We start from the raw sequence: 57,671 nt of genomic DNA on the forward strand, positions 1-57,671 counted from the left end.
TTTGCTGAAAGCAAAGGTGCTTCTGAAAACAATGGTGTAGAAAGATCACAACCAACAACAGACAGTAATGGCTTTATGAATATTCCTGATGGCATTGACGACGAGTTGCCATTCAACTAAAGCAATATGAGGCAGAATATTCTGCGTCCTTAAGCTGCATTAAGAGCGTTCTTGTGATTGTTCCTGATTCTTCTCAAGACATTTCTCTTTGATGTAAGTAGAAAGATTTTGATGAATAGCTTTTAGTTCATACAGCTTGGATCTTGCAAAGGAATAAGTTTCATACTGAGCATTATTGGTAGCAACCAGTTGGTCTCGCTCTTCACGAAGTGCTTTCAAAGATGGAATCGGATTTCCATCGGATAATTCCTTTAATGATTTCTTGCAGATTCATAAAGCATAATCTCAGGCAAATGTTCTTCACGAAATTTCACTTTGTTCTTAGCATTTCGGAATTCATTGTAGACTTTTTTGTTTGCATAGTATTGAGCGGAGTATCGAATCATGTCTCTTACAACTTTCAAGCGGTCCTGTGTTTCTTTTAGAGAAGCACGTTTCTCAGATGTATCAGTTGATGTAGAAGAGAGCAAAAATGAAATTTGTTTTCTACTTTAATGAACTTCGATGCCGTATAGTTTATAAAATTTTTTCTGAAACTCATCGTAGCTGCGGCAGTTAGAAAGAGTGATGCTAATCACTCGACGAAGATAACCTTTATCTGTTTCAAAGATTGTTTGTGTAGGTGTAACACCATTTGAAGGTTGCTCTGCATTGCTTTGATTCAATGCATGTTGACCTTTCCTTTGTATTCAGTATTCGCGATCTGTAATACGAATCTTGGCCGGAGAGAGAAGATCTACTTAATAGAATCCTTCCTGCTGACAGAGGTTCATTGTTTCTTGTTTTAAATATTTTAGGAAATCTTTTGTAACATGATGCTTCTTACCAGCAAGAGAATCAGCAGGGCGTTCCATAAAGTCTTGTCTTTCGACATCAAGCGCACGAACACTGTTGATGACAATATGTGTGTGAATATTTCCAGCGCTGTTATGTCCATCAGGATGAGTGCAGACAATTGTTTGATGCCCGGGAAAGTTTTTCTTGGCAAATGCAATAGCTAATTGCTGTGCCTGCTCAGGAGTCAGTCCGTTTTCATCACGGTCTCTTGGATCAAAGCTGAGAATATAGTGATGTGCTTTAATATCAGCTCTAGTCTGATTCTGATTGTAACGAGCGTTTAGTTCCTGACATTCCTGATGAAAAGATTCTGGATCGCAGTTAATTCCATCGAGTAAAAATTCTTCTCGCGGAATACGACGACCGTGTTCGTCAAGAATTGGTTTATTGGTAAACTCATCATGCTGAGTAGTGAGATAATCTACAGTTGCATTGTAACTTGCGTTCTTAATTGAAATATGTTTAATGACTGCCACGATATTCACCTACCATTTCTTCAAGCTTGTCACGCATCTCATACAGTTCAGAGATGCAATCGAGGACTTGATTACGAACTTGTCCATTAGGTTCACCACCTTGATTCAGGTGTTTGGCAATTTGATTAAGATTACCACGACAGTTACCAAGTCCACGAAAAATTTCTAAGACTTCAGTACTGTCGAAAACAACTTCCTGCTTAATTACAGGATGATGATTTAGAATGAGCTGACGAATGTACTCAGTTCGTGGGATGTGAGCTGCCAATGCATCATTGGTAAGTACATTATAAAGCTCTTCAGTAAAACGAATTTTGATTTCCCGGTTTTTAGCCGGTGGAATAGATTTTTTTGGTCTTGCCATAGGTAGCATACCTCCTCTTTGAATAGTCGAAGACTTTCAAAAGCCGTGACGAAGGAACTAAATGAGGGTTTGGGGAATCATCATCCCCAACAAGTTGCCTGGCAAGATAATTATGAAATTAATTATCGGGTCCCAAGGCGAAACTTGCTCTTAGTTACTTATAAAGCCTTCTACTATTTAGATGTGGACAGAAATGAGTGGAATGCTGAAAAATATTTTTTTAAAAATATAATCTGGAAATTCCCGGACGATTCCCGGTCATTTGCTTCAAAAGTATTGAAGAAGGTACAATATCAGTCTATAATAAGCGTAAGTTGAAAATCGGAGGTGTTTCATGGCAAGAAAATTAAAATATACGTCGAATATTAAAGACATGGGATTGTTATCAAAAGAATTAATGCAAGCTTGTGAGATGTTTCATCAAGGGCTTACATATGATGAAATTGTTGCTGATTCTGAAGAAAATAATATTTTTCAAGTAAATACAGAACGTAGAAGAAGAGAACTAGCAGCATGTATTGTTAAACGCATGAAATATTTAGACGAAAAAACTATTTCAGAAATTGCATGTGGAACAATATTTCTTTCTAATGTGATGTCTGTGTACAGCATCATGAAAACAAATCCATTAATGTTTGATTTCATGAATGAAGTGTATAAGGAAAAAACAGAACTAATGATTAATAGAATTACTGATGCAGATATAAATCAGTTTATGGATTGTAAAGCACAGGAAAATGAAATCGTAGCGAAATGGAAAACTGGAAATGTTGAAAAAGTAAAAGGTGCAATTAGAAATATTCTTGTTGAGGCTGGCTTACTTAGAGATATGGGAAGCTTCTATATGATCCTTGTACCAGTTTTAACTAATGAAATGGTCCTTCATTTACAAGAAATAGATGGAGACATGTATCTTAGAGCGATGGGGGTTGCATTATGATGACAACTGCAGAAAAACTTAACTCAATTGAACCGCGATTGAAAGAAAAGGGATTTTTGAAAAGTGTTCGAAGTGGACACAGCGTTCCTTTTTACATATTAGATTATGATCCAGCAGATGAATTTATGGTTAGAGAATACATACCGCTTCTTGCTGAAAAGTTAAATGCGGAAGGTAGTGAAATCACTATTAAAGAATTTGATTTGTATAACATGATTATTGAATGTTTGGAATCAAAAGGTTTTTTACAATCTGCATTAAAAGCAGAAGAACCAAGGGGTACTCTTAAACTAATTGAAGCTATTAAAAACACAACTGGATTAAAAAACGAAGTGAATATGATTTCAGATAAATTTCTGGAAAATATCGAGCCGAATGATGTTTTGATTGTTACTGGAGTTGGAAAGGCATATCCGATTCTGAGAGTACACAAAGTACTAAGCATGTTAAAAGCGCACGTAAAGTATAATCCACTAATTGTGATGTATCCAGGAACATATATAAGTAATGAATTGTCATTATTTGGAGAAATCGATAGAGAATATTATCAGGCGTTTAAATTTATCTTAGAAGGAGATTATGGTAATGGTAATTAGAGATATTTTTGAAAAGAAAATTGATAGACCTTTAGAAGGTGTTGTAAAAATTGGTGGTGAAACTGATAACTCCAAGAAAATCGAGTTAGAAGAATATGTAGTTACTAAACAGGTAAACGAACACTTAAAAACATTTTTTAAATATTACCTTAACACTTCAAAGAATGGACAGAGTGATGTTGGTGTATGGATTTCTGGCTTCTTTGGAAGTGGTAAATCTCATTTTATGAAAATGCTGTCTTACATCTTAGAAGGTAAAGAAGTAGCAGGAAAAACTCCAATTGAATATCTAGAAAGTCAGATTGATGACAATTTTACTTTGGCAGATATGAAAGCATCCGCAGATATTCATACAGATGTTATTTTGTTTGATATTGATAGTGCTTCTGATGCTGACGCAAGAAATAGCAATGAGATGCTTGTAAAGGTATTCAATAGAAAGTTCAATGAACTTCAGGGATTCTCTGCAAGTATGCCTTGGCTTGCAGAATTGGAACGCCAGATGGTTGTTAATGGCACATATGACGTGTTCAAAGAAGAATATCAAAACATTGCTGGAATTCCTTGGGAAGAGGGACGAAACGATGATTTCTTTGGAGAAGACAATTTTGTTCAGACAGCAGTTAAAGTAAATGGAATGACAGAGGAATCAGCAAGAAATCTTTACCAGAGAGCTGCTGATAATTTTTCATTAACAGTTGAGGACTTCGGAAAACGTGTACGTGAATATATTGAGATGAAAGGTCGTAATCATAATGTTGTGTTTATGGTGGATGAAGTTGGTCAGTATATTGGAAAAAGTAGTGAACTGATTCTTAACCTTCAGTCTATTGTTCAGACAATGAGAACTGAATGTAACGGACATGCATGGGTAGTTGTAACAAGTCAGGAAGCTATCGATACAGTAGCTAAAAACTTAAATCCAAATGACTTTTCAAAGGTAACTGGACGCTTCCCTGTAAAACTATCTATGTCTTCAATAAACGTAGATGAAGTAATCAAGGAAAGAATTCTTCTTAAAAATGAAGCTGCAACTGATTACTTGAGAAATGTATATAAAGAAAAAGGTGGTAATATTAGTGCCAAAACCATTTTTGGTGGTGGTGCTCCTACATATCCAAGAGCAAAGACAGAAAAGGATTTTATTGACATCTATCCATTCTTTCCATACCAGGTAGATCTCTTACAGTCTACTTATAACAGTGTTAGAAATCGTGGTGCCAGCGGTAAGAGTACATCACAAGGTGAACGTTCTCTTTTGAAAGGCTTTAGAGATGCGGCAGTAAAACATGCAAATGATAGTTTGGATTCTGTTATTCCATTCTCAGAGTTTTATGGATCATTGGAAGAAGAATTAGAGCAGGATGTTCGTATAGTTATGGAAAGAGCAGCGAAGAAAGACACATTAGAAATGCCTTTCGATTTAGATGTTCTTAAAATTCTTTTTATGATCAAAGACATGGATAACGAAATGCCTGCAACAGTAGAGAATTTAACTATTCTTATGATTTCTCATATTGATGAGGACAAGGTTGCCTTACAGCCTAAAGTTGAAAAAGCACTTTATCGTTTACAGCAGGAAAATCTTATCCAGAGAGATGATGATAAATATATCTTCTTGACTAACGACGAACAGCAGGTCGAAATTGATATTGCGAAACAGTCCTTAGACTCAAGTGAGATCATTGATTTTATTGGTAAGCAAGTATTCTCTGGATTATGTGATACAAAGATTAGATATAGTAGTACTTTTATGCCTACATATAATCAGGTGATTGATGATAATCCTAGAGGACCACAGACAAGTGAGTTGACAATGTACCTTTATACACCATATGAAGAAAAATTAGCTGACTCTATGCTTAACCACAAAACACAGGTGTCACATTGTCTTGTTGTAACTATGGCTGACAATAAGATTTTAGCTGAGGAGATAGAGCGATTACTGAAGCTTGAAAAATATATTCGTGTGAAGAATGGAAAATCAAAGAGTGAATCGATGACTCGTATTTTAACTCTTAAGACAGATGAGTTTAGTCGTAAGACAGGCAGAATTGTTGAGATGATTGAGAATTCTATTGTTAACGCTGATTACTATTCTAAAACTGGTAGATTATCTGGGTTAAAGGGTGAAAAGGCAAAAGATAGAGTAAATGATGCCTTCAGAGTTTTGATTGAAAGCGTATACACAAAGCTTTCTTACATTCAGAATCCTGTACTTAAAACTGCAGATTTGACATCAAGACTTGATGTCACAACTCATCAGAAGTCATCTGGTGGCAAAGATAACTCTCTTGCAAAAGCAGAGATTATGAAATATTTGGAACGAAAGAATGAGCAGCACATGCCTGTTACAATTCGTGGTTTAGTGGAACAGTTCCAGAAGGTACCTTGGGGATGGAGTGAATTAGACATTGAAGGATTGGTAGCTGAATTATTTGCAGCAGAGGACATTACTCTTCAAATTTCAAATAAAAATGTTGCTGTAAGTGATCCACAAATTGTTAATTATCTTACCAAGCGAGATTACAAAGATACTTTAAAAGTTAAAATCAAAGAGAAGACAAGTGATGAATTGATTGAAGCAGTAGTAGATATTCTAAAGAATACTTTTACAAAGACAGTTCAATATAACACTGATGGTCTCCTTGCAACAGAAATTAACAAGGTAATCGACAATGCTACAGAAAGAATTAAAGATGTACTTGAATCTTATCCAAAGGATGGTCAGTACAAATTATATGGACCAGTATTTAAACAGAGTGCAGATAATATGCAACATGTAACATTAATGTATCCTGGATATAAAAAAGTAAAACATTGGGAAAGCATGTTTTCATCTTTAAGAAAAATCTACGATGATAAGGCATTGTTTGAACAGTTTGTTGCTGAAAAAGATCAGTTCAAGAATTACGCTGATGAAATTGCAACAATAGAAGGATTCTTTAAGAATCAAGTTAATATCTTTAATAAATCTTGTGAATACATTGATTTATATGAGAACAATAAATCTTATATGGAAATGACAAATGCGAAATCGCTTGCTGAAGATATGTTACAAGTAATTGCTATGGAGACACCATATAAAGATATTTACAGACTGAGTGAAGCAAACAAGAAGTTCATGAGCATACTTTCAGAAGTTCTGTCAAAAGAAGCAGCACCAGTAAATGATCAAATCGATGAAGATGAGAAAACTGTTAATACAATTTTTGAACAGTATGAAGTAGAAAAACCTGAGAAAGTACAAAAGGATTTTGAAGCCCTTCGTACAAAAGTCGACACTTGCCAACTTGTATCTACAATTGTGGGCGTTAAAGAGGAAGCTGCTAGAATTCGCAATCATTATATCGAAGTAGCAACAAAGAAATATAATGAAAAGAATAAACCTATAGATGTTCCAGGCGATGGTCCAGTGGTTACTCCAGTACCAGTAGTTGTGCCTAAAACAATAAAGAATGTTAGTGTTGGAAATCTTTTAGGCGTTAATCGTAAAGTAGAGTCTGTAGAAGATGTAGATACGGTTGTAGATGCAATTAGAAAACAATTATTAGCAATGGTTGATGACAATACAATTATCAATCTTAAATAGTGGGTGAATGATATGAATAAAACAGCGTTAAGAAATTTTTCAATATGGTCTAGAAGGTATCTGTTGGAACAGATATCTACTAGAGCTGAATTTATTGGAATTCATAAAGATGGTAGTGTAGATCCAATCCAGTCAAGAACAAGTAATAGTTTCATGGTTAATGGTGTCACTTTTGATTTCAAACCTGAGGCTAGAGATAAGTTTGAGAAAATGGTGAAAGATGAGAATATCGGATGGACAAATGCAATCGAAGAAATTGCATACACATGGTTTAACCGTATTTTGGCTATTCGTTTTATGGAGGTAAATGGTTATCTGGAAAATGGCCAGAATGGAGAAAATATCTATGTTATCGGATCAACTGACGCAGGTAGAACAGAACCAGATGCTGTTCATAATGCTACAAATCTTAAATATGTAGATAAGAACACTGTATACGATTTTCAGGATAGAGATGATAATGCAGGATTGTTCAGATACATTCTTAGAAAGCAGTGTATGGAATTAAGTCAGTGGATGCCAGACGTATTTGAGAAAGTGTCTGACTATACTGAGTTATTAATGCCAGAAACATTATTGCTGAAAGATGGAATTATTGATCGTTTAACACATGATTTAGACGATAGCGATTTTGATATTTCAACCGATTCAGATGGACAGGTTGAAATCTTTGGTTGGATGTATCAGTTCTATATTTCAGAGAAAAAAGATGAGGTTAAGGGTAGCAAAGAAAAAGTTAACAAGAATACATTACCAGCTGCAACACAGTTATTTACTCCGGATTGGATTGTTCGATATATGGTTCAAAACACATTAGGAAAAATCTGGGTCACTTCACAGGCTAGTTCTTCTTTAAAAGACGCAATGAAATATTATTTGGATCCAGATCCATCTGATGATGAGGTTTTGAAAATCCATGAAGAAATTAAGATGGCGTATCGTGACAAGAGCTTAAGAGAAATTAAGTTTATTGATCCTTGTTGTGGAAGTGGTCATGTGCTTGTATATGCTTTTGATTTGTTTTATCAGATGTATTTGGAAGAAGGATATTCTCCAGAGATGATTCCAAATATTATCTTAGAGAATAACTTAGTAGGGCTTGATGTTGACAAGAGAGCCATCCAGCTAACAAGTTTTGCACTTACAATGAAAGCTAGAAGCTATAACAAGGATTTATTCCATGAAGATTACGCATTTCCTAATGTTACAGATGTCAAAGAAAGTAATGGTATTACTCAAAAAGACATTGATGTAATTGCTAAAATTACCGGTCTTTCAGGTAAAGAGAAAGAAGTCCTTGAAGAAGTTGTGTTTAGATATAAAGATGCAGAGTATTTTGGATCTCTTATTAACAACTTTGAATATGAACCAGAGCAGTATGAAAATTTACATAAGAAATTATCAGGTGACGAGGAAAGTATTTCTTTAGCAGATATGTTTGAATACCAGATTTTTGCTGAGTGGCGAGACCTGTTGAGTGAACTAGCAAAAACTGCAGCAGTTATGAGTTCAACATATGATTGTGTAGTAACTAATCCACCTTATCAAAACCCTAGTGATTGTGGACCAGAAATGAAGTCATATGCGCAAACATTTTATCCTGTTAGTAAAAAAGATATGTGTACAATGTTTATTGAAAAATGTTTAGAGTATTCAAATCATGTTGGATTTGTAGGCATGATTACAATGCAAGCTTGGATGACTGCAACAACATATGAAAAATTAAGAAAAAAATTAAGTAGCAATATGTCTGTGGTTAGCATGGTACATTTGGGATCGCGAGCATTCGAAGATATAAGTGGTGAAGTTGTTCAAACAACATCATGGGTAATGAGGTGTAAATAGTATGGCAACATTTATAAAATTAACTGATTATAGTTCTGCGGATATTAAAGAACAAGAGTTTTTTAACAAAAAAAATCATTATACAATAAGTGATAAAAATTTCAGAAGTTTGCCAGGGGGGATTTATTCATATTGGATTAGCGAAAAATTGATACAAAATTTTTCTCAATATAAAAATGTCAAAGAATATGCCAACGGAAAAGTTGGGTGCCAAACCGGAAGCAATGATTTGTTCTTGAGATTTTGGTTTGAATTATGGACAGAACATATTGCGTTTGAAGGATCTGAAAAACGTTGGTATCCATATAATAAAGGAGGTACTTTTAGACGTTGGTATGGAAACAATGAGTATGTTGTAGACTGGGAAAATAATGGTGAAAGAATAAAAAAATATGATGGAGCTTATCCACGAAATACCGATTTTTATTTTAAATCGGGGTTGACATGGTCAGATGTCAAGTCGGGTTTATTAAGTATGAGAAAAATGCCTAATAATTCAGCATTTGACACATGTGCTCCATGCTTATTCTCAGAGACTCATGAAAACTTGCTTTTTGCAATTTTTAACTCGAAAATAGGGCAAGCTTATATGGATTTTATGTCTTCACCATTACACTATACGTGTGGTGCATTGCTAGAAGTTCCTGTTGCACTTCCTAAAAACATGGAATCAATTGATAGTATTGTAAATGAGTGCGTAGAGATTTCAAAAAAAGATTGGGATAGTTTTGAAATATCATATAATTTTTTAAGACACCCTCTAATTACAAAGGGTGCAAGCAATATTGAAGTCGAATTTGACAATTGGGCCAAAACTTGTGATGAACAATTCAAAAGACAGCAATATTTAGAAACGGAACTTAATAAGGAAATTATTTCTGCATATGGATTAGAAACGGAATTAAATGAAGTTGTTGATGAAGCTTCTGTCACTACAAGACAGGCAAATCTTGAACGAGAAGTGAAATCTTTTATATCATATGCTGTTGGATGTATCATGGGACGATATAGTTTAGAAGATACGGGCGTAATTTATTCGGGAGGGAATTGGGATAAAAGCAAGTATGTTGGTTCATTTCTTCCATGTGAATATGGAGTAATGTTAATAACCGATGAACAGTATTTTGATACAGATTTATGTACAAGGGTAATTGATTTTATCGAAACGGTATATGGAAAAGAAAACTTAAATAGTAATCTTAATTTTATTGCGCGAGCATTAAAGCCTAATTCAAAAGAATCTGCGAGAAAAATAATTAGGTCATATTTATTCGATGAAAAAGGATTCTATGAAAATCACTATCAAGTATATCAACGTCGCCCTATATATTGGATGATGAGTAGTGGTAAGAGTGGTGGATTTAGAGCTTTGATTTATATGAATCGTTACGACCAAAATACTTTGAGTATAATTCGCTCAGAACTCTTACATGAACTTCGTTACAAGTATGAAGCGGATAGAGATTTGCAACAAAAAAGGGCAAACGATGCAAATACAACAGTTGAAAGAACTGAGGCTAAGAGAAAAATAACAAATTTGGATAAGAAGATGATTGAGGTAAATCAGTATGATGATTTAGTTAATCATGCAACTGGAAATATTTCTGAGTATTTATTTGACTTAGATGATGGTGTTAAAGTCAATTATTCCAAGTTCCTGAATATTGATGGCAATGAAAGTCAAAATTTACTTGTACCAATTAAGTTATAAAGAGGAGGCCGATTATGGCAGAAGTTAATTTCGAAGAAGTGGCAAAAGAATTAAATCTTATGTTTGCCAGAAAACCTCGTGCTGGCCAAAAGCGAAATATTATTTTTTGGTATGATGGAGAGGGAAAATTCCAGGATAAATTAGATGGTCTGCCTTTGGAAGATGCTAAGGTTGTAATTTATACAGGAAATAACTCGTTTAACATTAAATATCTTTTAGAAAAGCAAGATACAGATAATAATTATTTGATTTATGTTCCAGATTTTCGCCCAGTACCTGAAGATAACCTTCTTCTTGATGTATATAAGTACTCTCATGAATTTGAAGCTGATATTGCTACAATTTACATGAGAGAATTGGGCATCAAAAGTGCATCATTATTTGAAGTGGTTCGTTCTTATGAATCGTTCCTGGGAGCGAAAGACAGAATAAAACGCTTTAAGAATCTGGGAATTGCAGAATGGACAGAGCAAACATTCCACATAGGGGTATTATGCTCCGTAGTAAAAACTAATTTTGATTTTGATGGTGCACTCATAAAGTTGATTTGTGATTATTTCAGCGATGGAACGTTGTACGAGGCAGTTGAGAAATTCTGTAACATTGATGTTCTAAATGATTATATACAACAAAAATTTGGTCTTGTTGATGCTTTAAATGATGTAGAAAAGATGGCAACAAATATGTTGTTGTTACATATGAGTTTGTATATGCAGGGGACAATGCCGGAAAACTGGGCTAGAAATTTACCTGAGAATATGAATGGATTGATTAAAATTAATGATTACATTTTTGTAGAGCGTCTGATGAAAGATAATCGTGGTGAGTGTTATCAGAGTATTTCAAAACAAATCGCAGAAAAATTAGCAGTAGAGAAGTATGCTTCTGGATGGGATCTTGAAAGCTTTTCAGATGTAGATACATTTGCAGATTTTGATATTGTCACTATTAAGAGCTTAATCAAACAGATTGTAAATAAAGGCGGCGAGTATGGACGATATATCAAAATCATTAGAGAACGAAGAAAATCATATTGGAATGATAAGTATGCCCATGATTATCAGGCTATTCATTATGCATGCAGATTTCTAGAAAAAATGTGTGAAGTTGGAGATGCATTTCATGAAGCAAGTGTTTCAGACATGTTTACCAATTACACAAAGAGTTACTATAAATTTGACCAATATTATCGTGAGTTCATTTTCCATTACGATCAAAGTTCTGTAGATGAGATGCTATCCATTTATGAAATGATTGATAACCATTATACAAATTGGTATTTAGAAGAACTTGGAAACAAATGGAGTAATATCAATGATGGCACATCATGGGGAGAAGCGTGTCCTGAACATCAGTGGGAATTTTATGACAAGCATCTTTCTTATAAAAAAGAGAAAACAGCAATTATTGTTTCTGATGCTCTTAGATATGAGTGTGGCGAGGAGCTTATTGCACGAATAAATAAGTCGTTTGCAACAAAAAACACGTTAATACCAGCATTAAGTGTCCTTCCAAGTTATACAAATCTTGGAGGATTGGCGTTACTTCCACATAATTCTATCGATTATGATAAACAAGGAAACGTTATCTTAGACGGGCTTAACGTGGCTGCTTATGATAATAGAGAGAAGCATCTTAATACTTATAGACCTGGAAAAGTTCTTAGTGGAAGTTATATTTTGGATCGTAAAAACTCTGCAAAAATTAAGAGTGATATTAAGGGGACCGAATTAATCTATATTTATCATGATAGAATTGATGCTGTAGGCGATAATGTTCCAACGGAAAGAGATGTATTCAAAGCAGCAGAAGATTGTTTTGATGAAATACTTCAAATCTTCCAGATTTTACAGAATAACTCAGTATATAACGTATATATAACTACTGATCATGGGTTCCTATATCGTAGAGAAGATATAAGAGCTTTAGATAAAACAAAATGTAAAGTGGATGATGCCTTACTTGCTAAAAGAAGATTTTTAATCACTGCAATAAATGCTGTACGACATGAATTTACTAGAAAAGTAGGTATGGAGTACATAATAGGTAATCAGGACTATATTGTTGAAGTACCATACGGAACTAATGTGTTCCCGAAACAAGGTGAGAGTAAGAAATATGTCCATGGTGGAGATAGTTTGCAGGAAGTTGTAATTCCGATTATCAAGATTGAGAATAAAAAGAAAGATAGAGAAAAGAACCGTGCGAACGCTGCTGAGATTAAGCTTGTTTCAATTACACGTAAAATCAGTTCACTTATTCAATTTATGGAATTTCTTCAGGAGAAACCAGTAGACGATAAGATTTTATCATGTAATTATGAGGCATATTTTGTCGAGGCAGATGGTACACATATCACAAATTCAATTGTAATTAATTGTGACAGCAAGAGTGCGTCTATGGCAGATCGTACTTATAAAGAAAAGTTTACATTTAAAAACAAAAAATACAATTCAGAAGAACAAATTTATATGATTATTAAGGATTATGATGATCCATATGCAGAGGAAACACGAATTCCTTTCAACATTGACATTATGTTTAGTAATAAATTTGACTTCTAGGAAAGGAGGAAAGAGGAATGGATGATTTAGATAGATTGTTACTCGATACCTTTGAAGGTAGAGTAGTACGAAAAGATTTATCAAAGAAAATAAAAGGCTCTCTTAATGTTCCAATTTATGTACTGGAATATCTCCTTGGAATGTATTGTGCAACCGAAGATGAAGATAGTATTCAGGCTGGAGTCGAGAGAGTAAAATGTATTTTAGCTGAAAATTATGTTCGTCCAGATGAGGCTGAAAAAATTAAATTTAAGATTACTGAAAGAGGATCTTTTACAGTTATTGATAGAGTTCAGGTAACTGTAGACGTTATTAATGGTATTTGCTATGCAGATTTAATGAACTTAGGAATGAGCAAAATACCTATTAGTTCTGATTATGTTGCGCATAACGAAAAATTACTTGCGGGTGGTATCTGGTGTATTATTCAGCTTGGTTATGGTAATGAGAACGCTTGTGATGATGAATCATTAGCTCGTGCTATTAAGTCTTTGTTTAAAGGTAAAAAGAAAAAAGACGATATAGAGGAAATTGATGGAAATTACGGAATTGTTGTCGTTGAAGAGTTAACACCTATTCAGATGCCAAACTTGAATTTAGACGAAATTTTTGAAGGAAGAAAGAGTTTTTCAAAAGATGAATGGATTGACCTACTTCTTAGATCTATCGGAATGGAACCGACGCAATTACAAGAACGTGAGAAATGGCATTTGCTAGAGCGTTTAGTCCCTCTTGTAGAGAATAATTATAATCTCTGTGAATTAGGTCCTAGATCTACAGGTAAGTCTCATGTATATAAAGAAATATCACCTAACAGTATTCTTGTATCCGGTGGACAAACTACCGTTGCAAATCTGTTTTACAACATGGGAAGACGACAAGTCGGTTTAGTTGGTCATTGGGATTGTGTGGCTTTTGATGAGGTTGCAGGAATTAATTTTAAGGATAAAGACGGTATCCAAATCATGAAAGACTACATGAACTCTGGATCTTTTGTAAGGGGAAAAGATGAAATAGCTGCTTCAGCATCAATGGTATTTGTTGGAAATATTAATTATTCTGTAGATGTACTTTTAAAGACATCACATTTGTTCCAACCATTCCCAGAGTTAATGGCTAGTGACACAGCATTTTTTGATAGAATGCATTACTATTTACCAGGTTGGGAAGTGCCCAAATTTGCACCTAAACACTTTACTGATAGCTATGGATTTATCACAGATTATGTATCAGAGTTCTTTAGATGCATGAGAAAATATGCTTATGGAGATTTGTTGGATAGATACTTTAAGCTTGGAACGACATTAAATCAGAGAGATGTAATGGCAGTACGTAAGACAGTATCAGGTCTCGTTAAATTGATTTATCCAAATGGCGAGTGTACTAAGGAAGAAATAGAAGAAATTCTTAAATATGCGTTAGAAGGTCGTCGAAGAGTAAAAGAACAGCTTAAGAGAATTGGTGGAATGGAATTCTATGCTGTAAATTTCTCTTATTTAGATAATGATACATTTGAAGAAAAATATGTTGGCGTTCCAGAACAGGGTAGCGATAAGCTAATTCCGGAGGGCACTCCTAAGCCGGGAAATGTGCATACTGTAAGTCGTGCAGCAAGTGGCATGTTTGGCGTATATCGCTTGGAAGAAGAAGCAATCTCTGGTAATGGTAAATTCACTAAAGTGGGTACTGTATCCAAAGCGACAACAGATAGTATTTCGAATGCAGTGAACTACTTCAAGGCAAATGCCCAGCATATTAGTTCAATGATTAGTATGGAAAATACTGATTTTATGATGGATATTCGTGATTTACAAGGACAAGGTGCAGCTGAGGATTTATCATTATCAACATTGATAGCTATGACATCAGCAGCATTAAAGAAACCAGTATTAAACCAGTTAGCTGTATTAGGCGGTATTAGTATCGGTGGAACAATCAACCAGATTGAAGAATTGGCAAATGTTCTTCAAGTAGCACATGATGCAGGCGCCAATAAGATACTTATTCCTTCAAATGCAAAGAAACAGATTATTGATGTTCCAGATGACCTGTTTGTGACATTCCAGATTATTTTCTATAATTCTCCGGAAGATGCGGTGTTTAAGGCACTTGGAATTGAATAAAACAAATAATGGCGTAGCTCAGAAGAGGGTGATTGTAAAGTGGGAATCATTCCCCACCGCCATATTAAGAAGTAAAGACTGGAATAAAGGAGTTTATTAAGTTGATAGATAAAATTGTAAAATATTTGGAATCAAAAAATGAAAGCATTTATCTATCTGATGCTGGATTTGAATATATAAATTTGGCACAGGAATTAATCTCACGTGAACGTTTAGCAGCATATGAAGACAGACACATTGTAATTCCTGGAGTATGCTTATATCTGATAAATAATAGTAGCATTAATGCATTTGCTACTAAAATTGACGATAAATACTGCATTTTCGTGAATAAAGGTATCATTGAGGAACAAAAAACGTTTTTAGAAACTCGAAACTGGGCGGGTTTGAATATAACAGACCCAAATGCCTATATAGAATCAATGATTAAATATGGTTTTCTGTTTATAGTATTTCACGAGTACGGACATATTTTTTGTGGCCATTTGGAGTCAGGACTATATGATGCAGTAGATATGCAAGCAAAAGAGTGTGAAGCAGATAAATTTTCAATGGACTATTTAATCAAATACACTATGCTGAAATATACAAATTCTGAATGGACAGATGAATTGAAAAAAATATTTTTGGCTGAGTATTTTCTTTTGGATAAAATGCAAAAACAGAATTTTACAGATTATTACAATGGAAGACTCATGCAAAATTACTATGATAAAGACATTATTAGCAAGAGAGATCACCCACTAGATTATCAGAGAATTATGTATTTATTTGCGATGTTAAATATTGTGGTAATTAAGGATACTATTGAGCCAATTGCAGTTAAAGAATGCTGTATTCATGATTTGAAGATCTTAAAGAATATTGATGAAGATAGATTAGAGTTCAAAGGTAATAATTATTTGATAGTAAAAGAATCAATAGATAAATTAATGGAGTCTGTTAATGAGATTCGTAAAAAAATACCTAGATTAATAGATAATGCGGAAGGAAAAAAATGAGTGAAAAGGTTTTTGATTCAAAAAATGTAATATTGTTGAAATTAAATGAAGATGATCTCATTTCGTTTCTGGTTGATACAGATCTTATGGATGATGGAGAATATGATTGGCGTATTAAAGATTTAGTAGATCTGATTATAAAAGTATTACCAGAATATGTATTTGCTGATTATATAGGCAGTGATGTAAATATGTTTGATTTAGTAGATCGATTAAGAGAGGCTGCAAAAAGTTTATACAAGATAAAAGATTATGACATAATGAGACGAGCTTATCTATTTAAAGAGCAAGAGGCGATAGATAAGGTCGAAAAAGGAGGACATAAAATAAGGGGTGAATTCGGTGAATTACTTTTGCATTTGTTACTTAGGGATTACAAGAACACGATTCCATTAGTATCGAAAGTATATTTTAAAGATTCTCCAGGAGTGCCTGCGCATGGTTTTGATGCCGTTCATATTTCGCCGGATGAGGAAATATTATGGCTTGGAGAAAGTAAACTTTATGCAAATGCAGAGGGTGGTCTAAAAGCCTTATTGAAAGATTTAGATGAGCATTTTAACACGGATTATCTAGATGAACAATTTGTAATAATAAAGAAAAATTTATCTAATAACACTATTCCTCAAAGAGATTATTGGATTGAACAGTTAACCAAATGCACAAAACTGTCAGATCGAATTAAAATGATTAATATTCCGCTATTATGCGTGTTCCCAGATAATATATATAATCAGTTTATTGATTTGGGTTCGTCTCAAGCATATGTAGTGCATGAAAAAAATATTCGTGAGTTAAAGGCATATTTTGATAAACATTACAAACATCCTTTGAAAGACAAATTAAACATAATTTTATTCATGTTTTCAATTAAAGATAAGGATGAATTTATTTCTAAGTTGCATGAACGATTATGGCATTTGCAAAACATATAGAGGTTAAATATGGAAAATATAATTGATGAATTGGAATCGTTAAAAACAATTACATATGAAGACAGTTTTCGATTTGCGACTAAATGTGCTCAATTGCTTGGTGCTGGAGATGAAGAGTCAATTCAAGATGCACAAAAAAATATTGTGTTTATATTAGACAGATTAGATGATTTACCTGATGAAACATATGAGATTTGGTCTGATATTATTGAATCAGCAGGATTCTATCCATACATAAACAGAGAAGAGAACTTATCATTAACAAGTTTGGCGGATCAGATAAGATATTACTCGTTTTCGTCATCATATTTGGAAAATTTAATCTTACACAAAGATCAGAAAAGACTATCAGAGCTATTGAAATCTGGTAAGAATGTAGTTGCTAGTGCACCTACGAGTTTTGGCAAGAGTCTCTTAATAGAAGAGCTAGTTGCATCTAATCAGTATAAGAACATTGTGGTTATTCAACCAACTTTAGCATTGCTTGATGAGACACGAATAAAATTAAAAAAGTATTCCAGTGATTATAAGATAGTGGTAAGAACTGCACAAACACCGTCAGAAGATAATAAAGGAAATCTATTCCTATTAACTGCAGAGCGAGTAATGGAGTATGATAATCTCCCTCAAATTGATTTGTTAATAATAGATGAGTTTTATAAATTGAGCTTAAAAAGAATTGATGATAGAGCAGACACTTTAAACAATGCTTTTTTAAAGGTGATGAGATATGGAAAACCGCAATTTTATCTTTTAGGGCCTAATATCGGTGGAATAACTAAAGGATTCGAAGAAAAATATGACGCTATATTCTTTAAAACTAGTTTTTCCTTAGTAGGATGTCGTGTTTCGGATATTTCTTCGAAAATTGATACAACAGTTTCTTCGAGAAAACAAGATGAGCAAAAACAGCAGCTTTTATTCGAGCTACTTGATAGTCTAGAAACAACACAAACTATTGTGTACTGTAAATCACCTTCGAGAGCGAGAAAAATAGCCCGTAATTACTTGTTGTATTTAAAGGATAAAAATGTTGTGGGTACCAATAACCTTCCATTAATTGAGTGGATTACTAAAAATGTGTCCGATAAATGGAGTTTGGTAGATACATTAAAATATGGAATTGCTGTTCATGATGGTTCTTTGCAGAAACATATTGGAAATTCAGTGATTCAGTATTTTAATACTGGTAAATTGCGTTGTATTTTTTGCACATCAACAATAATTGAAGGCGTAAATACAAGTGCAAAGAATGTTGTTATCTTTGATGAAAGAAAAGGAAATAAGAGTATAGATTATTTCGATTACAGTAATATTAAGGGGCGTGCTGGTCGAATGATGGAACATTATGTTGGAAATGTATTTAGTTTTGTTCCTGAGCCAAAGAAAAATGAATTAATAGTTGATATTCCATTTATTGAACAAGATAAAAATATTTTGACGGATGAGATTCTAGTTAATATTGACGAGGAAGATGTGCAACCACAGGTAAAAGATAGATTTGAGCAATTGAATCAAATACCACCAGACCTATTATCTATTTTGAAACAGAATGGAACAAATATTAATGGTCAAATGAGTATCTACTATGCACTTGAAAGAGATATTCTAACTAAGCAAAAATTAATAACTTGGACACAAATGCCAAGTTATAATGCTATGGTTTATATACTTTCGCTAGCTGATGAGAATATATTTGATTTCAAAAACGAACATGGTGTGATATCTATAAAACAATTGACTTTTCTTTTAAATACTTATAGAGAAAAAAAGACAATAATGTCAATTGTTAAATCTAAGTATAACTATAAATTAAAAAACAGAAAGACAAAGCCCTCTGATGAAGAAAATATGGCACTTATAGATGCTGCAATTGAAGAGGCTTTTCATGTGTATAAACATTGGTTTCAGTATAAAGTTCCAAAAGCATTTCGTGTTGTAGATAGTATACAACGATATGTCTGTGAAAAACATGGAATTAAAGCAGGCTCATATAGTTTTTATGTACAACAGCTTGAAAACGATTTTGTACCAGAACGTTTGTCAATACTAATTGAATATGGGATACCAAATACAACAATTCTTAAAATTCAGCAGATGATTCCTAGTGATTTATCGGATGAAGAGATTGTCGCATACATCAAAGAACACAAAGATACAATTTGTAAAGATTTAACAGATTATGAAATTGAAAGAATATCATCCGAATTATAAGTATGTAGGATATAAAGTGTTTTGCTTAAATTCTTCTTGAACCTTCCAATATTCCGCCTGCTCAGCCTCTGTGGCTGGGCGTACGGAGTATTTGCCACAGTCAGGGCATCGGTCCGTGACTGCGGCTTTAAAAGTATATCTGCAGGAATCGTAGGTCTGTATCATGAGATGTCACTCCTAACTTTCATGGTAATTTGCGGACATTCGCTCCGCATGCTTTAAGAAGTCACCATTTGCTATGATGGGTGACTCTACTTTAAAGCCCTGTTTTTTCATAATGCGGAACTTGAAATCCAGCATTTCTGGTGGAACACAGAGTTGTCTTGCAGCATCAAAGAAGAACTGGTCCTCGTTGATGGCATTCATGACGTCCTCATTGGATAGCAGTAGTTCTGATGCGAAGATATTTGCTTCATATTCCTTGTGATTTACGCCGTCAAAAAGCATTAGCTCGTGAAAAGCTGCAACCTGTGCCTCTTCTTTATGTAGAACAGCATGGCCAATTTCGTGAGCTAGGATAACTTTCTGAAGTTCTTCTGGTAAATCGCTGTTGATAGTGATGTGCTTCATGCGTTTGGCAATTATAAAAAATCCTTTGATGCATCCTTCGTCGGTGCCCATAGGTTTATAATTGACAATGATCTTCATAGCATCTGCAAGGCGAATAGGATCAGTCTCATCATACTTCTTAACGGTCTTTTTGACCTGATCAATAATATATTCAATCTTCAAGGTTGATTCCCTCCCCTCGGGTTATAGTCTAGTACAAGTATATGCTACCAAATCTATGTGGCGAAAAAACTCTCTCGATTAATCTTTTTTACGACCGTAAGTTTCTTTAGCAGCAAGCTTACATTCATAATATGCATCCATAAGAGCGCGGAAGTAAGCATCTTTAGCTTCTTCACTAACAGTACCACCGGCAAACATCTCTTTATTTGCCTTTAACATTTCTTCTAAATTCTGAGAATCTTTAGTGCCAGTAGTAGCACGCATTTCTTCAACATAATCCATACGATCTAATCCATAGCTTGGATCTTCAATTTCATCATTTTTTAAGTATTCAGTAGAAACGCCAAGTGCTTTAGCTAATTTATAGAGCTGTGCAGCATATGGTAAACGTGCTCCTGATTCATAGTTACCGATAGTGCGGACACCAATTCCGGCTTTATCAGCCAATTGTTGCTGTGAAAGTCCTAGGGCTGCCCGGTGTTCAATTACTTTGTCTCGAAAGCTCTTCATAACCATTCCTCCAATCAAATTTTGTAAAGAATTGCCGATAGTTGCGACAATCTATTGACACACTTGCCAACAGTTGCTATAATTCGAATCAGCAAATATGAGCAAGTGTTAGAAACTATAAGCAAATTATAGCGAGAGTTGCTGAATAAGTCAACAGAAACTTGCCGAAAGTTGCATATAAGAATGTATAATGAAGCATCTTGTTTGGGCAGAGGAGGAAACTGCTTATAGGACAGATGAGAATGTGCTTTATTTATAGAGCGCTTTACAGGTTTCTTTCCCTTTACCTGAAAGCGTAATGGATGAAATAATTAGAACTTTTACGAAGGGAGTTTGTTATATATGAGCAGAAAGAATACAGGGGCATGGAAAGCAATTCATTCCATGTGTGAAATGCAGGACATCAATGAAGAGGCATTATATCAGAAGGCAAAGATGCTTTTAAGTATCTATCGCCGTGTTTGTTGGTCCACTGTTGGTCGTGCGGAAGCAGTATCAGAGGACATATGCTGTTATTGTGGATCGGATGTAGATGGAGCACTTATTTATTTAGAGACCTTTGCACCAGATGAGCAGAAAGCTCGTTTTGAGGCCAGAATCCAGTCTTTATTTGAATCAAGATGGATGATGGAGATGGTGGAAGGAGCTATGAGCAGGGTGTATGAGTTCCCTGATGGCGGGAATCTGTTTTATGACATTCTTAATAAGGCCTATCTATGGAAAAACAAATGTAAAGAAAGTGAGATGTTGGAGATGCTGAATCTTGAACGAAGTCGCTATTACGACAAAAAGAAAGAAGCCATTATGGTGTTTGGCCTTGCTCTTTGGGGAGCAGAATTGCCTAAGGTGAAGGAATTTCTACAGGAGGAACCTGATGAAAGCCTGGTGGTGATGAGTACGACTTAAGTCCGACAAACTTCCGACGGATTTACGATAAGGGTACGACGGGTATCCTACTGAAAGTCCGACCTTGTATCAGTTATGATTGGTATGCTGGGAGAGCAGCATACTAAAAATGAATAAAGAATAGTTTTAGCCATGTGCCCTTAATTGGGTGCAGGGCTATTTTTATGCCCTTTTTTACTTTCTGGTGTGCTGACTCTTCCGGACAAAAAACGGAAGTGAGGAAAACACACATGAATTACAAGTACGAAATGGCATGCAAAGAAGCAGGAATGAGAGAGGAGGATATCCAGGCATTACGTAGAGAGTTTGACGCTGATTACAAACGTCTTAGCAGAGAAAATAAGAGAAAAGATAAGCTAGGCTTTTCTTCAGTATCTTTATCCATTATTGCAAGTGATGGCGATGGTTTTGACTGTGAGATTGCAGATCCAAGAGCAAATATTGAAGAAGATTTCATCCATAATTGGGAGCTTCAGCGTTTAGGAGAACTGATGTCAGAGCTTGATCCAGTGGACAAAGAGTTCTTATATGATTGTTTCTCTGGAGAAAAGGATTTGGAGAAACGTATCTGTGAGAAGTATGGTCTTCAACGTAATCAGATGCAGTACAAGAGAAAGAAACTTTTAGAGCAGCTTCGCCAGGGATTTGAGGAGTAATAAGAAATTATAAAAAGATTTAAAAAGTTATTCAGCAAATGGCAGAAAGCTGTCCACATCTAAATAGTGAGAGGGGAATTCTCTCAGATGATTACCAGACCATATGCAATGTGTGGGATTGTGTATGGTCTGGATAAGTTAACTACATAAAGATGGAGGATAGCACAGTATGGAAAATATTTATGAAATTCCAATTTGGAAGAAATATACATTGTCAGTTGAGGAAGCTGCAGTGTATTTCCGTATTGGAGAAAATAAACTGAGAAGTTTAATTAACGAAAATAAATCAGCGGACTATCTGCTCTGGAATGGTAGCAGAGCTTTGATTAAAAGAGAAAAATTCGAGCGATTTGTTGATGAATTGGAAACCATCTAGGGAAAATTTTAGTACAACTTAGGGTCTGGTCGTGATATACTAACAGTATGAACGAGTCATGGCTCTTGGAAAGGAGCAATATGAGCGAAAAGAGACGTGACAATAAAAAGCGACTTCTTTGGGAAGGAGAAGTTCAGGAACAAAATGGAAGATACAAATATCGTTATACAGATTCCAATGGAAAGAGAAAATCTGTTTATAGTTGGAGATTAACCAGTACAGATCCATTTCCTGCAGGTAAAAAACCAGATTTATCATTGCGAGAAAAAGAACAGATTATTCAGAAGGAAGTATTGAATGGTGTGTGCAGTAATGATATGACAGTAATGGAATTGGTAGATCGATATCTTAGCTTAAAGAGAGGCGTGCGCCATAACACTGCAGCAAATTATAATTTTGTTCGAAATGTTTTGGCGAAAGAAGAATTCAGTGCAAAACGAATTGATAAGGTAAAACTATCAGATGCTAAACTGTTTTTGATTAAACTTCAGGAAAAGGATGGCAGGGGATATAGTTCTATCCATTCAATCAGAGGCGTTCTTAGACCGGCTTTTCAGATGGCTGTGGATGATGATTTGCTTCTTAGAAATCCTTTTGAGTTTCAGTTAGCTACAGTTGTTGTGAATGACTCTGTTACAAGGGAAGCTATTACACAGGAACAGGAAAGGAAATTTCTAAAGTTTATTAAAGAAGATAGTCATTATAATAAGTATTATGATGGAATGTTTCTTTTGTTTAAAACTGGACTTCGAGTAAGTGAGTTTTGTGGTTTGACAGTACATGATATTGATTTTGAAAATAACATGCTTCATATTACTCATCAGTTACAGAGAAAACGCGATATGCAATATAGTATTGAGGAGACAAAGACAACTTCTGGTACAAGAGATATTCCGATGACAGAAGAGGTTAGAGAGTGTCTTGAGAGAATAGTTGCGAATCGTAAGCATCCTAAGGTAGAGCCAATCATTGATGGTTATACAGGGTTTTTATTCTACGATAAAAACAACAGACCTATGGTGGCGTTGCATTGGGAGAAGTATTTTCATTATGCAATTGGAAGATATAACAGAACCTATAGAGTGCAGTTACCAAAGATTACACCTCATATCTGCAGACATACCTATTGCAGTAATATGGCAAGGGCTGGAATGAATCCAAAGACTTTACAGTATTTAATGGGGCATAGTGATATTGGTGTAACGATGAACACTTACACACATCTTGGAGCTACAGATGCAAGAGCCGAATTAGAGAGATTACATTTAGCTGGTACATCAGACAGACATAAATCTCGCAAGATTGTAGGCTTGAACTGATAAAAAAGTGCTGGTCTACGAATTTTAAAAATAGACCAATTTGTAGACCAATAGACCAAAGAAATATAAGAAAATATAAGAATTTATAAGAAATTAGGAAAAGAACAGAAATCCCAAAAAGCCCGTAAATAAAGGGTTTTAAGAAGATTTAAGGAGATATAAGAAGATGATAAAAGTATTATTCATCTGCCACGGCAATATTTGTCGTTCGACAATGGCGGAATACGTAATGAAAGATTTAGTGGAAAAATCAAACTTAGCAGAAGAGTTTTACATTGATTCTGCTGCCACAAGTCGTGAAGAGATTGGTAATCCAGTCCATCATGGCACACAACAGAAATTAAAAGAAAAAGGAATTTTTTGTGGGGATCACCGTGCGAGGCAAGTTACAAAAAAAGAATACGAAGAATACGACTATATTTTAGGTATGGATTCTTGGAATATGAAAAATATGATGAAAATTTTTGGAAATGATGCAGATAATAAAATCCACAAATTACTAGACTTTTCATCGTCACCAAGAGATATAGCTGACCCTTGGTACACAGGAAATTTTGAAATCACATATAATGATGTCTCTGAAGGCTGCCAAGAGCTTTTAAACTATATATTAGAGAAAGGGCAAGTGACTCGAAATTAGAGGTTTGAGTACAGTTAGATAAAATGAAAACAAAAAATATAGATTTAACAAAAGGAAGTGAAATGAAATCAATTGTATTATTTTCACTCCCCCTGATTGCAGGAAATCTATTTCAACAACTTTACAATTTGGTCGATACTCTTATTGTAGGAAAATATGTCGGGGCGAATGCGCTGGCAGCTGTAGGATCTTCTTATATGACAATGACTTTTTTAACATCTATTATCATTGGTCTTTGTATGGGAAGTAGTGTTGTTTTTTCGTATTTTTATAGTGCAAAAGATACAGAACAGTTATCACAAAGTTTTTTTCAATCTTTTCTATTCATTCTTGGAATTACCATTTTGATTAATGGAATAAGTTTTTGGTTTGTCGATGAAATTTTGCAACTTTTAAACATTGAGGAAAGTATTTTTTCGATGACAAAAGAGTATCTATTGATTATTTTTGCAGGTATGTTTTTTGTCTTTTTGTATAATTATTTTGCAGCAGTTTTAAGGAGTATGGGAAATTCATTTATTCCTCTTGTATTTCTTATTATTGCATCTTTTTTAAACATCATATTAGATTATTTATTTGTAGTACCGTTTCAGATGGGAGTACAAGGGGCAGGATATGCAACAATTATAGCCCAAATTGTTTCTGCGATAGGAATTACAATATATACATTAAAGCATGTTCCTGAAATGAAGTTTCGTAAGGAAATGTTTGTTATAAAGAAAAATCTATTTAAAAAGATAATAGATCAATCTGCAATGACAAGTGTTCAACAATCTATTATGAATTTAGGCATTTTGATGGTGCAAGGATTGGTGAATAGTTTTGGTATTACTGTTATGGCTGGATTTGCGATTGCAGTTAAAATTGATAGTTTTGCTTATATGCCTGTGCAAGATTTTGGAAATGGATTTTCAACCTATGTGGCACAAAATAGAGGTGCTGGGAAAATGGAGCGTATTAGTACAGGAACAAAGTCTGCGATAAAATTAATTTTAATCAGTTGTCTTTTTATTTCTACATTTGTTTTTATTTTTGCAACACAGTTGATGGGATGTTTTGTTTCGGCTGAAAATGTAGAAGTAATTAAGGAAGGGGTTCGTTATATTCATATTGTTAGTCCGTTTTATTTTATGATTGGATTCTTATTTATGTTCTATGGATTATACAGAGGACTAGGGAAGCCGGAAATGTCTATTATACTGACAATTCTTTCTCTTGGAACACGAGTTATTCTTGCTTACGTTTTGTCTAGTGTAAAGGGGATAGATGTTATTGGAATTTGGTGGGCTATTCCAATTGGTTGGATTTTAGCAGATTTGGTAGGATTTATTTATTATAAAAAATATAAAAATACAATTCTTATAAAAAATTAAGATTATCCTAAAGCATTTTTACATTTTTTTTGATAGAATGTTTCTAAGTGAGATGTTTTACTCAAAAGGAGAAATATTTATGCGTACAGTAAGAAAAATCATAAAAAGTATTCTTATTTGCACCATTATAGTAGTCATTGGGAGCAGTTCTTATTTGATTTATAGTGGGTATTCTATGTACAAAGATGTTGTACAAACAGTGAGTGTTGATGATAAGGTGGCAGAAATTCGGAGCAAGAAACAGTACACTCCTGTGAATGAATTACCACAAATTTATAAGGATGCTATTATTTCGGTCGAAGATCATAGATTCTATTCTCATCCAGGTATTGATCTATTAGCAACAGCAAGGGCGGCTCTTCACGATATTCAGGCAATGTCTCTAGTAGAAGGCGGAAGTACGATTACCCAGCAGTTAGCTAAAAATCTTTATTTCACACAGGAGAAGAAATTTGTTCGTAAAGTGGCAGAAGTATTTGTAGCAATAGAAATGGAGAAAAAATATACAAAAGATGAAATATTGGAGTTATATGTAAATTCAATATATTTTGGAAATAATTGCTATTGTGTAAAAGATGCTAGTTTGACGTATTTTGGAAAACTTCCAAAAGATATGACAAACTATGAAGCTACTTTGTTGGCAGGAATTCCAAATGCACCGTCTGTATATTCCCTTGATGTAAATCCAACCTTGGCGAAACAGCGTCAACGTCAAGTTATTCAGAAAATGATTGAATTTGGATATTTAACGCAAAAAGAAGCGAATCGAATTATTCAGTAATAAATTTTTCTGATATACATATATTACTATAAATCTATATATGTGGAATTTATGATGAAAGAGTCTTTGAAAAAGAAAATGACTTTTGCGACAAATCTTCCCAAGGATGTTATACTTGGCGTTCCGATTATAACAATGACAGGTCAATTAGAAGTTTATGTTGAGAATTATAAAGGAATTTTAGAATATACGGATACAATGATACGTATCCGTAGCAAAATTGGGCAGATAAAAGTCATAGGCAAAAATATGCAAATCGAATATTATACCAATGATGAAATGAAAATAATAGGTCATATCAAAACGATTGAATATGCTTAAAGGAGGCAAATGTGTGCTACTTTCTATCATTCGATATATAAAAGGGTATTTGCGAATAAAAATTGTTGGTTATTCCCCAGAACGATTTTTAAATTTATGTCGTCATCATCATATTTATTTGTGGGGATTAACTCCGTGTATGCACGATTATGTAATGTTTATTAGTATAAGCGGCTTTAGAAAATTGAAACCTATTTTAAAGAAAACGAAGACAAAAGTTGTGATTTTAAATCGATATGGTCTTCCTTTTTTTTTACATAAATATAGAAAACGAAAAGTTTTTTTCATTGGGGCAGTAGGATGTATTTTATCTATATATTTCTTTTCTACGATGATATGGAACATTCATATAGAAGGGAACTATTCACAAACAGATGAAATGATTTTGGAATTTTTAGAGACAAATCATGTATATCATGGGATGCCAAAGTCAAAACTGAATTGTGAGAGAATTGCAAAAGATATTCGAAAAGAATTTGATGATATTATATGGGTGTCTGTCTCTATACAAGGAAGTCGTTTGATGATTCAAGTGAAAGAAAATTCAGATACCATTTCACAACAGAAAGGTAAAGAGAAAAAAGTCACAGATTTAGTTGCTTCGGAGGATGGAGAAATTGTAGAAATGATTACTCGTTCAGGGGAACCTCTTGTTTCTAAAGGAGATCGGGTGAAAAAGGGTACGATTCTTGTTAGAGGAAGGGTTTCAATTAAAAATGATGCAAAAGAAGTTGTCGAGTATCGTTATCAATCTGCTGATGCAGATGTACGATTAAAAATATCCGTTCCGTATCAATCGGAAATTCCTATAGAGTATATGAAAAAAAAGTATACAGGTAAAGAAAGAAAACAAATTTTTTTCAGGGTGGGAAAATATTCGTTTGATTTTGGCCTTTTACAGAATAAATTTAAGCATAAAGAAGTTTATTCAAACGAAAAAAAATTAAAACTTGGAGAACATTTTTATTTTCCCATAACATATGGAAAAAAGAATATAAAAGAATATGTATTGCAGAAGAAAAAAAGAAACGATAAAGAAATTCGGAAAATGCTAAGTAAAAATTTTCAAAACTTCTGTAAAGATTTGGAAGAAAAGGGGGTAGAAATAATTGAAAAAGATGTTAAAATATACAAAGGGTCAAAAACAGCTAAAGTATATGGTAAACTGATTTTGATTAAATCTGAGAACATGAGAAAAGATACAACTATCGTTCAGATAAAAGAAAAGGAATCAAAAGGAGTTGATTAAATGGGACTACTCGAAAAAAGTATAGAAGTTTCCGCAGAGCATGAGAAAAATGTCTTTGGAGAATTTGATAAATTTGCAAAAAAGATTGAGCGTACCTTACATGTAACATTGATTGCAAGAAACGGAGAAGTGAAAATATTAGGAGAAGCATCTTATGTTGAAAAGGCAGAAAATGTTCTTTTTCAATTGCTCGAATTGTCAAAACGGGGAAACGTTATTCAAGAGCAAAATGTAGATTATGCTCTTTCTCTTGCTTTTGAAGATAATAGGGATGGACTTTTACAAATTGATAAAGAAATTATTTGTCATACATTGCAAGGGAAACCGATTAAACCTAAAACGTTAGGCCAGAAAAAGTATGTAGATGCAATTAAAAAGCAGATGATTACGTTTGGTCTTGGTCCGGCAGGAACAGGGAAAACATATTTGGCAATGGCTATGGCAATTACCGCATTTAAAAATAATGAAGTTGGGCGTATTATTTTAACTCGTCCAGCAATTGAGGCAGGAGAAAAACTGGGATTTTTGCCTGGTGATTTACAGAGTAAAATCGATCCTTATTTACGACCACTATATGATGCTTTATATCAGATTATGGGGGCAGAATCATTTATTAAAAATTCAGAAAAAGGGCTGATTGAAGTTGCTCCACTTGCTTACATGAGAGGTAGAACACTTGACAATGCGTTTATCATTTTAGATGAAGCACAAAATACAACACCTGCTCAAATGAAAATGTTTTTAACAAGAATTGGTTTTGGATCCAAAGTTGTTGTGACAGGAGATGCTACACAGAAAGATTTGCCTTCTGGAACAACTTCCGGATTAGATATTGCAAGGAAAGTCTTGAAAAATATAGACGATATTTCTATTTGCAATTTGACAAGTAAAGATGTTGTAAGACATCCATTGGTTCAAAAAATTGTCAAAGCATATGAGGAATTTGAGAAGAAAAAAACATCTACACAAGAAAAAAGGAGAAAATAATGACAGTATATTTTGAAGAGGAAGGCGAACTGAAACTAGAACTGGATTGTAAGGAAATTGCAAATACAGTTGTGGAAGGCGTATTAGATTACGAGAATTGTCCTTATGAAGCAGAAGTGAATTTACTTTTGACAATGAATAAGGAGATTCAAGAGATGAATGCAGAGTTTAGACAAATAGATAAAGCAACAGATGTGTTATCTTTTCCGATGATTGATTTTGAAACAATTGGAGATTTTGATTTTTTGGAGGAAGATGATAGTTATTTTAATTGTGATACAGGAGAAATGATGCTTGGTGATATTGTTATTTCAAAAGAAAAAGTGATTGCACAAGCAGAAGAATACGGACATACAATAAAAAGAGAATATGCTTTTCTAATTGCACATAGTATGTTACACTTACTTGGTTATGATCACATGGAAGAACAAGAACGTTTGGAAATGGAAAAGAAACAAAAGGAAATTTTAGAACAATTAGGAATAACACGATAACTTAAGTGAGGTATAATACATGGAAACAAAAGGGAAAAAAAATGAGGGAGCATTTCTTGTTCAAGGGATGATTTTAGCCTTTGCTGGAATTATTACGAAAATCATAGGGGTTATTTATCGAATTCCGCTCATTAATATTATGGGGGATCAAGGGCAGGCATATTATGGCATTGCCTTTGAGATTTATTCATTAGCGCTTCTTTTGACTTCATATAGTCTTCCGCTAGCCGTTTCAAAATTGGTATCGGCAAGGGTGTCAAAAGGCGAAAGAAGAAATGCTTTTAAAGTATTTAAATCAGCACTTGTTTTTGGTTTAGTGTCTGGATCTGTAGTTGGTTTAATTGTGTTTTTTGGAGCAGATTTTATTGCCACAAAGATTATGGCAATGGGACCAAGTCAATATGCACTTAGAGTTCTTGCACCTTGTCTTCTTGTGGTAGCGATTATGGGTGTTGTAAGAGGATACTTCCAAGGATTAGGAACAATGATTCCTACTGCTGTATCACAAATTTTAGAGCAAATAGTTAATGCAATTGTTAGTGTTGTAGGTGCAAGTTATTTATTTGAATTTGGAAAAAAGGTTGTTGAAGCAAACGGAAAAGGAAATTTAGGGCCGGCTTATTCGGCAGCAGGTGGTACGCTTGGTACATTTATTGGGGCAGTTTTTGGATTATTGTTTTTACTTTTTGTTTTATTTGTTTATAGAAAAGTTATAAAGAAACAATTAAGACGTGATCATACAACATATCAAGAAGAATACGGAACAATTTTTCCTATTCTATTAATGACAATACTTCCAGTAATTTTAAGTACGGCAGTATATCAGAGTACAAAAATTTTGGATGCGGGCATCTTTAGTAATGTAATGTCTGCGCAAGGAATGACAAAGGAAAAATATGAAACGTTGTGGGGAATGTATACAGGGAAATTCAACACGCTTGTTAATGTACCACTTGCGATAGCGAATGCTATAGGTGTATCAGTTATTCCAAGTTTGACTGCTGCTATGACTTTAGGAGATAAGAGATTGGTTCATAGTAAAATTCATTTAGCAACACGTTTTTCCATGCTTATATCTATTCCAAGTACAATCGGATATATGGTATTGGCTAAGCCAATTATGAATTTATTATTTAATGGGAATAATTCAACGCCAGCTCTTTTATTAATAACAGGCGCAATAACCATAGCATTTTATTCATTATCAACAATAACAAATGCTATGTTACAGGGGATTGATCGTATGACGACTCCGATTAAAAATGCAACAATTTCCCTTGTGATTCATTTGATTTCACTTTTTATCATGCTTGTTGTATTTAAAATGAATATTTTTGCAGTTATAGGAAGTACAATTGTATTTTCACTTAGTATGTGTATTTTAAATGGTCACGCTTTAAAAAAGGCAATTGGTTATCATCAAGAATATTATAAAACATTTATTCTTCCATTAATTGCATCAATTATCATGGGATTGGTTGCATTTATTATTCAAGTAGGATTTTCGAATATTATGCCAGAAAAAGTAGCGACGATTATTTCTGTATGTGTAGCAATAGTAGTATATTCTTTAGCGCTTCTTTTACTTGGAGGACTTACAGAAAATGAAATTCTTTCCATGCCAAAAGGAAGAAAAATAGCAAAATTATTGAGAAAATTTCATCTTTTAAGAGAAGAGGAAGTGTAAATGAAACCAGTAAAAAAAGTAGTATTACTTCATGATATATGTACTGTAGGTAAAGCGGGAGCTATGAATATGATTCCTATTTTACATACAATGGGAATAGAAGTTTGTCTAATTCCCACCATGTTATTATCTACACATACAGGAGGATATGGAGAACCGGCGATCTGTCCGATTTCTCCAGATTACTTGAGGCAATGTGCAAAACATTATAAAAGTCAGAATGTGAAATTTGATGTTATTTTTGTAGGATATCTAGGAAATTCAGATATGATAAATGGTGTGTTAGATTTTATTGAAGAGTTTCCAGAAGCGAGAATTGTGACAGATACAATTATGGGAGATAATGGAAAGTTTTACAGAAACTTTGATCTTAGTTATTTACAAGCATTAAAGGCACTACTACCTATTTCCGATTTGATTTTGCCTAATTACACAGAGGCTTGCTTTCTTTCTGAAATGGAATATAAAGAAAATCCGAGTTTAGATTATTTAAATAAAATATGTGAGAGATTAGCACAATTTGGTGCTAAAGATATGGTGATTACAAGCGTAGCTTCTGGAGAAAAAATAGGGATTTTATACAGTGAGAATGGAAGAAAGGATTGTTTATTTCTTGAATGTGAGTTAAATAACATACATGGAACAGGGGATGTGTTCGATGGAGTTGTTTTAGGAAATTATATGAGAAATATAGCGTTGAAAGAAAATATTATACAAGCGCATCAATTTGTGAAAGCTTGTATTTCGGAAACATATCAACATTCTTACGATAAGCGAGAAGGAATTCTTTTAGAAAAAATGCTTCCACTACTTGTATAGATTATGAATGATAAGTGAATACTGTAAATAAAAAAGGGGTTGTCCTATGAAAAAAAAATACAGTATTCATTTTCTAGTTGCAACATTTATTTGTTTGTTGGCACTAACAATAGCGTATCAAATGAGCTATCATCATGCAAAAATGAGATTGAAGCAAGAAGTACAAAAAGAACATACTTCTGTAACAACAGACGGAGAAGCATTTCGATCAGATACGTATTATCTGCAAGAATTAAATGGCTTCATTGCTGTATATCAAAGCGATAAAAAAACTATATTTGAATATACAAATATTCGTATGGAAGAACTTCCAAAAGAGTTAGTCAAAGAAATTAAAGAAGGAAAAAAACTTCCAAATCTTGAGGCTGTATATGGTTTTTTGGAAAATTATTCTAGTTAATCAAAAGAAAAGAGGATAAAAGAAATGTTAGAAGAAAAAATTGAGAGAATTAATGAGTTGTATAGAAAATCAAAAGCAGAAGGATTGACAAAAGAAGAACTACAAGAGCAAAAAGTATTAAGAGCAGAATATATTGACGCCTTCAAAAGAAACCTTCGTGGTCAATTAAACAATATTTCTATTCAGGAAAAAGATGGAACAATTACAAATTTGGGAGAAAAATTTGGAAACAAAAAAACAAATTAGAAAAGAAAATTTAAGAAGAAGAGAATTGCTTTCAAAAGAAGAGTGGGAAAGAAGAAGTGAGCTTTTGATGGCATTTCTTCTTGAACAACCGATATATCAAGAAAGCCAAACAATTTATTGCTATGTGTCCTATCACGGTGAAGTGGACACATGGCGTTTTATTATGTATAGCTTAAAAAAAGGAAAACGGATAGCCGTCCCAAAAGTGCGTGGAAATGAAATGAAATTTTATTATATTCAGGATGTGAGAGAACTCAAAGAAGGATATAGAGGAATCTTTGAACCACCAGAAACAAATGTGGAAGCAACAGAAGAAAATGCTCTGTTGCTTATGCCGGTAGTTGCTTTTGATCGAAAAAAACATCGTCTTGGATATGGTGGAGGATTTTATGATAGATATCTTGAAAAACATCCAAATCATTTTAAAATTGGAATTGGGTTTTCATTTCAAGAAAGAAAACATATTCCTGTAGAAAAACACGACATAAACCTAGATAAAATATGGACAGATGAAGGAGAAATACTATGACAAATTTACCAAAGGATGCAATTCTTTTATTGAGTGTTGTTAATACAAAATTGAGAGATTATTATAAAAGTCTAGATGCTTTGTGTGAAGATATGAATGCAGATAAAAAAGATATTATATGCAAACTTGAAAGTGTAGGATATGAATATGATGAGGGAAAAAATCAGTTTATATAGGGTATTGTATTCTTGCAAAAGTATTTTCGATATCGTATAATTGTAGCGTTATAGACCACTTTTGATAAAAGAAAGGAAAATATATGTTAAAAGATTTAGAGAAGATGATAAATGAAATTGATTTGGAGAAAGAAGCACCTGTTCTTGAACCAGATAGACAATATTATTATATAGCAAAAGCAAAAAAATATGTTTCTGCACAAGCAGAAAAATTAGGACGTTCTCTTACTTTTTGTGTGACAACATTTGGATGTCAAATGAATGCAAGAGATTCTGAAAAATTAGTTGGTATTTTAGAACAAATTGGTTATGTAGAGGAAACAGACGAGGAAAAGGCAGATTTTATTATATATAATACATGTACCGTTCGTGAAAATGCTAATATGCGTGTTTATGGTCGTCTTGGACAATTAAAGAGAGTGAAAAAAGAGAATCCACATATGATGATTGGACTTTGTGGTTGTATGATGCAAGAACCTGAAGTGGTAGAGAAATTAAAGAAAAGTTATCGTTTTGTAGATTTGATTTTTGGAACCCATAATATTTATAAATTTGCAGAGTTAATTGTGACACGTTTTGAATCAGAACGTATGGTAATTGATATTTGGAAAGATACAGATAAAATTGTGGAAGATTTACCAAGTGAACGAAAATTTTCTTTTAAATCTGGCGTAAATATTATGTTTGGTTGTAATAATTTTTGCAGTTATTGTATTGTGCCGTATGTACGTGGACGTGAAAGAAGCCGTAATCCGAAAGACATTATAAGAGAAATAGAACGCCTTGTTGCAGATGGAGTTGTAGAGATTATGTTGCTTGGACAGAATGTAAATTCCTACGGCAAGAATTTAGAAACGCCAATGACATTTGCTCAATTATTACAAGAAGTGGAGAAAATTGAAGGTCTTCAAAGAATTCGTTTTATGACATCACATCCAAAAGATTTGTCTGATGAATTGATCGAGGTAATGAAAAACTCGAAAAAGATTTGCAAACATTTACATTTACCTGTACAATCAGGAAGTTCAAGAATTTTACAGAAAATGAATCGCCGTTATACAAAAGAACAATATTTAGAGTTGGTAAGAAAGATTAAAGAAGCTATTCCAGATATTTCATTAACAACAGATATTATTGTTGGATTTCCTGGGGAAACAGAGGAAGATTTTTTGGAAACAATGGATATTGTAAAGCAGGTTCGTTATGATAGCGCATTTACATTTATTTATTCAAAACGTACAGGAACACCTGCTGCTGCAATGGAAGAACAGATTGAAGAAGAAGTTGTGAAAAATCGTTTTGATCGGTTGCTAAAGGAAGTACAGGAAATTTCTGCAGAAGTATGTAGTGTACATACAGGAACAACCCAGGAAGTCTTAGTAGAATCATTAAATGATCATGACGCTTCTCTTGTAACAGGAAGATTAAGCAATAATATCTTGGTACATTTCCCAGGAACAGCAGAACTTATTGGGAAAATTGTTACTGTGAATCTTGAAGAATGTAAAGGATTTTATTATATCGGTAAAATGGTAGAATAAGAAATATCTACCATCCATATTTTAAGAACATACGTCCAAACTATTTACTAGGAATAAAATAAAGTAAATAGAAAGGGCGTTTTTCTTTGAAAAAAATCAGTGAATATTTATTTATGTGGGCGTTAGGTGGAACACTTTATTATACATTTGAAGTGTTTTTTCGAGGCTTCTCTCATTGGACGATGTTTGTGTTAGGGGGCATTTGTGTGGTTTTTTGTATGTGGCAAGGACTGACAACAAGATGGAAAGATCCCTTATGGATTCAAATTTTAAGATGTACAATTTTTGTGGTTTGTGGTGAATTTATTACAGGTATTATTGTTAATAAATGGTTTAATTGGCAGGTTTGGGATTATACGGATCAACCTTTTCAACTATTTGGACAAATTTGTTTACCTTTTGCTATTATTTTTTCTGGTTTATGTGCTTTAGGGATAATAGGAGTAGGATTTTTTTTATATTGGTTTTATGGTGAGGAAAAGCCAGATTTTCATGTGCTATAGAGAACCGGAAACTTGAAAACCACTTTGAAATTTGTTATGATATGATAACGTATAAAGAAAATGGGATTATTCTCGTTAAAAATAAGGAGGAAATGTGAAATGTCTGAATTGACTCCAATGATGAAACAATATGTAGAAACCAAAAAACAGTATCAAGACTGTATTTTATTTTATAGATTGGGAGACTTTTATGAGATGTTCTTTGATGATGCAATTACCGTATCAAAAGAACTAGAACTAACATTAACAGGGAAAAATTGTGGAATGGAAGAAAGGGCACCTATGTGTGGTGTTCCATATCATGCTGTAGAAGGATATTTGACAAAACTTGTATCAAGAGGTTATAAAGTGGCTATTTGTGAACAGGTTGAAGACCCTAAAATGGCTAAAGGAATTGTAAAGCGTGAAGTAGTGCGCATTGTTACACCAGGAACAAATTTAAATACACAATCTCTAGATGAGTCAAAAAATAATTATATTATGTGTATTGTCTATATCGCAGATAGATATGGTCTTTCTGTTGCGGATGTCTCTACAGGAGATTATTTTGTGACGGAATTAGATAGTGGAAGAAAACTTTTAGATGAAATTGCTAAATTTTCACCTTCAGAAATTATATGTAATGAACCTTTTTATATGAGTGGAGTTGATATAGATGATTTGAAAAATCGTCTTGGAATAGCAGTATATTCCCTTGATGCATGGTACTTTGATGATTCTATGTGTGAGAAAGTATTGCGAGATCATTTTAAAGTGAGTTCTCTTGAAGGCTTAGGTCTTGGAGATTATAATTGTGGAGTTATAGGTGCAGGAGCACTTCTTAAATATCTTTACGAAACACAAAAAACAACCCTTTCACATTTGACAGGAATTACCAGTTATACAACAGGAAAATATATGTTACTCGATAGTTCTACAAGAAGAAATTTAGAATTATGTGAAACACTTCGTGAAAAACAAAAAAGAGGTTCACTTTTGTGGGTTTTGGACAAAACAAAAACTGCAATGGGAGCAAGAACATTAAGAAGTTATGTAGAGCAACCATTAATCAATAAAACAGATATTCTTGAACGTTTAGATGCAGTAGGCGAGTTGAAAAATAATGCTATTGCAAGAGAAGAAATTAGGGAATACCTAACTCCTGTTTATGATTTGGAGAGATTGATTAGTAAAATTACATACCAGTCAGCAAATCCAAGAGATTTGATCGCTTTTCAGAGTTCTCTTGCTATGTTGCCTTATATAAAATATATTTTATCTGATATGACAGCACCATTGTTAGTGAGACTTCATGATGAACTAGATCCATTGGTTGATTTGTGTGAACTTGTGAAAAATGCAATTAAAGAAGAACCTCCTCTTGCAATGAAAGAGGGAGGGATTATTCGTGATGGATATGATGAAGAAGTAGATAAGCTTCGTAGTGCAAAAACAGAAGGAAAAACATGGCTTGCACAATTAGAAGCAGAAGAACGTGAAAAAACAGGAATTAAAAATTTAAAAATCAAATACAACAAAGTGTTTGGTTATTATTTAGAAGTGACTAATTCTTATAAAGATCTTGTTCCTGACTATTATACAAGAAAACAAACACTTGCAAATGCAGAGAGATATATTATTCCTAAATTAAAAGAATTGGAAGATACTATTTTAGGGGCAGAAGACAAGTTGTATGCACTAGAATATGAAATTTATTGTAGAATTCGAGATCAAATTGCGACTGAGGTCGTTCGTATACAAAAAACAGCCAAGGCAATTGCAAAAATAGACGTGTTCGCTTCGTTGGGACTTGTGGCAGAAAGAAATAATTATGTACGTCCAAAGATTAATGAGAAAGGAATTATTGACATTAAAAATGGAAGGCATCCTGTAGTAGAAAAAATGATTCCAAATGATATGTTTATTGCAAATGATACTTTATTAGATGATAGAAAAAACAGACTTTCTATTATTACAGGACCAAACATGGCGGGAAAATCAACGTATATGCGTCAAACAGCACTTATTGTTCTTATGGCACAGATTGGAACATTTGTACCTGCTGAAAGTGCAAATATTGGGATTGTTGATCGAATTTTTACCCGAGTTGGAGCTTCAGATGATTTGGCATCTGGGCAAAGTACATTTATGGTAGAAATGACAGAAGTTGCAAATATCTTACGAAATGCGACAAATAAAAGTTTGCTTATTTTAGATGAGATTGGACGTGGAACAAGTACATTTGATGGCTTGAGTATTGCATGGGCGGTTGTGGAACATATTAGTAACGCAAAATTGCTTGGCGCAAAAACATTGTTTGCGACACATTATCATGAATTAACAGAATTGGAAGGTAAAATTGATAGTGTAAATAACTATTGTATTGCCGTCAAGGAAAAAGGAGACGATATTGTTTTCCTTAGAAAAATTGTAAAAGGTGGAGCAGATAAAAGCTACGGAATACAGGTTGCAAAATTAGCAGGAGTACCAGAAACTGTTATTTCAAGAGCAAAAGAAATCGTTAGCGAATTAAGTGAAGCAGATATTACAACAAGGGTAAAAGATATAAAAATACAAAATCAAGAATCAAAAACAAAGAAAAAGAAATATGATGAGGTAGATTTAGCACAAATGTCTTTGTTTGATACGGTAAAAGATGATGATGTCTTAAAAGAATTGGAAGAATTGGATATAAGTTGTATGACACCGATGGATGCGTTGAATACGATTTATCGTTTGCAGAATAAATTAAAAAACAGGTGGTAAAAGAAAAGGGGAAGAAATATGCCAAATATTCAGGTGTTGGATCAAATTACAATTGACAAAATAGCCGCAGGGGAAGTGATTGAGAGACCAGCTTCCATTGTAAAAGAATTAGTAGAAAATGCAATTGATGCAAAGGCAACCTCTGTTACTGTTGAAATACGGGAAGGTGGAATCTCTTTTATTCGAATAACAGATAATGGATGTGGAATTCCAAAAGAGGAGGTTTCACTTGCTTTTTTACGACATTCTACGAGTAAAATACGTTCTGAAAAAGACTTGGCAACAGTTACTTCACTTGGATTTAGAGGAGAAGCTCTTTCAAGTATTGCAGCAATTTCCCAAGTAGAAGTGATTACAAAGACAAAAGAGAGTGATTTTGGAGTAAAATATACAATTGAAGGTGGTGCTGAAAAAAGTCTTGAAGAGATAGGGGCACCAGAAGGGACAACATTTCTTGTAAATCAGATTTTTTATAATACGCCTGCTCGCCGCAAATTTTTAAAAACGCCTATGACAGAAGCAAGTCACGTAAATGAATTAATGATACGTCTTGCCTTATCTCATCCTGAAGTTTCTATTCAATTTATTAATAATGGACAAAGTAAATTTCATACATCAGGAAATGGAAATGTAAAAGATGTAATTTATCATGTGTTTGGTAGAGATATTGCCAATAATTTATTAGAGATTAATTACAGCGAAGAAAATTTACGGGTGAGTGGGTATATTGGAAAACCTATGATTTCTAGAGGAAATAGAAATTATGAAAATTATTATATTAATGGTAGATATGTAAAAAGTAATATTATCGCGAAAGCAATTGAGGATGGATATAAAGATTTTACGATGCAACATAGGTATCCTTTTACAGTACTTCATTTTTGGATAGATGGAAATGAAATTGATGTAAATGTACATCCAACAAAAATGGAACTTCGCTTTAGTCATCAGCAGGAAGTATATAATTTCGCTTATCGAGTAGTAAAAAAGACACTTATGGAGCCAGAATTGATTCCCCGAGTAGAATTACCCAAAACTGTTGTAGAAAAATCCATAGTAGAGAAAAAATTACCTGAAAAGCATGATGAAGCATATTTTATGAAAAAGATGAAGGAGCGAGTGGCATCGTATCATCGGCAAACTTCACAAGCTGAAGTAAAAGATACAAAAGAATTACATCGGGGGAATATGCAAATTGATAGGATTAAAGAAGCCGTTACATATAATAAAAATAAAGCGCGAGAAGAGGAGAGTGTTTCTACAATAGTAGAAACACCTAAATTAGATCTACGGGAGAAGCAAAAAATAGAACAATTAAATTTTTTTGATGAGAAGTTATTATCCAAGAAAGCATCGCAAGAATATACAGTGATTGGTCAATTGTTTGATACGTATTGGCTTGTAGAGTTCAAAGACCAATTGTATATTATTGATCAACATGCAGCACATGAGAGAGTGTTATATGAAAAAACATTACATGGTATGAAGAATAGAACATTTACTTCTCAGTATTTAAGCCCTCCAATTATTTTGAATCTTTCTATGCAGGAAAAAAATTTATTAACAGAGCATATGGAGTTATTTACAAAAATAGGATTTGAAATAGAAGATTTTGGTGGGGATGCATTCGCAGTTAGGGCGGTTCCAGATAACTTGTTTAGCATTGCAAAAAAAGAGTTGTTAATGGAAATGCTTGATCAGCTTTCTGATGAGATTACTTCTGCTGAAGCCCCTGATCTAATCGGAGAAAAAATTGCGTCTATGTCGTGTAAGGCAGCAGTAAAAGGAAATACAAAATTGTCTTCTGCAGAGGTGAATACATTGATTGGAGAACTTTTAGAATTAGAGAATCCATATCATTGTCCACATGGAAGACCAACAATTATTGCAATGACAAAACGAGAATTAGAAAAAAAATTTAAGAGGATTGTTTAGAATGAATAAAAAGCCATTAATTATTTTAACAGGACCTACTGCTGTTGGAAAAACAAAAGCATCTATTGATTTAGCAAAAACAATAGGTGGAGAAATTATTTCTGCAGATTCTATGCAAGTCTATAGACATATGGATATTGGTTCAGCCAAAATTACGAAAGAAGAAATGCAAGGTGTAAAGCATTATTTGATTGATGTGTTAGAACCAGATGAAGAATTTCATGTAGTGAAATTTCAGCAATTAGCAAAAAAAGCAATGGAAGAAATCTATGAAAAAGGGAAAATTCCTATTCTTGTAGGGGGAACAGGATTTTACATTCAAGCGCTTTTATATGATATTGATTTCACTGAAAATAACGAAGACGTTACGTACAGAAAAGAATTAGAAGAAATTGCTAATATAAAAGGAGCAGAATATCTTCATAAAATGCTTGAAAATGTGGACGAGAAGTCCGCTCAAATGATTCATAAAAATAATGTGAAACGTGTAATAAGAGCGTTAGAATTTTTCAAACAGACTGGCCAGAAAATATCTGAACATAATGAAAGAGAAAGAGCAAAAGAATCTCCATATCAATTTTGTTATTTTGTATTAAATGACACAAGAGAACATTTATATGGGCGTATTGAAATACGAATTGATCATATGTTAAAAGAAGGGCTTGTTGATGAAGTAAGGACATTAAAAGAAAAAGGATATAATCGCGATATGACATCTATGCAAGGCCTTGGTTATAAAGAAATTTTAGATTATTTAAATGGTGTTTATTCATTAGAAGAGGCAATCTATATTTTAAAGCGTGATACAAGACATTTTGCAAAACGTCAGATTACATGGTTTAAGCGAGAAAAAGATGTTATATGGGTGAATAAAGATCAATTGAATTATAGTGAGGAGAAAATATTAGAATTTCTTCTTAAAAAAATAAAAGAAAGGATTACATTTTCATGTTAGAAACAAAAGAACAATATAAACAATTAGGAATTTCAGAGGAAGTCTATGCATTTGGGGAAAAAATAGAACAAAAATTAAAAGAGCGTTTTCAAAAAGTAGATGAAGTTGCCGAATTTAATCAATTAAAAGTGATTCAGGCGATGCAGGAAAGAAGGGTAAGTGAGGCGTGCTTTAATTATGCTAGTGGGTATGGATACAATGATTTAGGACGAGATACGCTTGAAGAAGTTTATGCAAGTGTATTTCATACAGAAGCCTCTTTAGTAAGACCTCAAATCACTTGTGGTACACATGCACTTGCACTTGCGTTAAGCGCAAATTTACGGCCAGGAGATGAACTTCTATCACCAGCAGGTAAGCCTTATGATACACTTGAGGAAGTGATTGGGATTCGTGAATCAAAAGGTTCGCTTGCAGAATATGGAATTTCATATCGACAAGTAGATTTGCTTCCGAATGGTACATTTGATTATGAAAAGATCGAAAAGGCAATTACTGAAAAAACAAAATTAGTTACGATCCAACGTTCTAAAGGTTATCAAACAAGACCAAGTTTTTCGGTTACACAAATTGGAGAATTAATTTCTTTTGTTAAGAAAATCAAACCGGATGTAATCTGTATGGTAGATAATTGTTATGGAGAATTTGTTGAAACAATAGAACCGAGTGATGTTGGAGCGGATATGGTTGTAGGTTCTCTTATTAAAAATCCAGGAGGAGGATTAGCTCCAATAGGTGGATATATTGCTGGGAAAAATGAATGTATTGAAAATTGTGCTTATCGTTTAACCTCTCCAGGTTTGGGAAAGGAAGTAGGTGCATCTCTTGGTGTTATGCAATCATTTTATCAAGGACTCTTTTTATCACCTACAGTTGTAAGTGGTGCATTAAAAGGAGCCATATTTGCTGCTAATATCTATGAACAATTAGGATTTCCAGTTATTCCAAATGGAAGTGAAAGTCGTCATGATATTATTCAAGCAGTCGAATTTGGAACTCCGGAAGGAGTCATCGCATTTTGTCAAGGAATTCAAGCAGCAGCACCTGTAGATAGTTATGTTACTCCTGAACCATGGGCAATGCCTGGGTATGATAGTGATGTAATTATGGCTGCCGGAGCATTTGTACAAGGTTCTTCTATTGAATTAAGTGCAGATGGACCAATTAAACCACCGTATGCAGTTTATTTCCAAGGTGGACTTACATGGACACATGCAAAATTAGGAATTTTAATGAGCTTAGAAAAATTAGTGCAGGCTGGTCTTGTGAAATTGTCTTAGTAAAGCGAAAGGATATTATGGGAAATAATAAAAAAATTGTTGTCATTGGAGGAGGAGCATCTGGTTTGATGGCAAGCATTATAGCAGCTAGAAATGGGGCAGATGTTACTATTTTAGAACATAAAGAAAAAATAGGTAAGAAAATCTTGGCAACTGGAAATGGTAGATGTAACTTTACAAATGCGAATATGAATAGCGAATGTTTCCATGGAGAAGATATAAAGGGGATAAGTTCTGTATTAAATAGATTTGGTACACAAGATACACTTGATTTTTTTTCTACACTTGGTGTTCTTGCGAAAAATAGAAATGGATATTATTATCCTAAATCTAATCAAGCATCTGCGATTGTAGATGTGCTTAACATGGAACTGAAACGACAGAATGTAGAAATCGTATGCAATAGTCACGTTACAACGATAACGAAGAGAAAACAATTTGAAATTATTTCTTCTACGGGAAGTTATATTGCGGATTCGGTTATTTTAGCAACAGGAGGGAAAGCTGCAACTTCTCTTGGTTCGGATGGAAGTGGATATACTCTTGCAAAAGGATTTGGACATACTATTTCTCCTATAGTTCCAGCATTAGTGCAATTGCATGGAAACGGAAGTTTTTTTAAACAAATTTCAGGTGTACGCTCAGATGCCAAAATCTCTCTTTATGTTGACGGAAAATTGTTCGGAGAAGATATAGGAGAAATCCAATTTACGGATTATGGTGTATCGGGAATACCAGTTTTTCAAATTAGTCGATTTGCGGCCATTGCACTTTATGAAAAGAAAACGCCCAAAGTAATTTTAGATTTTTTTCCAGAATTTTCAAAAGAAGCATTAACAAAATTTTTTAGAAACAGAATAGAGCAAAATAATGAAAAGAAAGCTGGAGAATTTCTTGTGGGATTGATTAATAAAAAGTTGATACCGATTTTACTTAGAGCATCAGGAGTAAGAGAAAGAACACTGATTTCTAAAGTGGAAAAAGAACGATTAGAGCGTTTGATTGATAAATGTAAAGGATTTGAAATAGAAATCATTAAAACAAATTCTTTTGAACAAGCACAAGTTTGTGCAGGTGGTGTTCGATTAAACGAAATAGATTTAGGTACAATGGAATCTTTGTATGCAAAAGGACTTTATATCACAGGAGAACTTTTGGATATAGATGGAATTTGTGGAGGTTATAATTTACAGTGGGCATGGACCACTGGTTATATAGCTGGAGAAAATGCTGCGAGAGGGAAAAAATATGATTAGAATTCATCAAATAAAATTACCAATTACACATACACAAGAAGAGTTGCAGAAAAAAATTGGAAAAATGTTACGCATATCTGTAAGTGAGATAAAAGAGATGAAAATTATTAAGCAGTCCATTGATGCAAGAAAAAAGCCAGAAATTTTTTATACATATACTGTAGATGTAACTGTTCCCAAAGAAAAAAGTGTTTTGCATAAAGTTAAAAATAATCAGATTATGTTCTCGCCTTCTGTCAAATATCATTTTTCACCAACTGGGAAAAATCCTATGCACTATCGACCAATTATTGTAGGGAGTGGACCAGCAGGACTTTTTTGTGCTTATATACTTGCTAAACATGGATATAAACCACTTTTGCTAGAAAGAGGTGCAGCAGTAGATGAAAGAATAAAGGATGTAGAGAAATTTTGGCAGACGGGGAATTTAGATTTGAATTCTAATGTACAGTTCGGAGAAGGTGGTGCGGGAACATTTTCCGACGGGAAATTAAATACACTTGTAAAAGATTCTTTTGGAAGGAATCAAAAGGTTTTAGAGATTTTCGTGGAGAATGGAGCACCGGAAGATATTTGTTATAAAAATAAACCTCATATCGGGACAGATATTCTTGCAAAAGTAGTAAAAAAGATGCGTCAATCTATTATCAACAATGGAGGCGAAGTACGTTTTCGTAGCCAAGTAACGGATATTTGTATAGAAAATCAGAAAATAACACAATTAGTTATTAATGGAGAAGAAAAAATACCATGTGAAACAGTTGTTTTTGCGATAGGACATAGTGCAAGAGATACTTTTGAACTGTTGTATAAAAAACACATACCAATGGAGGCGAAATCTTTTGCAGTTGGTGTACGTGTAGAACATTTACAATCTATGATTAATTTTTCTCAATATGGTATGGAAGAAGAGCCGTTACTTTCTGCTGCATCTTATAAAGTGGCTGAACAATTACCAAATGGAAGAGGAGTCTATTCGTTTTGTATGTGTCCGGGAGGGTATGTAGTCAACGCATCTTCTGAAGAAAAACGTTTAGCCATAAATGGAATGAGTTATCATAGTAGAAATGGGAAAAATGCAAATAGTGCAATTATTGTTACTGTAACACCAGAAGATTACAAGGGAGCGAACGCGCTTTCTGGAGTGGAATTTCAGAGAAGGTTAGAAGAAAGAGCATATCAATTAGCGGGAGGAAAAATTCCTGTACAGCGTTATGGTGATTTTTGTAAAAATAGAGTTTCATCTTGTTTTGGAAAAGTGACACCATACATGAAAGGAAATTATGAATTTGCTAATGTTAGATCAATTTTTCCAGAAGAAATCGCAAAATCTATTGAAGAAGGAATGAAAAAATTTAACAACAAAATTCGAGGATTTTCGCAAGAGGATACATTGCTTTCTGGAGTGGAAAGTAGAACCTCTTCTCCAGTAAGAATAAAAAGAGGAGAGGGATTGATGAGCGAAATTGTGGGATTTTATCCGTGTGGAGAAGGTGCGGGATATGCAGGAGGTATTACTTCTGCAGCAATGGATGGATTAAAAGTAGCTGAAGAAATTGCAAAGATTTATCGAGCATTCGACTAAATTCGATTTTCTTCAGAAAAAATTAATTTGTTTAGTGTGTACACTCATTTTAAAGTATGCTAAAATAAATCTTGTGTCGTAATGAGTCTATAATAAAAATGAGTCAAACAAAGAAAATAAAAGATATGATAGAAGAGGAGCGTCCATATGAAAAATGTGAACGCTTGGGTGTAAATAGTTTGACAGATATTGAACTTTTAGCAGTTTTGTTAAGAAATGGATCGATTAATTGTAACTCTCTTGAGTTAGCAAGACGTATTTTATATCCTTCAAATCAAAAAGGGGGACTTGTTAATTTACATCAGTACTCTTTGACACAACTTAAGAAAATTCACGGAATTGGACGTGTAAAAGCACTTCAGATAGTTTGCATTGTGGAATTGAGCAAAAGACTTTCCAAAGCCTCCGCAATCAAAGGTCTTGATTTTTCATCTGCCGCAAAGATTGCAGAATATTATATGGAAGACCTGCGACATCATCAGCAGGAACATATGAAACTTCTCATGTTAAATACAAAAGCGAGATTAATAGGAGAAACAAATATTTCAAAAGGGACTGTGAATGCATCTTTAGTATCTCCACGCGAATTATTTATTGAGGCTCTGCAAAAAAATGCTGTATCTATTATATTGTTGCATAATCATCCAAGCGGTGATCCAAATCCAAGTAAAGAAGATATTTTAATTACAAAAAGGATAAAAGAAGCAGGAAAATTAATTGGGATTGAGTTGCTTGATCATATTATTATTGGCAACAACTGTTATATCAGTTTAGCAGAGCAAGAGTTGATATAACCCATTGAGAGGAAATAGAATGTTAGGGAATATATATGGATTAGACTTGGGAACATATGAGATTAAAGTATATGATAAAAAAAGGGATACAATTTGGACAGAAAAGAATGCGATTGCTATTGAAAATGAAAATAGCATTTTTTCAGTAGGTGATGAGGCATATGAAATGTATGAGAAAGCACCAGATAATATTGAAGTTGTTTTCCCAATGAAAGAAGGAGAAATTTCTCATTTTAATGATTTACAATACCTGTTGCAAAATTTATTGAAAAAAGGAAAGCGTTTTTCTCGTGGTTCTAAATATATAATTGCCGTTCCTACAGATGTTACAGAAGTGCAGAAACGTGCTTTTTTTGACTTAGTTATTCATTCAACAGCAAAAGCGAAAGAAGTTAATATTGTAGAACGTGGAATTGCAGATGCTGTTGGAATTGGTTTAGATGTTCAAAGTGAAAAAGGGCTTTTCATTGCCAATTTTGGTGGGGAAATCACAGAATTATCTGTTTTATCTTATGGAGGTCTTGTTCTGAACAGAATAGTCAAAGTGGGCGGAGTGACATTGGATGAAGCAATTGTTAATCGTGTTCGACATAATCATGATTTTCTTATTGGAAGGCTGACTGCTGAAACACTCAGAAAAGAATTTGGTATTTTTGATGATGCAAGTAATCACACGCTTTCTGTTGCGGGAAGAAATCTGATTTCAGGTGTTCCGACACAATATGACGTTTCTATTAGTCTTGTGCGAGCAGCTATAAAGGAATCTCTTGAAGAGATAAGTCGTTCTATAAAATCTTTAATTGAACGTACTCCTCCAGAAGTGTTAACAGAGGTAAAGAAAAATGGAATATATATGACTGGAGGATTGGCAAATTTAAGAGGTCTTTCAACATATATGGAAGCAACAACAGGATTAAAGGTAACATTAGCAAAGAATCCAGAACTAAGTGCAGTCAATGGATTAAAAAAAATAATTTTATCAAAAGAATTACAAAAACTAGCATATTCAATGCTTGATGAAAATTTTAGGTGGATGAGATAATATGAAAGGAAAAAATCAACTATCAGTACCAAGTAAATATTGGCTATTAATTATTACTACAATCTGTATTATTTTTATCGGATTGTCTTTAGTTTCAGAAAAGGCATCTGGACCTTTTAAGGCAGTTGCTGATTATACCGTTGTACCTATGCAAAAAGGAATCAATAGGGTTGGAATGTATCTAAGTGATTTGACAGAAAATTTTGATACATTGCAAGATGTTAAGGCAGAAAATAAATCTCTAAAAAAGAAAGTAGATTCTTTAACTATTTCTAATAATCGTTTACAACAAGATAAATATGAATTAGAAAGATTAAGAGAATTGTATAAATTAGATCAAACATATTCTGATTATGAAAAAGTTGGGGCTCGTGTTATTGGAAATAATGGAAGCAACTGGTTCAGTACTTTTACTATTGATAAAGGTAGTGAAGATGGAATCAAAGTAGATATGAATGTTATTGCAGGCACAGGTCTTGTCGGAATTGTAACAAAAGTAGGACCACATTCTTCGGAAGTAAGAGCAATTATAGATGATCAAAGTAATGTAAGTGGTATGGTATTGTCTACGTCAGATACTTGTGTCGTGCGTGGAGATTTAAAACTACTTTCAGATGGTAGAATTCGTTTTGAGCAACTTGCCAATAATACTACAAAAGTAAAAGAAGGTGAGCAAATTGTTACTTCGCAAATTAGTTCAAAATATGTACAAGGTATTCTTATTGGTTACATCAGTGAAATTAATGTGGATGATAACAATTTAACACGTTCTGGTTATATTACGCCGGTTGTAGATTTTAAAAAACTTCAGGAAGTATTGGTTATTACTTCTACAAAGAAAGATTTAGTCGAGAAAAAGAAATAAGGAGAAAAATCTAATGAAGATAAAAAGAAAAATAATAACTTTTTTCATCATTATAGTTTGCTTTTTGCTTGAAACGACAGTCTTTCCAAGCATTTCGTTAGCAGGTGTCACACCAAATCTTCTTGTTGTAATCGTTTCCTCTTTTGGTTTTATGAGAGGAAAGAATGAAGGTATGGTTGTAGGCTTTATATGTGGATTAATGGTGGATGTTTTTTTTGGATTGCAGGGAGTAATTGGGTTTTATGCTTTGATTTATACATTGCTCGGTTATGCAAATGGGTTTTTTAAGCGTTTGTTTTACGACGAAGATATTAAACTTCCTTTAGCATTGATTGCAGGAAGCGAACTGTTATACGGTTTAGTTATTTATATATGTGTTTATCTAATGAGAAGTAAATTTGATTTTATTTATTACTTATTGCATATTATTATGCCGGAATTAATGTATACTATTTTAGTAACATTAGTGTTATACCAGATTATTTTACACATTAATCGAAAACTTGAAACCGAAGAGAAAAGGAGTGCAAGTAAATTTGTTTAATCGAATAAAAGAAGCAATTAATGAAATATTAAAGTCCAGACTATTTGTTGTGGTTATCGTATGTTTTATTTTATTTGGTATTTTGATTCAAAGATGTTTCAGTTTGCAAATTGTAAATGGTCAAAATTATTTAGATAACTATAAATTACAGATACAAAAAACGAGAGAAGTACAAGGTACTAGAGGAATTATTTATGATAGAAACGGTCAAGTGTTAGCAGAAAATAAGTTGGCATATACAGTAACTATTGAAGATAATGGTACTTATGAAGATAAAAAAGAAAAAAACAAGAAAATCAATCAAATAATTGAAAAGGTAATTGGAATTATTGAAAAAAATGGAGACGCAATTATTAATGATTTTGGAATTGTGTTAGATGAAAATAATGAATATAGTTTTCTTCATCCAGAAGGAACAGCTAGGATGAGATTTATTGCTGACGTATATGGAAAAGCAAAAGTGGACAGTTTGTCGAAAGAGCAAAAAGAATCTAAACCTAATGATATTATCAAATATCTTTGCGACAACAAACAATACGGTTATGGTATAGATAGAAAAAAATACGATAAAGAAATGGTTCTAAAATTAATTAATGTCCGATATGCAATGGGATTGAATAGTTTTCAAAAATACATTCCTACTACAATTGCTTCTGATGTTAGTAATGAAACAGTAGCAGCAATTATGGAGAATTTGGATGAATTACAAGGAGTAGACATTCAAGAAGATTCACTCCGTTCTTATCCAAATAGTAAATATTTTGCTTCTATACTAGGATATACTGGAAAAATATCTACAGAAGAATATGAAAATTTTAAAGCAGATGGGAAAAAATATTCTAAAACAGATATTATCGGAAAAGCTGGATTAGAGCAGTCTATGGATGAAATATTGCAAGGGAAAAACGGAAAAGAAGTTCTTTATGTAAATAATGTAGGAAAAATTATTGAACGAGACAAGACAACAAAAGCAGAAGCTGGAAATAATTTATATTTATCTATTGATAAAAATTTACAAATTGCTACTTATAAAATTTTGGAAGAACAATTGGCAGGTATTATTCTTGCTAATATGAGAAATGTAATGAATTTTGAAAAACGGGCAGGAACGCAAGATGTAAAAGTAATTCCATTTGATGATGTTTTAAATTCATTTTTTGCTAATAATATTTTGAATATTAAACATTTTTCGGATAAAAATGCGAAAACAAAAGAAACTGCTGTTTATCAAAAATTTTTAAAGAGAAAAGATGTTATGTTGAATCGAATTATAGATGAATTAGATTCTGCATCAGCGAAACCATACAAAAATCTTTCAAAGGAAATGCAGGCATATATGAGTTATGTTGCGAATGATGTTTTAACAAAAAATGCCGGGATTTTAGTGAAAGATAAAATTGATACAAATGATAAAATATATAAGGCATGGAAAGAAGACGATTCTATTAGTTTGAAAGAATATCTGCAATATGCAATTTCAAAAAACTGGGTAGACACTTCAAAACTTCAAGATTATATTGAAGGAAAAGGAGATTATTCCGATGCGAATGAAGTGTATAAAGGAATGCTTTCTTTTGTAAAAGAATATTTGTCATCTAATATAGGGTTCGATAAATTGATCTATAAATATATGATTAAAGATGGCACGATTACAGGAAAAGAAATTTGCTTGATGTTATATGAACAAGGGGTATTAAAATATGATGAAAAGCAAGTAAATGCGTTAAATGCAGGAACAATAAACGCTTATGATTTCCTTCGTGGAAAGATTAAATCTTTAGAAATCACACCTGGACAATTAGGACTTGAACCTTGTACTGCATCAGCAGTTGTTACAGATGTAAATACGGGAGCAATATTGGCTTGCGTTTCTTATCCTGGATATGATAATAATCGTCTTGCAAACACAATGGATTCCGAATACTATAATGAACTGGTTACTGGATTATCTAGACCTCTTTATAATAATGCCACTCAAGAAACAACAGCTCCAGGTTCTACATTTAAACCAATTTCTGCTGTTGCTGGTTTAACAGAAGGGGTAATTACAGGTGGAACAACTTTCACTTGTACAGGTAAATTTACAAAAATCACGCCAAGTCCGAAATGCTGGATTTATCCAGGGGCACATGGTGGATTAAATATTACAGGAGCCATTTCTCATTCATGTAATATATTTTTTAGTGAAATGGCATACCGGATGAGTATGGATGAAAAGGGGAATTATTCAAGTAAAAAAGGTATCGAGATTTTAACCAAATATGCAAAAATGTTTGCGTTGGATCAAAAATCAGGTGTTGAAATTCCAGAATCTTCATCTACTATTTCTACTGAAGATGCAGTTCGTTCTGCTTTTGGTCAGGGTACAAATAACTATACTGTCACACAACTTTCGCGTTATGTATCAGCTGTAGCAAATAAAGGTACTGTATATGATTTGACTTTATTAAACAAAGTTGAAACTGTAGATAAAAAAGTAGTAAAAGAATACGAACCAAAAGTAAATAATAAAATAAAAGATGTTTCAAAGACGACATGGAATCTTGTTCATCAAGGTATGGAAAGTATGGTGTCTTCGAGTGGGGTTTTCAAATCATTAAAAAAATCTAACTTTAAAATGTCTGGTAAAACAGGTACTGCACAACAAAGTAAGTTACATCCGGATCATGCGTTATTTGTAGGGTTTGCGCCAAGTGATGCACCACAAATTAGTGTTGCTATTCGTATAGCAAATGGACACAAATCAGCATTTGCTGCAGAAATTGGACGAGATATTGTAAGATATTATTTCAACTTAGCAAATAGTTCGGAAATTATTCATAACGAAGCATCTTCTGTAACATCTGCAACAGTAGGTGATTAGAAAAAAGGGGTGAGAATAAAATGAATCGCTTAGTTACAGTTAAAAGTAATAAGTACGGCCTCTTAATTCAACTTCATCCAAATGTAGATTTCAAAGAATTATTAGATGAAGTTAATAGAATTTTCAATGATACAGTTAAATTTTTTCATCATGCAAAATTAGCTGTTTCATTTGAGGGGCGTATTCTCACAAAAGATGAAGAACATCAATTAATCGAGATGATTTCTAAAACAGCTCAAATTGAAATTGTGTGTATAATAGACAATGATAAAAAACGCGAGCAAGTGTACAAAAGATGTGTGGAAGAAAGCCTTTTAGAAAAGGAATTAAAAGATGGTTTGTTTTGTAAAGGGAGTCTGCACAAAAAACAAGTATTAGAATCGGAAAAAAGTATTATTCTTTTAGGCGATGTAGATGAAGGGGCAACGATAGCTGCGAAAGGGAATATTGTTGTCCTTGGAAAATTAAAAGGAAATGCTTATGCAGGAATTACTGGTAGACAAAATTCTTTTGTTTTTTCGCTTTCGATGCAACCAAATCAATTAAAAATTGGAAGTTTGGCAGTAAAACCAATCATGGTCACAAAAAATGAGTATATGTCTATGATGCCTCAAATCGCAATTCAAAATGGAAAAAGTATAACATTTCAATCAATATTTGATGATGAGGCTTACATACAGGAGGAATTAAAATGGGCGAAATTATTGTAGTAACATCTGGAAAAGGTGGTGTTGGAAAAACAACTAGTACTGCCAATATAGGTGTTGGACTGGCAAAGTTGGGTAAAAAAGTAGTTGTTATTGATACGGATTTGGGTTTAAGAAATTTGGATGTAGTTATGGGATTGGAAAATCGCATTGTTTACAATCTTGTAGATGTGATTGAAGGCAATTGTCGATTAAAACAAGCTTTGATCAGAGATAAAAGATATGAGGAATTATATCTTCTTCCATCTGCACAAACGAAAGATAAGACGGCAATTTCTCCAGAGCAGATGAAAAAATTAACTTCAGAATTAAAGGAAGAATTTGATTTTGTTTTACTTGATTGTCCAGCTGGAATTGAGCAAGGATTTCAAAATGCAATTGCAGGTGCAAACAGAGCAATCATAGTCACAACGCCAGAAGTATCGGCTATCCGAGATGCAGATCGCATCATTGGCTTATTAGAACAAAATAAAATCAAAAATTTAGAATTAATTATCAATCGCATTCGTATTGACATGGTAAAAAGAGGAGATATGATGTCGATTGATGATGTGACCGAGATTCTTGCAATTCATTTGCTAGGAGCTATTCCGGATGATGAAAATATTGTTATTAGTACAAACCAAGGGGAAGTGGTTGTTGGATGTGAAAGTCTTTCTGGAAAAGCTTATGAAAATATATGTCGGCGTATTTTAGGCGAAGATGTTCCACTATTAGATTTGGATGAGCATAGAGGCTTTTTTAAAAAACTTTCTAATCTCTTTCAGAAAAATTAGGAGGTTAGACAAATGAATGTATTTGAATCAGGACAGAAGAGAAATTCTGTTGTTATTGCAAAAGACAGATTAAAAGTTCTTTTGATTTCAGACAGAGTAAATTGTACACCCGATACATTCGAAAAATTACAAAATGAATTATATTTAACAGTTTCAAAGTACATAGAAGTATCTCCAGAAGTATTTGATGTTGAAATTACAAAATCTAATATTTCGATTAAATTAGCTGGAGAATGTAATTAACTGGAGGATAAGCAGTGAAATTAATAAAAAATTATCAACTAAAAAATTTAAAAATTTCTTTGATTGTACTTGTTTTGGCAATTTCTACAATAGGAATACTTGTTGTAGGAAGTGCTAAGCCAAGTTATCAAGGGAAACAAATTATGGGAGTTATTTTAGGCATTATAACTATGCTTATTGTTGCAGTAATCGATTACAATTGGATATTAAATTTTGCATGGATTATGTATGCCATAAACGTAGTGTTACTAGTCCTTGTAAAATTAATTGGTAAAGAAGTAAATGGAGCACAAAGATGGATTGATTTGAAAGTTATTAGCGTACAACCTTCTGATTTGACTAAAATTTTTATGATTATCTTTTTTGCAAAGTTTTTGATGGATCACGAAGAAGATTTAAATGAACCAAAAAATATTATTAAAGCGGTACTTTTGATTTTACCTTCACTTGTTTTGATTGTGGCTCAACCTAATTTATCAAATACAATTTGTCTTGCTGCACTTTTTTGTATACTTATGTTTATTGGCGGTTTGAGTTATAAGTTTATTCGTACTGTACTTTTAATCGCAGTTCCTTTAGTTATTATCTTTTTAATTATTGCAGTACAACCTAATCAAAAATTACTTAAGTCGTATCAACAAAAACGTATTCTTTCGTGGTTAGAACCAGATAAATATGCAGATCAAGAAGCATATCAACAGATTAATTCGCTTATGGCAATTGGTTCTGGACAAGCAACGGGAAAAGGGTTAAACAATAAAGGGACAACTTCAGTAAAAAATGGTAATTTTATTTCAGAACCACAAACAGACTTTATTTTCGCCATAATTGGAGAAGAATTAGGATTTGTTGGTTGTTGTATTACAATAATTTTGTTGTTATTAATTGTAATACAATGTATAATAATAGGTACGAAAGCACAAAATCTGGCAGGACAAATTATTTGTGGAGGAATAGCCGCACTAATAGGAATACAAACTTTTATTAATATTAGTGTGGCAACAAGAATTTTTCCAAATACAGGTATTCCTTTACCTTTTGTTAGTTACGGATTAACTTCTCTTGTAACTTTCTTTATTGGGATTGGATTAGTGCTTAATGTTGGTTTACAACCGAAAAAATATTAGTTAGGAGTTGATTTACAAATGAATATCGGATTAATTGCTCACGATGCGAAAAAAGCTCTTATGCAGAATTTTTGTATTGCATATCGCGGTATTTTGAAGAAACATAATTTATTTGCGACTGGTACAACAGGACGTTTGATTGAAGATGTTACGGTTTTGAATATTACAAAATATCTTGCAGGACCATTGGGGGGGATGCAACAATTAGGTGCTCAAATTGCACAGAATGATATTGATGCTTTAATTTTTCTTCGAGATCCAATGAATGTAAAACCACATGAACCAGATGTAAACGATGTTGTGCGTTTATGTGATATGCATAATATTCCAATTGCAACAAATGTTGCTACTGCGGAAATTTTGATTTTAGCAATAGAACGAGGAGATTTAGATTGGCGTGAAATGTATAGATAAATATATCAAAATGATTTTGTGTGGAATTTTAACTTCTTCATTTCTTATCGGTTGTGGTACTTCTGGAAGTAATCTTTCTACTTATGAAAACGAGCAATATAAGAAGACAGTTTATAAAGCTGATGGAATCGCTGAAAAACTTTGTGTAACGTCTAAAGAAGAGGTTTCTTACAAATCAGTTAATACCGATGCAACACTAAGTGCTGTTGGATTATTTGACCTTCATGATAAAAAAGTACTATATGGAAAAAATATTTATAAAAAAATTTATCCAGCAAGTACGACAAAAATTTTAACTGCTTTAGTTGCTTTGAAATATGGTAATTTAGATGATGTAGTAACTGTTTCAAAAACAGCAACAACATTTCCACCTGCAGCTTCATTGTGTGGGATTAAGGCTGGAGATAAACTTACTTTAAGAGAATTACTGTATGGATTGCTGATTCCTTCTGGGAATGATGCCGCAGTAGCAATTGCAGAACATATTTCTGGAAGTGTAGAAAATTTTGCTAAGTTAATGAATAAAGAAGCGTATGATATTGGTGCTACACATACACATTTTGTTAACCCTCATGGTCTACATGATAATAATCATTATACGACGGCGTACGATTTATACCTTATTTTTAATCAATGTATTCAATATGATGAGTTCATTAAGATTGTATCTGAAACGAAATACGATATGTCTGTTACCAGTACAGATGGAACAATTCGTACATTACCGTTGGAAACAACAAGCCTTTATGGATTAGGGAAGGCAGAAAAACCAGAACATTTAACTGTAATCGGTGGAAAGACTGGAAATACAGGAGAAGCAAAAAGATGTTTAGTATTGCTTTCAAAAAATGAAGAGGGTCATTTGTATGTTTCAATTGTTATGGGTGCGGAAACAAAATCTCTCGTATATAAAAATATGAATAAAATGCTTAATGCAGTTTCAGAATAATTAAAGGGAGGCAAAAACCTCCCTTTGTTTTATACTACATTTCTTTAATCCGTCCATATAAACTGATTAAGTATAACCCACAAAGTCCAATAATCGTATAAACTGCTCTTGATAGGAAGGATAATTCTCCAAATAAGAATGAAACAAGATCAAATTGAAAAATTCCGATTAAAAGCCAGTTGATTGCACCTAAAATAACTAATGTGAGTGCGGTATTGTCAAACCATTTCATATGATTCCCCCTTATTCATGATAGCAGTAGTATTTGCAAAAAAAATCAATTTATACATAGAGGAATAAACAATGAGTGAAAAAAAATTATATAATAAATATTCTGATTATCTGAAAGAAAAATATGGAGAAAAAGTATATAAACTTCCAATTAATCTCCCTCTTACATGTCCAAATAGAATAAATGGACATGGTTGTAGTTTTTGTGCAGATGTGGGCACTGGTTTTGAAGCAATGAAATCAACCGTTTCTGTTACAGAACAACTAGAAAAAACAAAAGAGTATATTTCAGGCAGATATCATGCAAAAAAATTTATTGCCTATTTTCAAAATTACACAAATACATATATGCCATTAGAAGTGTTTAAAAAGTATGTTTTAGAAGCTGTTAAGGTTTCGAATATTGTAGAAATTTCCATTTCTACGAGACCAGATTGTGTAAGAGAAGACTATCTACAATTTTTAAAAACTGTAGAAGAAACGTATCACATTTCTATTCATTTAGAATTGGGTTTGCAAACAGTAAATTATCATACACTTGATTTTATTTCAAGAGGTCATGGAATTGCAGAATATATTGATGCCGTAAAAAGAATACAGAGATATGGATTTTCTATTTGTACGCATTTAATTTTAAATCTCCCCCAGGATACATTGAGAGATACAATAGAAACAGCCAAAGTAGTTTCAGCACTAGAAACGGATATCGTGAAATTACATTCGCTTTACATTCCTAAAAACACACCATTGTGTGAGGCTTATGAACATGGTACAATTAAGTTATGTTCTAAAGAAGAATATATTGAGCGGCTTGCAATATTTTTGGCATATTTAAGTCCAAATATTATTGTTGAACGTTTATTTAGTCGTGTTCCAGAAAAAGATGCCGTATTCTCTAATTGGAATACAAGTTGGTGGAAATTACAAGATGAAGCACTTGCTTACATGAAGAAAAATAGATATTATCAGGGGAAATTTTATAATTACTTAAATGGAGCTGCATTAAATAGTTTATCATAGGAGGCTTTTGATTTGTCAGAGAATAAAAAAGTAATCGTTTATCGAAAAAAATGGAAAATGAATGTTGGTATCATATTATTTGGGACTTTATTTATTTATCTAATTATTTTAATTATCTCTTACGCAACAAGGAATCACGTTGATTCATATGAGGTGCATATGGGGAGAATTTTAAATGATGAAAACTATACTGGAATGGCTATACGAGAGGAAAAAATAGTTTTGTCCGATAAAGATGGCTATATAAAATATTCCTCCACAGAAAATAGGAAAATTAAAAAAGGAGAAAAAATATGTGCTATGTCTTCTGAAAAGTTTGTCAACCAAACTACCGGAAATTTTGCGAAAGAAAAAGCAATAAAAAGTTTGACAGAAGAACAACAAAATTCTCTTAGTCTTACCGTGCAATCATTTACAAATAATTTTTCGGATTCAAATTTTTCAGAAGTATATTCTTTTAAGGAGACAATCAAAAATACATTATCTGATTTTTCTTCTGATGAAAATGATTTTTTTAATAAAATATCAAATAGCACGCCGGAAGATTTCCTATTAAAAAGCGAAGATGATGGGGTTATTGTATATAATACAGATGGATATGAATCATTTACGGAAGAGCAAATTAGGAGATCTAATTTTGATAGACAAAAATATTATGTGAAAGAATTGAATGATAACATGAAAATTTCTTCTGGAGAACCAATATGTAAGTTAATTACTTCAGAGAATTGGTCGGTAGCCATTCCTATTACAGAAAGAACAGCTAAAGAATTAAAA

General features: G+C 33.2%; 53 protein-coding genes (1 of these 53 running past the window's edge). 48 read left to right on the forward strand and 5 right to left on the reverse strand.

Annotation, left to right across the window (positions count from 1 at the left end):
• Nucleotides 1-860: 860 nt before the first annotated feature.
• Both ACY2U7_RS05535 and ACY2U7_RS05540 read right to left on the reverse strand, forming a co-directional pair.
• Nucleotides 861-1,433: a relaxase/mobilization nuclease domain-containing protein gene (locus ACY2U7_RS05535; protein WP_461816022.1), complete on the reverse strand. Its 573-nt coding sequence runs from the start codon at nt 1,431-1,433 to the stop codon at nt 861-863.
• The gene (locus tag ACY2U7_RS05540) at nt 1,420-1,797 is read right to left on the reverse strand and encodes a plasmid mobilization protein (protein ID WP_461816023.1); all 378 of its coding nucleotides are present in this window, start codon (nt 1,795-1,797) and stop codon (nt 1,420-1,422) included. The genes ACY2U7_RS05535 and ACY2U7_RS05540 overlap by 14 nt, the downstream gene beginning before the upstream one ends.
• 334 nt (nt 1,798-2,131) lie before the next feature.
• On the opposite strand from ACY2U7_RS05540, the gene ACY2U7_RS05545 reads away from it, so the two are divergent.
• From ACY2U7_RS05545 to ACY2U7_RS05590, 10 genes are all read left to right on the forward strand, one after another.
• Nucleotides 2,132-2,737, forward strand: coding sequence for a DUF1819 family protein (locus tag ACY2U7_RS05545; RefSeq protein WP_461816024.1), 606 nt, complete (start codon nt 2,132-2,134; stop codon nt 2,735-2,737).
• Entirely contained in the window at nt 2,734-3,333 is a 600-nt protein-coding gene (locus ACY2U7_RS05550; RefSeq protein WP_461816025.1) for a DUF1788 domain-containing protein, read from the forward strand. Before ACY2U7_RS05545 ends, ACY2U7_RS05550 begins: the two co-directional genes overlap by 4 nt.
• Nucleotides 3,323-6,925: a BREX system P-loop protein BrxC gene (brxC, locus tag ACY2U7_RS05555; RefSeq protein WP_461816026.1), complete on the forward strand. Its 3,603-nt coding sequence runs from the start codon at nt 3,323-3,325 to the stop codon at nt 6,923-6,925. The genes ACY2U7_RS05550 and brxC overlap by 11 nt, the downstream gene beginning before the upstream one ends.
• Before the next feature lie 12 nt (nt 6,926-6,937).
• Nucleotides 6,938-8,770: a BREX-1 system adenine-specific DNA-methyltransferase PglX gene (gene pglX / locus ACY2U7_RS05560; protein WP_461816027.1), complete on the forward strand. Its 1,833-nt coding sequence runs from the start codon at nt 6,938-6,940 to the stop codon at nt 8,768-8,770.
• Nucleotide 8,771: 1 nt separating this feature from the next.
• A complete protein-coding gene (pglX, locus tag ACY2U7_RS05565) occupies nt 8,772-10,481 on the forward strand; it encodes a BREX-1 system adenine-specific DNA-methyltransferase PglX (RefSeq protein ID WP_461816028.1) in 1,710 nt (569 codons plus the stop codon).
• A gap of 14 nt (nt 10,482-10,495) precedes the next feature.
• On the forward strand, nt 10,496-13,045 hold the full coding sequence (gene pglZ, locus ACY2U7_RS05570) for a BREX-1 system phosphatase PglZ type A (protein WP_461816029.1): 2,550 nt from the start codon (nt 10,496-10,498) through the stop codon (nt 13,043-13,045).
• A gap of 17 nt (nt 13,046-13,062) precedes the next feature.
• Nucleotides 13,063-15,168 (forward strand): protease Lon-related BREX system protein BrxL, encoded by a 2,106-nt coding sequence (brxL, locus tag ACY2U7_RS05575; RefSeq protein ID WP_461816030.1) that lies wholly within the window; start codon nt 13,063-13,065, stop codon nt 15,166-15,168.
• 101 nt (nt 15,169-15,269) lie between these two features.
• A complete protein-coding gene (locus ACY2U7_RS05580) occupies nt 15,270-16,169 on the forward strand; it encodes a M48 family metalloprotease (RefSeq protein ID WP_461816031.1) in 900 nt (299 codons plus the stop codon).
• Nucleotides 16,166-17,104 (forward strand): HamA C-terminal domain-containing protein, encoded by a 939-nt coding sequence (locus tag ACY2U7_RS05585; protein ID WP_461816032.1) that lies wholly within the window; start codon nt 16,166-16,168, stop codon nt 17,102-17,104. Before ACY2U7_RS05580 ends, ACY2U7_RS05585 begins: the two co-directional genes overlap by 4 nt.
• 9 nt (nt 17,105-17,113) lie before the next feature.
• Nucleotides 17,114-19,318, forward strand: a complete 2,205-nt coding sequence (locus tag ACY2U7_RS05590) for a DEAD/DEAH box helicase (protein WP_461816033.1) — start codon at nt 17,114-17,116, stop codon at nt 19,316-19,318.
• Nucleotides 19,319-19,495: 177 nt separating this feature from the next.
• On the opposite strand, the gene ACY2U7_RS05595 is transcribed toward ACY2U7_RS05590, so the two are convergent.
• Together ACY2U7_RS05595 and ACY2U7_RS05600 are read right to left on the reverse strand one after the other, a co-directional pair.
• Nucleotides 19,496-20,050 carry an ImmA/IrrE family metallo-endopeptidase gene (locus tag ACY2U7_RS05595; RefSeq protein WP_461816034.1) on the reverse strand — a complete coding sequence of 185 codons (555 nt, stop codon included), beginning with the start codon at nt 20,048-20,050 and terminating at the stop codon, nt 19,496-19,498.
• Between the two features lie 78 nt (nt 20,051-20,128).
• The gene (locus ACY2U7_RS05600) at nt 20,129-20,560 is read right to left on the reverse strand and encodes a helix-turn-helix domain-containing protein (protein ID WP_461816035.1); all 432 of its coding nucleotides are present in this window, start codon (nt 20,558-20,560) and stop codon (nt 20,129-20,131) included.
• Between the two features lie 342 nt (nt 20,561-20,902).
• Here ACY2U7_RS05600 and ACY2U7_RS05605 point away from each other — a divergent pair, with 342 nt between their 5' ends.
• The 36 genes from ACY2U7_RS05605 (at nt 20,903) to ACY2U7_RS05780 (ending at nt 55,643) form a co-directional block, all read left to right on the forward strand.
• Nucleotides 20,903-21,466, forward strand: a complete 564-nt coding sequence (locus ACY2U7_RS05605) for a hypothetical protein (RefSeq protein ID WP_461816036.1) — start codon at nt 20,903-20,905, stop codon at nt 21,464-21,466.
• 230 nt (nt 21,467-21,696) lie between these two features.
• Complete coding sequence (locus ACY2U7_RS05610) at nt 21,697-22,122, forward strand: hypothetical protein (RefSeq protein WP_461816037.1); 426 nt, start codon at nt 21,697-21,699, stop codon at nt 22,120-22,122.
• A 169-nt stretch (nt 22,123-22,291) separates the two neighbouring features.
• The gene (locus ACY2U7_RS05615; protein WP_071143948.1) at nt 22,292-22,498 is read left to right on the forward strand and encodes an excisionase; all 207 of its coding nucleotides are present in this window, start codon (nt 22,292-22,294) and stop codon (nt 22,496-22,498) included.
• Nucleotides 22,499-22,578: 80 nt separating this feature from the next.
• Entirely contained in the window at nt 22,579-23,817 is a 1,239-nt protein-coding gene (locus tag ACY2U7_RS05620) for a site-specific integrase (protein ID WP_378961566.1), read from the forward strand.
• Nucleotides 23,818-23,983: 166 nt separating this feature from the next.
• Nucleotides 23,984-24,457, forward strand: coding sequence for a low molecular weight protein-tyrosine-phosphatase (locus ACY2U7_RS05625; protein WP_461816038.1), 474 nt, complete (start codon nt 23,984-23,986; stop codon nt 24,455-24,457).
• 62 nt (nt 24,458-24,519) lie between these two features.
• Complete coding sequence (locus ACY2U7_RS05630; RefSeq protein ID WP_461812724.1) at nt 24,520-25,830, forward strand: MATE family efflux transporter; 1,311 nt, start codon at nt 24,520-24,522, stop codon at nt 25,828-25,830.
• A gap of 79 nt (nt 25,831-25,909) precedes the next feature.
• Nucleotides 25,910-26,611: a transglycosylase domain-containing protein gene (locus tag ACY2U7_RS05635; protein ID WP_461812725.1), complete on the forward strand. Its 702-nt coding sequence runs from the start codon at nt 25,910-25,912 to the stop codon at nt 26,609-26,611.
• 51 nt (nt 26,612-26,662) lie between these two features.
• Nucleotides 26,663-26,932 (forward strand): sporulation protein YqfC, encoded by a 270-nt coding sequence (yqfC, locus tag ACY2U7_RS05640; protein WP_461816039.1) that lies wholly within the window; start codon nt 26,663-26,665, stop codon nt 26,930-26,932.
• Nucleotides 26,933-26,945: 13 nt separating this feature from the next.
• The gene (locus tag ACY2U7_RS05645; RefSeq protein WP_461816040.1) at nt 26,946-28,181 is read left to right on the forward strand and encodes a sporulation protein YqfD; all 1,236 of its coding nucleotides are present in this window, start codon (nt 26,946-26,948) and stop codon (nt 28,179-28,181) included.
• A complete protein-coding gene (locus ACY2U7_RS05650; RefSeq protein WP_461812727.1) occupies nt 28,182-29,168 on the forward strand; it encodes a PhoH family protein in 987 nt (328 codons plus the stop codon).
• The gene (gene ybeY, locus ACY2U7_RS05655) at nt 29,168-29,662 is read left to right on the forward strand and encodes an rRNA maturation RNase YbeY (RefSeq protein ID WP_461812728.1); all 495 of its coding nucleotides are present in this window, start codon (nt 29,168-29,170) and stop codon (nt 29,660-29,662) included. The genes ACY2U7_RS05650 and ybeY overlap by 1 nt, the downstream gene beginning before the upstream one ends.
• A gap of 19 nt (nt 29,663-29,681) precedes the next feature.
• Complete coding sequence (locus tag ACY2U7_RS05660) at nt 29,682-31,349, forward strand: putative polysaccharide biosynthesis protein (RefSeq protein ID WP_461812729.1); 1,668 nt, start codon at nt 29,682-29,684, stop codon at nt 31,347-31,349.
• Nucleotides 31,350-32,168, forward strand: coding sequence for a pyridoxamine kinase (locus ACY2U7_RS05665; RefSeq protein ID WP_461812730.1), 819 nt, complete (start codon nt 31,350-31,352; stop codon nt 32,166-32,168).
• Between the two features lie 46 nt (nt 32,169-32,214).
• The gene (locus tag ACY2U7_RS05670) at nt 32,215-32,568 is read left to right on the forward strand and encodes a hypothetical protein (protein WP_461812731.1); all 354 of its coding nucleotides are present in this window, start codon (nt 32,215-32,217) and stop codon (nt 32,566-32,568) included.
• A gap of 24 nt (nt 32,569-32,592) precedes the next feature.
• Nucleotides 32,593-32,814, forward strand: coding sequence for a DUF896 domain-containing protein (locus ACY2U7_RS05675; protein ID WP_461812732.1), 222 nt, complete (start codon nt 32,593-32,595; stop codon nt 32,812-32,814).
• Entirely contained in the window at nt 32,792-33,343 is a 552-nt protein-coding gene (locus ACY2U7_RS05680; protein ID WP_461812733.1) for a 5-formyltetrahydrofolate cyclo-ligase, read from the forward strand. Before ACY2U7_RS05675 ends, ACY2U7_RS05680 begins: the two co-directional genes overlap by 23 nt.
• Entirely contained in the window at nt 33,340-33,519 is a 180-nt protein-coding gene (locus ACY2U7_RS05685) for a DUF4250 domain-containing protein (RefSeq protein ID WP_461812734.1), read from the forward strand. Before ACY2U7_RS05680 ends, ACY2U7_RS05685 begins: the two co-directional genes overlap by 4 nt.
• A gap of 83 nt (nt 33,520-33,602) precedes the next feature.
• Entirely contained in the window at nt 33,603-35,060 is a 1,458-nt protein-coding gene (gene miaB, locus ACY2U7_RS05690) for a tRNA (N6-isopentenyl adenosine(37)-C2)-methylthiotransferase MiaB (protein ID WP_461812735.1), read from the forward strand.
• A gap of 86 nt (nt 35,061-35,146) precedes the next feature.
• Nucleotides 35,147-35,563 carry a putative ABC transporter permease gene (locus ACY2U7_RS05695; protein WP_461812736.1) on the forward strand — a complete coding sequence of 139 codons (417 nt, stop codon included), beginning with the start codon at nt 35,147-35,149 and terminating at the stop codon, nt 35,561-35,563.
• Nucleotides 35,564-35,662: 99 nt separating this feature from the next.
• The gene (gene mutS, locus ACY2U7_RS05700; RefSeq protein WP_461812737.1) at nt 35,663-38,308 is read left to right on the forward strand and encodes a DNA mismatch repair protein MutS; all 2,646 of its coding nucleotides are present in this window, start codon (nt 35,663-35,665) and stop codon (nt 38,306-38,308) included.
• Nucleotides 38,309-38,326: 18 nt separating this feature from the next.
• The gene (mutL, locus tag ACY2U7_RS05705; RefSeq protein ID WP_461812738.1) at nt 38,327-40,243 is read left to right on the forward strand and encodes a DNA mismatch repair endonuclease MutL; all 1,917 of its coding nucleotides are present in this window, start codon (nt 38,327-38,329) and stop codon (nt 40,241-40,243) included.
• Between the two features lies 1 nt (nt 40,244).
• The gene (miaA, locus tag ACY2U7_RS05710; RefSeq protein WP_461816041.1) at nt 40,245-41,198 is read left to right on the forward strand and encodes a tRNA (adenosine(37)-N6)-dimethylallyltransferase MiaA; all 954 of its coding nucleotides are present in this window, start codon (nt 40,245-40,247) and stop codon (nt 41,196-41,198) included.
• Nucleotides 41,192-42,478 carry a methionine gamma-lyase family protein gene (locus tag ACY2U7_RS05715; RefSeq protein WP_461816042.1) on the forward strand — a complete coding sequence of 429 codons (1,287 nt, stop codon included), beginning with the start codon at nt 41,192-41,194 and terminating at the stop codon, nt 42,476-42,478. Before miaA ends, ACY2U7_RS05715 begins: the two co-directional genes overlap by 7 nt.
• The gene (locus tag ACY2U7_RS05720; protein ID WP_461816043.1) at nt 42,403-43,734 is read left to right on the forward strand and encodes a BaiN/RdsA family NAD(P)/FAD-dependent oxidoreductase; all 1,332 of its coding nucleotides are present in this window, start codon (nt 42,403-42,405) and stop codon (nt 43,732-43,734) included. Before ACY2U7_RS05715 ends, ACY2U7_RS05720 begins: the two co-directional genes overlap by 76 nt.
• The gene (locus ACY2U7_RS05725; protein ID WP_461816044.1) at nt 43,727-45,319 is read left to right on the forward strand and encodes an NAD(P)/FAD-dependent oxidoreductase; all 1,593 of its coding nucleotides are present in this window, start codon (nt 43,727-43,729) and stop codon (nt 45,317-45,319) included. Before ACY2U7_RS05720 ends, ACY2U7_RS05725 begins: the two co-directional genes overlap by 8 nt.
• Nucleotides 45,320-45,417: 98 nt before the next feature.
• On the forward strand, nt 45,418-46,113 hold the full coding sequence (gene radC / locus ACY2U7_RS05730) for a RadC family protein (RefSeq protein WP_461812743.1): 696 nt from the start codon (nt 45,418-45,420) through the stop codon (nt 46,111-46,113).
• 19 nt (nt 46,114-46,132) lie between these two features.
• Nucleotides 46,133-47,155 carry a rod shape-determining protein gene (locus tag ACY2U7_RS05735; protein WP_461812744.1) on the forward strand — a complete coding sequence of 341 codons (1,023 nt, stop codon included), beginning with the start codon at nt 46,133-46,135 and terminating at the stop codon, nt 47,153-47,155.
• A 1-nt stretch (nt 47,156) separates the two neighbouring features.
• Nucleotides 47,157-48,020 (forward strand): rod shape-determining protein MreC, encoded by an 864-nt coding sequence (mreC, locus tag ACY2U7_RS05740; protein ID WP_461812745.1) that lies wholly within the window; start codon nt 47,157-47,159, stop codon nt 48,018-48,020.
• Nucleotides 48,021-48,033: 13 nt separating this feature from the next.
• On the forward strand, nt 48,034-48,564 hold the full coding sequence (gene mreD, locus ACY2U7_RS05745; protein ID WP_461812746.1) for a rod shape-determining protein MreD: 531 nt from the start codon (nt 48,034-48,036) through the stop codon (nt 48,562-48,564).
• Nucleotides 48,545-51,427, forward strand: coding sequence for a penicillin-binding transpeptidase domain-containing protein (locus ACY2U7_RS05750; protein ID WP_461812747.1), 2,883 nt, complete (start codon nt 48,545-48,547; stop codon nt 51,425-51,427). The genes mreD and ACY2U7_RS05750 overlap by 20 nt, the downstream gene beginning before the upstream one ends.
• A 20-nt stretch (nt 51,428-51,447) precedes the next feature.
• Entirely contained in the window at nt 51,448-52,137 is a 690-nt protein-coding gene (locus tag ACY2U7_RS05755) for a septum site-determining protein MinC (RefSeq protein WP_461812748.1), read from the forward strand.
• Nucleotides 52,119-52,910 (forward strand): septum site-determining protein MinD, encoded by a 792-nt coding sequence (minD, locus tag ACY2U7_RS05760; RefSeq protein WP_461812749.1) that lies wholly within the window; start codon nt 52,119-52,121, stop codon nt 52,908-52,910. Before ACY2U7_RS05755 ends, minD begins: the two co-directional genes overlap by 19 nt.
• A gap of 12 nt (nt 52,911-52,922) precedes the next feature.
• Nucleotides 52,923-53,153, forward strand: a complete 231-nt coding sequence (minE, locus tag ACY2U7_RS05765) for a cell division topological specificity factor MinE (RefSeq protein WP_461812750.1) — start codon at nt 52,923-52,925, stop codon at nt 53,151-53,153.
• A 14-nt stretch (nt 53,154-53,167) separates the two neighbouring features.
• Complete coding sequence (locus ACY2U7_RS05770) at nt 53,168-54,280, forward strand: FtsW/RodA/SpoVE family cell cycle protein (protein WP_461812751.1); 1,113 nt, start codon at nt 53,168-53,170, stop codon at nt 54,278-54,280.
• A gap of 18 nt (nt 54,281-54,298) precedes the next feature.
• Nucleotides 54,299-54,694, forward strand: a complete 396-nt coding sequence (locus ACY2U7_RS05775; protein ID WP_461812752.1) for a methylglyoxal synthase — start codon at nt 54,299-54,301, stop codon at nt 54,692-54,694.
• Nucleotides 54,678-55,643 (forward strand): D-alanyl-D-alanine carboxypeptidase family protein, encoded by a 966-nt coding sequence (locus ACY2U7_RS05780; RefSeq protein WP_461812753.1) that lies wholly within the window; start codon nt 54,678-54,680, stop codon nt 55,641-55,643. The genes ACY2U7_RS05775 and ACY2U7_RS05780 overlap by 17 nt, the downstream gene beginning before the upstream one ends.
• 34 nt (nt 55,644-55,677) lie before the next feature.
• Here the strand turns inward: ACY2U7_RS05780 and ACY2U7_RS05785 are convergent, their stop codons facing one another.
• Nucleotides 55,678-55,875 (reverse strand): DUF378 domain-containing protein, encoded by a 198-nt coding sequence (locus ACY2U7_RS05785; protein ID WP_461812754.1) that lies wholly within the window; start codon nt 55,873-55,875, stop codon nt 55,678-55,680.
• A 71-nt stretch (nt 55,876-55,946) separates the two neighbouring features.
• Here ACY2U7_RS05785 and mnmL point away from each other — a divergent pair, with 71 nt between their 5' ends.
• Together mnmL and ACY2U7_RS05795 are read left to right on the forward strand one after the other, a co-directional pair.
• Complete coding sequence (mnmL, locus tag ACY2U7_RS05790) at nt 55,947-56,894, forward strand: tRNA modification radical SAM protein MnmL/YtqA (protein ID WP_461816045.1); 948 nt, start codon at nt 55,947-55,949, stop codon at nt 56,892-56,894.
• 12 nt (nt 56,895-56,906) lie between these two features.
• Nucleotides 56,907-57,671, forward strand: partial view of a biotin/lipoyl attachment domain-containing protein gene (locus tag ACY2U7_RS05795; protein WP_461816046.1) — the 5' portion only. It continues 615 nt past the right edge of the window; 765 of the gene's 1,380 nt are visible here — the first part of the coding sequence; it begins with the start codon at nt 56,907-56,909; its stop codon lies off the right edge, out of view.

The organism is Faecalimonas sp. (assembly GCA_029264305.1).
Classification (GTDB): Bacteria; Bacillota; Clostridia; order Lachnospirales; family Lachnospiraceae; genus Faecalimonas.

Excerpts from the sequence above, each read along its gene's own strand:
- ACY2U7_RS05635 (WP_461812725.1), top strand. The coding sequence starts at position 25,910 with ATGCGTACAGTAAGAAAAATCATAAAAAGTATTCTTATTTGCACCATT.
- pglZ (WP_461816029.1), top strand. The coding sequence starts at position 10,496 with ATGGCAGAAGTTAATTTCGAAGAAGTGGCAAAAGAATTAAATCTTATG.
- pglX (WP_461816027.1), top strand. The coding sequence starts at position 6,938 with ATGAATAAAACAGCGTTAAGAAATTTTTCAATATGGTCTAGAAGGTAT.
- minE (WP_461812750.1), top strand. The coding sequence starts at position 52,923 with ATGAATGTATTTGAATCAGGACAGAAGAGAAATTCTGTTGTTATTGCA.
- ACY2U7_RS05550 (WP_461816025.1), top strand. The coding sequence starts at position 2,734 with ATGATGACAACTGCAGAAAAACTTAACTCAATTGAACCGCGATTGAAA.
- ACY2U7_RS05630 (WP_461812724.1), top strand. The coding sequence starts at position 24,520 with ATGAAATCAATTGTATTATTTTCACTCCCCCTGATTGCAGGAAATCTA.
- yqfC (WP_461816039.1), top strand. The coding sequence starts at position 26,663 with ATGATGAAAGAGTCTTTGAAAAAGAAAATGACTTTTGCGACAAATCTT.
- mreC (WP_461812745.1), top strand. The coding sequence starts at position 47,157 with ATGAAAGGAAAAAATCAACTATCAGTACCAAGTAAATATTGGCTATTA.
- miaB (WP_461812735.1), top strand. The coding sequence starts at position 33,603 with ATGTTAAAAGATTTAGAGAAGATGATAAATGAAATTGATTTGGAGAAA.
- mutS (WP_461812737.1), top strand. The coding sequence starts at position 35,663 with ATGTCTGAATTGACTCCAATGATGAAACAATATGTAGAAACCAAAAAA.
- ACY2U7_RS05665 (WP_461812730.1), top strand. The coding sequence starts at position 31,350 with ATGAAACCAGTAAAAAAAGTAGTATTACTTCATGATATATGTACTGTA.
- ACY2U7_RS05755 (WP_461812748.1), top strand. The coding sequence starts at position 51,448 with ATGAATCGCTTAGTTACAGTTAAAAGTAATAAGTACGGCCTCTTAATT.
- brxC (WP_461816026.1), top strand. The coding sequence starts at position 3,323 with ATGGTAATTAGAGATATTTTTGAAAAGAAAATTGATAGACCTTTAGAA.
- ACY2U7_RS05725 (WP_461816044.1), top strand. The coding sequence starts at position 43,727 with ATGATTAGAATTCATCAAATAAAATTACCAATTACACATACACAAGAA.
- ybeY (WP_461812728.1), top strand. The coding sequence starts at position 29,168 with ATGACAGTATATTTTGAAGAGGAAGGCGAACTGAAACTAGAACTGGAT.
- ACY2U7_RS05610 (WP_461816037.1), top strand. The coding sequence starts at position 21,697 with ATGAATTACAAGTACGAAATGGCATGCAAAGAAGCAGGAATGAGAGAG.
- mreD (WP_461812746.1), top strand. The coding sequence starts at position 48,034 with ATGAAGATAAAAAGAAAAATAATAACTTTTTTCATCATTATAGTTTGC.
- mutL (WP_461812738.1), top strand. The coding sequence starts at position 38,327 with ATGCCAAATATTCAGGTGTTGGATCAAATTACAATTGACAAAATAGCC.
- ACY2U7_RS05600 (WP_461816035.1), bottom strand. The coding sequence starts at position 20,560 with ATGAAGAGCTTTCGAGACAAAGTAATTGAACACCGGGCAGCCCTAGGA.
- ACY2U7_RS05540 (WP_461816023.1), bottom strand. The coding sequence starts at position 1,797 with ATGGCAAGACCAAAAAAATCTATTCCACCGGCTAAAAACCGGGAAATC.
- ACY2U7_RS05785 (WP_461812754.1), bottom strand. The coding sequence starts at position 55,875 with ATGAAATGGTTTGACAATACCGCACTCACATTAGTTATTTTAGGTGCA.
- ACY2U7_RS05620 (WP_378961566.1), top strand. The coding sequence starts at position 22,579 with ATGAGCGAAAAGAGACGTGACAATAAAAAGCGACTTCTTTGGGAAGGA.
- ACY2U7_RS05720 (WP_461816043.1), top strand. The coding sequence starts at position 42,403 with ATGGACACATGCAAAATTAGGAATTTTAATGAGCTTAGAAAAATTAGT.
- ACY2U7_RS05545 (WP_461816024.1), top strand. The coding sequence starts at position 2,132 with ATGGCAAGAAAATTAAAATATACGTCGAATATTAAAGACATGGGATTG.
- ACY2U7_RS05605 (WP_461816036.1), top strand. The coding sequence starts at position 20,903 with ATGAGCAGAAAGAATACAGGGGCATGGAAAGCAATTCATTCCATGTGT.
- radC (WP_461812743.1), top strand. The coding sequence starts at position 45,418 with ATGAGTCAAACAAAGAAAATAAAAGATATGATAGAAGAGGAGCGTCCA.
- ACY2U7_RS05685 (WP_461812734.1), top strand. The coding sequence starts at position 33,340 with ATGACAAATTTACCAAAGGATGCAATTCTTTTATTGAGTGTTGTTAAT.
- minD (WP_461812749.1), top strand. The coding sequence starts at position 52,119 with ATGGGCGAAATTATTGTAGTAACATCTGGAAAAGGTGGTGTTGGAAAA.
- mnmL (WP_461816045.1), top strand. The coding sequence starts at position 55,947 with ATGAGTGAAAAAAAATTATATAATAAATATTCTGATTATCTGAAAGAA.
- ACY2U7_RS05675 (WP_461812732.1), top strand. The coding sequence starts at position 32,593 with ATGTTAGAAGAAAAAATTGAGAGAATTAATGAGTTGTATAGAAAATCA.
- pglX (WP_461816028.1), top strand. The coding sequence starts at position 8,772 with ATGGCAACATTTATAAAATTAACTGATTATAGTTCTGCGGATATTAAA.
- ACY2U7_RS05625 (WP_461816038.1), top strand. The coding sequence starts at position 23,984 with ATGATAAAAGTATTATTCATCTGCCACGGCAATATTTGTCGTTCGACA.
- ACY2U7_RS05585 (WP_461816032.1), top strand. The coding sequence starts at position 16,166 with ATGAGTGAAAAGGTTTTTGATTCAAAAAATGTAATATTGTTGAAATTA.
- ACY2U7_RS05715 (WP_461816042.1), top strand. The coding sequence starts at position 41,192 with ATGTTAGAAACAAAAGAACAATATAAACAATTAGGAATTTCAGAGGAA.
- ACY2U7_RS05660 (WP_461812729.1), top strand. The coding sequence starts at position 29,682 with ATGGAAACAAAAGGGAAAAAAAATGAGGGAGCATTTCTTGTTCAAGGG.
- ACY2U7_RS05670 (WP_461812731.1), top strand. The coding sequence starts at position 32,215 with ATGAAAAAAAAATACAGTATTCATTTTCTAGTTGCAACATTTATTTGT.
- ACY2U7_RS05650 (WP_461812727.1), top strand. The coding sequence starts at position 28,182 with ATGGGACTACTCGAAAAAAGTATAGAAGTTTCCGCAGAGCATGAGAAA.
- miaA (WP_461816041.1), top strand. The coding sequence starts at position 40,245 with ATGAATAAAAAGCCATTAATTATTTTAACAGGACCTACTGCTGTTGGA.
- ACY2U7_RS05775 (WP_461812752.1), top strand. The coding sequence starts at position 54,299 with ATGAATATCGGATTAATTGCTCACGATGCGAAAAAAGCTCTTATGCAG.
- ACY2U7_RS05615 (WP_071143948.1), top strand. The coding sequence starts at position 22,292 with ATGGAAAATATTTATGAAATTCCAATTTGGAAGAAATATACATTGTCA.
- brxL (WP_461816030.1), top strand. The coding sequence starts at position 13,063 with ATGGATGATTTAGATAGATTGTTACTCGATACCTTTGAAGGTAGAGTA.
- ACY2U7_RS05590 (WP_461816033.1), top strand. The coding sequence starts at position 17,114 with ATGGAAAATATAATTGATGAATTGGAATCGTTAAAAACAATTACATAT.
- ACY2U7_RS05735 (WP_461812744.1), top strand. The coding sequence starts at position 46,133 with ATGTTAGGGAATATATATGGATTAGACTTGGGAACATATGAGATTAAA.